The 42,577-nt window shown below is 37.1% G+C and carries 40 protein-coding genes (1 of these 40 running past the window's edge); 9 read left to right on the top strand and 31 right to left on the bottom strand.

Going from position 1 to position 42,577, the window contains the following annotated elements; genetic code table 11:
* From DHD80_RS12485 to DHD80_RS12530, 10 genes are all read right to left on the bottom strand, one after another.
* Positions 1 to 1,687: the 5' portion of an ATP-binding protein gene (locus DHD80_RS12485; RefSeq protein ID WP_251741575.1), read on the bottom strand. Its footprint begins 458 nt before the window's first position; the window shows 1,687 of its 2,145 coding nt (coding positions 1–1,687); its start codon is at positions 1,685 to 1,687; its stop codon lies off the left edge, out of view.
* 265 nt (positions 1,688 to 1,952) lie between these two features.
* Entirely contained in the window at positions 1,953 to 3,692 is a 1,740-nt protein-coding gene (locus DHD80_RS12490; RefSeq protein WP_251741577.1) for an ATP-binding protein, read from the bottom strand.
* 951 nt (positions 3,693 to 4,643) lie between these two features.
* The gene (locus tag DHD80_RS12495) at positions 4,644 to 5,402 is read right to left on the bottom strand and encodes an SDR family oxidoreductase (protein ID WP_251741580.1); all 759 of its coding nucleotides are present in this window, start codon (positions 5,400 to 5,402) and stop codon (positions 4,644 to 4,646) included.
* Positions 5,402 to 6,166 carry an SDR family oxidoreductase gene (locus DHD80_RS12500; RefSeq protein ID WP_251741582.1) on the bottom strand — a complete coding sequence of 255 codons (765 nt, stop codon included), beginning with the start codon at positions 6,164 to 6,166 and terminating at the stop codon, positions 5,402 to 5,404. The genes DHD80_RS12495 and DHD80_RS12500 overlap by 1 nt, the downstream gene beginning before the upstream one ends.
* 1 nt (position 6,167) lies before the next feature.
* Complete coding sequence (locus DHD80_RS12505) at positions 6,168 to 6,533, bottom strand: cupin domain-containing protein (protein WP_251741584.1); 366 nt, start codon at positions 6,531 to 6,533, stop codon at positions 6,168 to 6,170.
* Positions 6,534 to 6,593: 60 nt separating this feature from the next.
* Positions 6,594 to 7,502: an EamA family transporter gene (locus DHD80_RS12510; RefSeq protein ID WP_251741586.1), complete on the bottom strand. Its 909-nt coding sequence runs from the start codon at positions 7,500 to 7,502 to the stop codon at positions 6,594 to 6,596.
* A 42-nt stretch (positions 7,503 to 7,544) separates the two neighbouring features.
* Positions 7,545 to 8,027, bottom strand: coding sequence for a peptide-methionine (S)-S-oxide reductase (locus DHD80_RS12515; protein ID WP_251741587.1), 483 nt, complete (start codon positions 8,025 to 8,027; stop codon positions 7,545 to 7,547).
* A 116-nt stretch (positions 8,028 to 8,143) separates the two neighbouring features.
* Complete coding sequence (locus DHD80_RS12520; protein ID WP_251741589.1) at positions 8,144 to 9,229, bottom strand: MBL fold metallo-hydrolase; 1,086 nt, start codon at positions 9,227 to 9,229, stop codon at positions 8,144 to 8,146.
* Positions 9,230 to 9,268: 39 nt separating this feature from the next.
* Positions 9,269 to 10,180 carry an oxidoreductase gene (locus tag DHD80_RS12525; RefSeq protein WP_251741591.1) on the bottom strand — a complete coding sequence of 304 codons (912 nt, stop codon included), beginning with the start codon at positions 10,178 to 10,180 and terminating at the stop codon, positions 9,269 to 9,271.
* 124 nt (positions 10,181 to 10,304) lie between these two features.
* On the bottom strand, positions 10,305 to 10,754 hold the full coding sequence (locus tag DHD80_RS12530; RefSeq protein ID WP_251741593.1) for a PepSY-like domain-containing protein: 450 nt from the start codon (positions 10,752 to 10,754) through the stop codon (positions 10,305 to 10,307).
* 162 nt (positions 10,755 to 10,916) lie between these two features.
* Here DHD80_RS12530 and DHD80_RS12535 point away from each other — a divergent pair, with 162 nt between their 5' ends.
* On the top strand, positions 10,917 to 11,618 hold the full coding sequence (locus DHD80_RS12535) for a zinc transporter (protein ID WP_251741594.1): 702 nt from the start codon (positions 10,917 to 10,919) through the stop codon (positions 11,616 to 11,618).
* A 6-nt stretch (positions 11,619 to 11,624) separates the two neighbouring features.
* Positions 11,625 to 12,077, top strand: coding sequence for a GNAT family N-acetyltransferase (locus DHD80_RS12540; protein WP_251741596.1), 453 nt, complete (start codon positions 11,625 to 11,627; stop codon positions 12,075 to 12,077).
* Between the two features lie 54 nt (positions 12,078 to 12,131).
* Here the strand turns inward: DHD80_RS12540 and DHD80_RS12545 are convergent, their stop codons facing one another.
* The 11 genes from DHD80_RS12545 to DHD80_RS12595 form a co-directional block, all read right to left on the bottom strand.
* The gene (locus DHD80_RS12545; protein ID WP_251741598.1) at positions 12,132 to 13,400 is read right to left on the bottom strand and encodes an MFS transporter; all 1,269 of its coding nucleotides are present in this window, start codon (positions 13,398 to 13,400) and stop codon (positions 12,132 to 12,134) included.
* A gap of 331 nt (positions 13,401 to 13,731) precedes the next feature.
* Positions 13,732 to 13,926, bottom strand: a complete 195-nt coding sequence (locus tag DHD80_RS12550; protein ID WP_251741601.1) for a cold shock domain-containing protein — start codon at positions 13,924 to 13,926, stop codon at positions 13,732 to 13,734.
* 101 nt (positions 13,927 to 14,027) lie between these two features.
* Entirely contained in the window at positions 14,028 to 14,222 is a 195-nt protein-coding gene (locus DHD80_RS12555) for a cold-shock protein (RefSeq protein ID WP_251741602.1), read from the bottom strand.
* Between the two features lie 101 nt (positions 14,223 to 14,323).
* Positions 14,324 to 14,518, bottom strand: coding sequence for a cold-shock protein (locus DHD80_RS12560; protein WP_251741602.1), 195 nt, complete (start codon positions 14,516 to 14,518; stop codon positions 14,324 to 14,326).
* Positions 14,519 to 14,624: 106 nt separating this feature from the next.
* The gene (locus DHD80_RS12565) at positions 14,625 to 14,819 is read right to left on the bottom strand and encodes a cold-shock protein (protein ID WP_251741602.1); all 195 of its coding nucleotides are present in this window, start codon (positions 14,817 to 14,819) and stop codon (positions 14,625 to 14,627) included.
* A 77-nt stretch (positions 14,820 to 14,896) separates the two neighbouring features.
* Positions 14,897 to 15,859, bottom strand: coding sequence for an acyl-CoA desaturase (locus DHD80_RS12570; protein ID WP_251741605.1), 963 nt, complete (start codon positions 15,857 to 15,859; stop codon positions 14,897 to 14,899).
* Between the two features lie 309 nt (positions 15,860 to 16,168).
* A complete protein-coding gene (locus DHD80_RS12575) occupies positions 16,169 to 16,630 on the bottom strand; it encodes a cold shock domain-containing protein (RefSeq protein WP_251741607.1) in 462 nt (153 codons plus the stop codon).
* Between the two features lie 218 nt (positions 16,631 to 16,848).
* Positions 16,849 to 17,715: an NAD(P)-dependent oxidoreductase gene (locus DHD80_RS12580; protein ID WP_251741609.1), complete on the bottom strand. Its 867-nt coding sequence runs from the start codon at positions 17,713 to 17,715 to the stop codon at positions 16,849 to 16,851.
* A gap of 340 nt (positions 17,716 to 18,055) precedes the next feature.
* Positions 18,056 to 18,259 carry a dodecin family protein gene (locus DHD80_RS12585; protein ID WP_251741612.1) on the bottom strand — a complete coding sequence of 68 codons (204 nt, stop codon included), beginning with the start codon at positions 18,257 to 18,259 and terminating at the stop codon, positions 18,056 to 18,058.
* An 84-nt stretch (positions 18,260 to 18,343) separates the two neighbouring features.
* Positions 18,344 to 18,955, bottom strand: a complete 612-nt coding sequence (locus DHD80_RS12590) for a hypothetical protein (protein WP_251741615.1) — start codon at positions 18,953 to 18,955, stop codon at positions 18,344 to 18,346.
* A 207-nt stretch (positions 18,956 to 19,162) separates the two neighbouring features.
* A complete protein-coding gene (locus DHD80_RS12595; RefSeq protein WP_251741618.1) occupies positions 19,163 to 19,537 on the bottom strand; it encodes a VOC family protein in 375 nt (124 codons plus the stop codon).
* Between the two features lie 129 nt (positions 19,538 to 19,666).
* Here DHD80_RS12595 and upp point away from each other — a divergent pair, with 129 nt between their 5' ends.
* Positions 19,667 to 20,326, top strand: coding sequence for a uracil phosphoribosyltransferase (gene upp, locus DHD80_RS12600; RefSeq protein ID WP_251741619.1), 660 nt, complete (start codon positions 19,667 to 19,669; stop codon positions 20,324 to 20,326).
* 166 nt (positions 20,327 to 20,492) lie between these two features.
* Here the strand turns inward: upp and DHD80_RS12605 are convergent, their stop codons facing one another.
* Positions 20,493 to 22,784, bottom strand: a complete 2,292-nt coding sequence (locus DHD80_RS12605) for a BamA/TamA family outer membrane protein (RefSeq protein WP_251741622.1) — start codon at positions 22,782 to 22,784, stop codon at positions 20,493 to 20,495.
* The gene (locus DHD80_RS12610; RefSeq protein ID WP_251741625.1) at positions 22,774 to 27,771 is read right to left on the bottom strand and encodes a translocation/assembly module TamB domain-containing protein; all 4,998 of its coding nucleotides are present in this window, start codon (positions 27,769 to 27,771) and stop codon (positions 22,774 to 22,776) included. The genes DHD80_RS12605 and DHD80_RS12610 overlap by 11 nt, the downstream gene beginning before the upstream one ends.
* Positions 27,772 to 28,189: 418 nt before the next feature.
* Between DHD80_RS12610 and DHD80_RS12615 the strand changes: the two genes are divergently transcribed.
* Positions 28,190 to 29,020, top strand: a complete 831-nt coding sequence (locus tag DHD80_RS12615; RefSeq protein WP_251741626.1) for an OmpA family protein — start codon at positions 28,190 to 28,192, stop codon at positions 29,018 to 29,020.
* A gap of 206 nt (positions 29,021 to 29,226) precedes the next feature.
* Here DHD80_RS12615 and DHD80_RS12620 read toward each other — a convergent pair whose 3' ends face one another.
* The 3 genes from DHD80_RS12620 to DHD80_RS12630 all read right to left on the bottom strand — a co-directional run bounded on the left by DHD80_RS12620 (position 29,227) and on the right by DHD80_RS12630 (position 33,060).
* Positions 29,227 to 30,573, bottom strand: a complete 1,347-nt coding sequence (locus tag DHD80_RS12620; protein WP_251741629.1) for a gluconate:H+ symporter — start codon at positions 30,571 to 30,573, stop codon at positions 29,227 to 29,229.
* A gap of 3 nt (positions 30,574 to 30,576) precedes the next feature.
* A complete protein-coding gene (gene gndA, locus DHD80_RS12625; protein WP_251741631.1) occupies positions 30,577 to 32,469 on the bottom strand; it encodes an NADP-dependent phosphogluconate dehydrogenase in 1,893 nt (630 codons plus the stop codon).
* A gap of 87 nt (positions 32,470 to 32,556) precedes the next feature.
* A complete protein-coding gene (locus DHD80_RS12630; RefSeq protein ID WP_251741634.1) occupies positions 32,557 to 33,060 on the bottom strand; it encodes a GreA/GreB family elongation factor in 504 nt (167 codons plus the stop codon).
* A 94-nt stretch (positions 33,061 to 33,154) separates the two neighbouring features.
* Between DHD80_RS12630 and DHD80_RS12635 the strand changes: the two genes are divergently transcribed.
* Both DHD80_RS12635 and DHD80_RS12640 read left to right on the top strand, forming a co-directional pair.
* Positions 33,155 to 34,966 carry an SLC13 family permease gene (locus DHD80_RS12635; RefSeq protein WP_251741636.1) on the top strand — a complete coding sequence of 604 codons (1,812 nt, stop codon included), beginning with the start codon at positions 33,155 to 33,157 and terminating at the stop codon, positions 34,964 to 34,966.
* A gap of 25 nt (positions 34,967 to 34,991) precedes the next feature.
* Positions 34,992 to 36,233, top strand: coding sequence for a glycosyltransferase (locus DHD80_RS12640; protein WP_251741639.1), 1,242 nt, complete (start codon positions 34,992 to 34,994; stop codon positions 36,231 to 36,233).
* A 52-nt stretch (positions 36,234 to 36,285) separates the two neighbouring features.
* Here the strand turns inward: DHD80_RS12640 and DHD80_RS12645 are convergent, their stop codons facing one another.
* Entirely contained in the window at positions 36,286 to 37,626 is a 1,341-nt protein-coding gene (locus tag DHD80_RS12645; RefSeq protein WP_251741641.1) for an aspartate kinase, read from the bottom strand.
* A 100-nt stretch (positions 37,627 to 37,726) separates the two neighbouring features.
* Here DHD80_RS12645 and DHD80_RS12650 point away from each other — a divergent pair, with 100 nt between their 5' ends.
* Positions 37,727 to 38,371: a hypothetical protein gene (locus DHD80_RS12650; protein ID WP_251741644.1), complete on the top strand. Its 645-nt coding sequence runs from the start codon at positions 37,727 to 37,729 to the stop codon at positions 38,369 to 38,371.
* Here DHD80_RS12650 and DHD80_RS19915 read toward each other — a convergent pair whose 3' ends face one another.
* Positions 38,372 to 38,506 carry a hypothetical protein gene (locus tag DHD80_RS19915; protein WP_279347036.1) on the bottom strand — a complete coding sequence of 45 codons (135 nt, stop codon included), beginning with the start codon at positions 38,504 to 38,506 and terminating at the stop codon, positions 38,372 to 38,374.
* 137 nt (positions 38,507 to 38,643) lie between these two features.
* Here DHD80_RS19915 and DHD80_RS19920 point away from each other — a divergent pair, with 137 nt between their 5' ends.
* Positions 38,644 to 38,778: a hypothetical protein gene (locus tag DHD80_RS19920; RefSeq protein ID WP_279347037.1), complete on the top strand. Its 135-nt coding sequence runs from the start codon at positions 38,644 to 38,646 to the stop codon at positions 38,776 to 38,778.
* Here DHD80_RS19920 and DHD80_RS12655 read toward each other — a convergent pair.
* Genes DHD80_RS12655 through DHD80_RS12665 form a run of 3 tightly spaced genes read right to left on the bottom strand, consistent with a single transcriptional unit; the run spans position 38,775 to position 41,772 of the window.
* Entirely contained in the window at positions 38,775 to 39,848 is a 1,074-nt protein-coding gene (locus tag DHD80_RS12655; RefSeq protein WP_251741646.1) for a transporter substrate-binding domain-containing protein, read from the bottom strand. The two genes, DHD80_RS19920 and DHD80_RS12655, sit on opposite strands and share 4 nt — an antisense overlap.
* A 9-nt stretch (positions 39,849 to 39,857) precedes the next feature.
* Complete coding sequence (locus DHD80_RS12660) at positions 39,858 to 40,304, bottom strand: 3D domain-containing protein (protein WP_251741648.1); 447 nt, start codon at positions 40,302 to 40,304, stop codon at positions 39,858 to 39,860.
* Positions 40,305 to 40,308: 4 nt separating this feature from the next.
* Positions 40,309 to 41,772: a Gfo/Idh/MocA family oxidoreductase gene (locus tag DHD80_RS12665; protein WP_251741651.1), complete on the bottom strand. Its 1,464-nt coding sequence runs from the start codon at positions 41,770 to 41,772 to the stop codon at positions 40,309 to 40,311.
* Positions 41,773 to 41,983: 211 nt separating this feature from the next.
* Between DHD80_RS12665 and DHD80_RS12670 the strand changes: the two genes are divergently transcribed.
* Entirely contained in the window at positions 41,984 to 42,415 is a 432-nt protein-coding gene (locus DHD80_RS12670; protein ID WP_251741652.1) for a peptidylprolyl isomerase, read from the top strand.
* Positions 42,416 to 42,577 lie beyond the last annotated feature (162 nt).

The following is a 42,577-nucleotide window of genomic DNA, read 5'->3' on the forward strand; positions in this document are numbered from 1 at the left end:
GCGCATTTAAGTCCTGGGTGAAAGGTATGGAAAAACTAAAAGTGGTACCCACCCCTAATTGAGATTCTATTTTTATGCTCCCGCCCATTATTTCTACGTAAGCTCTGGATATGGCCAGGCCTAATCCCAAACCTCCCGACTCTGACGTGTAATTGTTTTCAACTTGTCTAAAACGTTCAAAAATAACATCCTGCTCTGCCAGACTTATTCCCCGCCCCGTATCTTTTACAGAAAAATAGATTTTAGTGGCCTGCTCATTAATTCCGTAAGTGACAGATACACAGCCTTCCTCTGTAAATTTTAAAGCATTGCTTATAAGGTTGGTCAGGATTTGCCTGATCTTCACATCATCTGCGATAATGTTCTTATCAATAGGGTTGCGGGGGAGGATTAAGTTAAGACGAACAGGCTTGGTTTTTGGAATTGTTACCTGGAGGCTTTGTATAATCTCTGCCATTGTTGTATCAATTCTAAATGACACCTTATTTGGGGTAATTTGGTTTACATCAATTTTAGACATCTCAATAAGATCGTCTATTATAGAGATAAGGTTTGAACCACTTTGCTTCATTATTCTTAGATACTCCTTTTTCTCTTTCTTAGAAATCTTGTCCTGTTCTAAGAGTTCAGAAAAGCCCAGGATAGCATTCATGGGTGTACGAATCTCATGGGATAAATTGGCCAGGAAAGATGACTTGAGCTTATCACTTTCTTCAGCTTTAATTTTGGCTTCTTCAAGATCTACTTCACGCTTTTCCGCTTTTTTAAAGAGCACAGCAATTTCTTTGAAATCAATTGAAGAATTTTCAAGTTTTTGAAGTGCTTCCTGATTGTGGTTTTTTAAGATATCGCGTATGAGCTTTAAAGGTATTTTTACCCATCGAGTCGCTATAAAAAGATAGATTGCCACATTTAATAGGAACACAAAGAGTAATCCGTAAAGTAGCGTGAAAGCATTTCCATAATCCACATAACTCGGCCTCACAAAAATCACTTCATCGATCACTTCGTTATTAAAATTTTTATATTGCACGAGCTCGGAGAAAAACGCATCGTCTGTATTATCCGGGATATCAGACTTTAAACTAGCGCTACTAATAGAAGAAATATTATCATAATAATGTGAATCCAGAACACGCATTAACACCAAAAATCCGGAAGGATTTGTTTTACTTTTCATAAAATCGCTAGTTGGGTGCACTGTTGCTGCGTATATCTCAATGACATTATTTCCTAATTTTTCATAAAAAACAAAGCCCCTTTTATTATATAGCTTCTGAAACAGTTGTGCTGGCAGGGGTATTAAATTGATATCAAACCCCTCTGAAGAAATAGAATTTAATAAGGTTCCATCCAGAGAATAAGCTCCTATAAAATCTATATCATAGGGATTGATAGTCGATCCTATATTTTCATAAAAATCGGATTGATTTGGACTATTGAAATACGCTACAAAAACATCCCAATAGGTAAGATCTGTAATTGTATTGACTAAGGGTTCAGACTTAAGGGTGAGTAAGGAACTTATCTCATTATTAAAACCCTTTTGACCGGCTGAAAAATTTTCCTTTTTAGAACTATAAAGGAAATAGAAAAGGCCGGCAAAGAGTAGTAAAATAATAAGCCCGGCTGTAACTATTAAAGAGGCTATCTTTTGAAAGGTCGTAAATGTTTTAAAATTTATCATTTTTCGGTGCAATCGTATATCGACTTTGACGCCATAAAAGTGGAAGGCTTGCAATTATAAGATAATTCTTCTAAAAAATAGGTTTTTCAACCTAATAAACTCACAATTAATCGATTAAATATGAATTTTGTCTTTTGAGGTGGAGATCATATTTGAAGAATTTTTTTAATAAAGTTTTAAAAACTGGTTAGATGAAACTCACTTGATTAAATAGGTCAAAAGTTTTTCTGAAAGAGGACTTATAAAAAATTTCCGGATTCCACACTCAGGCTACATGATATGTATCAAAATATTTCTGAATCAAGCTAAGTAATTCACTTTTATTGATTGGTTTCGAAATATAATCGTCACATCCATCTTCGATAATTTTTTCTCTGTCATCAGTAAGTACTGATGCAGTTTGCGCGATGATAACCACATCTTTATTAAACTCGCGTATTTTTCGCGTTGCTTCAAAACCGTTCAGTTCAGGCATTTGAATATCCATCAGGATCAAATCTATATCTGGATTATTTTTGCAAATTTCAACAGCCTCTAAACCTGTCTTTGCCTGAAATATCACCGTACTATATTTTTTAACCATGGCAGTGATGAGCATAGATGATATTTTGTCATCTTCGGCAATCAATAATTTCAATCTGTAATCCTTAGGTTTAAGAATTTTCTCAGTTTTATCTGCCAGGAATATAGTTTTAGTAGGTTTCTTCGCTTTTGCCTTTTGATATGGTATGGTGAAATAAAATGTTGAACCTACTCCATCTTCACTTTCTACCCAAATTTTCCCACCAAGCAGTTCCACATAAGCTTTTGAAATAGAGAGACCGAGGCCTGCTCCTTCAAGTGCCATTTTATCTGAAATATCTGCCTGTATAAAACGTTCAAATATGGCTATCTGTCTTTCTTCGGGGATCCCAATTCCCTTATCTTTTACGTAAAACTCTAAATCGACTGAGTCCTCTGTCGATTTTAAATTATAACCCACCTCAATGACTCCTACTTCAGAATATTTAATTGCATTATTAACCAGATTGGTAAGGATCCCATAGATTTTTTCAGGGTCAGATTTAATTAAAGCCTCTTCTCCATACAATGTTTTCTTAATTAAAAACTGAATTCCTTTTTTCTCGATTTGCGGTTTAAAGAAGGCATGAATAAAATCAATCTGTGTATTAACATTCGATTCCTGTAAATCAGTTTCCATTAATCCGGATTCAATCTTGGAAATACTAATAATATTGTTGATAAGATTGAGCATTCGGCCTCCACTTTTTTTGATGACTTCTAAATATTCCTGTTGTATTTCTGCAGTAAGCTCAGTTTCTTTCAACAATTCGGCAAAACCCAAAATTCCATTCATGGGAGTCCTAATTTCATGGCTCATATTGGCTAAAAAGGCTGTTTTTAATAAATCACTTTTTTCAGCCTTTTCTTTTGCCAGTATTAATTCCGCGGCTCGTTTTTCTTTTTCTTCATTTTGAAAAATAAGCTGTTTGTTCGCATCGATTAGTTTGGCTGCAATTCTTGACTTTTCTTCGTTCTGAAAGACAAGTTCTTTATTGGCAATGATCAATTCAGAGGCGCGCTTTTCTTTCTCTTCATTTTGAAAAACCAGCTCTATATTTGCGATCACTAACTCGGCTGCACGTTTTGCTTTTTCTGAATTCTGAAAGACAAGTTCTTTATTGGCAATAATCAATTCGGCTGCACGCTTTGATTTCTCGTTATTCTGAAAGACAAGTTCAATGTTTGCAATAACCAACTCGGCCGCACGTTTTGCCTTTTCTTCATTAAGGAATTTAAGTTCCAAATTAGCAATGATTAATTCCGCCGCACGCTTGGCGTTTTCCTCATTTTGTAAAGAAACCCCTTGAATAGCAATCATCAATTCCTGCTCAAGCTGTATACGTTTCTTGTCATCGATGTCTATGATGGAGCTTAAAAATTCCTGTTGTAACTCTTTTAACTCATCTCGAATTTCCTTCCTGGATTTACCATGATCACTCATTGTTCTAATAATTTTGAGATGCCACTCGTAAATTGCACAATACTTGAATCTACCCGGACTCTTGTTAGCATTTTTTATTATGTTTTTTCGATTGTGTTAATTGCTCTGATTTAATTAATCAAGTCAAAATTCATTGAAATATTTATTAATGACGAAGTAGCCAACTTGCCAAAAACATCTTTTCTCATCAACTATTTGAGGATTATCATTGTACAGTATGCCATAAATGTCATATTATTTTTACACATCTTTTGATGATATATCTTTTTGCATTTAATTTATATCTCTTCTATTTAGCGTTCGATATAAATGTATTAGGACAGGAAATGATAATAAAAATTATTGAAACACATTCTTATATATTTCAAGCAAATAGGGTTGCTTGAGGAAGATTTGATTTTTATATTAATAGATTATGCTTGTCCGCTAAAAACACCAAATAGGCAAATCATGACTGAAATTGTTACGTCGAGCATTTCGACTTCGCTCAATACAGGCTCAAGTCGAGACTTTTTTGTTTGACCTTTCGATTACGCTCAAGGTGACAAAACTTATATTAGGTGTCTAAACGGATAAACATATAGATTTTCATTGTATGTGTTCAATAATGATAATAATATTAATTAGGGAAATATATGGCACAATATATAATAAACAATAATAATTAAGGTGGTGCTTATGATTATTTTAATAACAAAATACTTGTAGATCAAACACTTAAAGGAATTTGTTTTACGAAAACATGGGATGGTAGTAAAAATAAAACTTTTTATATTTTCTTCTTTCTAACTTAGCTCGTGAAGACTTTTGACTCCTTTACATTTTTGTATATAATTATCTTTTTTAGGGAATACCTTTAGCTTCCCCGCTTACAGTATTGCGTAAAAAGCCATTGGTGATCTTAATATTACTTTGTTAAAAATCATTAATGATTTTTTTTGGTTAAAATCCCTATCGAATATGACTTCCCGCATTGATATCAATCGTAGCTCCGGTGGCGTGATCCATGAGTCCGCTGCACATTAAACCAATAATGGGCGCAAGATCTTTAGGTTGGGTCAATTCATTTAAAGCAATTTCATTCAGGATACGTTCTTCGCCATATTGGGCGATAAATTGTTCGGCCATTTGGGTCCTGGTAAATCCCGGTGAAACGATAAAGGACTTGATATTGTCTTTTCCAAACGATCGTGCTACAGATCGCGCCAAAGAAGTCAACCCGCCTTTGGATGCGGCATATGCCAGATATTCCTCGGTTTCCCCACGAAAGACCGCACGGCTTCCTATATAAATAAACCTGCCGCCATTATTTTCCCTAAAATGATCAATTCCTAATTTTGTGAGTATCCCCACCGAATTCAAATTGATATCCATGGTTTTCTTCCAGGTTTTTAGCCAGTCCTCCGTAGTATTGTTAGTGGAATGTTTTAAGAATACCCCGGCGTTTAAAATGATAGCGTCTAATTTTTCAAATTCTTCGGTTACTTCAGAAAAAAGCCTGAACACATCTTTTTCTTTTTCCAGATCTGCCTGAAAGATTTTTGAACCATGGGCACATTTTTTTGCAAGTCCTTCCGCAGATGCTTTGCTCCGATTATAATGAACAGCCAGGCTTGCACCCATTTCTATCAAAAATTGCGCAAGCCCCTTCCCTATCCCATCTGATGCTCCGGTGAGCAGGATGGTTTTTCCTTTTAGGTCCAGTTCCATTAAAGCAGGTTTTTAATCCACCCCCCATCAACTGCCAGGGAAACCCCGGTAATATAACCTGCACGTTCACTGGCCAGGAAAGTGACGGCGGCAGCGAATTCTTCCGGTTCGGCAAAACGGCCTAAAGGAATTTCAGCTTTTGCTTTTTCAAAATCAGGATTTTTTTCGATAAGGTTTTTGAGTCGGTTAGTTTTGGTATAACCCGGCATCACATTATTTACGGTTATATTGTGGATGCCCATTTCATTAGAAAGTGATTTTACAAGGCCGGCCACTGAAGCCCTTACCGAATTTGACAAAATAAGATTATCTACCGGTTGCTTCACTGCCTGGGAAGTAATCGCAATGATCCTTCCCCATTGTTTTTCTTTCATTCCGGGGAGAAAACTTCGAATTAGGGAAACCGCGCTCCCCAGTAACAAATGATAACTATTATCCCAATCTTCCTGAGAAAGGTTTTCAAATTTAGCCGATTTTGGTCCGCCTGTATTCGTTACCAGAATATCGATCCCTTTATATTTTTCCAGCACAGATTTTACAATCCGGTCCCTATCTTCAGGAATAGAAAGGTCTCCGGCCTCCGCATACACTTTAACCTGACTTATTTCTTCTATTTCAGTTTTGGTTTTTTCGAGTGTAGCGCGATTTCTTCCGTTAATGATCACTTCTACACCTTCCCAGGCCAGTTCTTTAGCAACTGCTTTGCCCAATCCCTCACTGGAGGCTCCAATGAATGCAACTTTACCTTTAAGTCTTAAATCCATACTAAGAATCGTTTCTTAAATACGCATCGGTGCCATCGAGCCAGTCTTCCCGAATGGGCGACCAGGTATCAATTTCTTCAACATCACCTATCATGAGGGCTTCATGCGGAAGATTTGAAGGGATCACTATAATATCCCCCGCGTGAAGCTCTATCACCTCCTCTTTATCTTTACCAAACCAGAAGCGGATGCTTCCCGAAACCACGTTGGTAATCTGTTCATTTATATGACTGTGCAAGGGTACCCTAAAACCATCTTTAAACCTCATTTTCGCGATCATCACCTTTTCACCATGAACAATTTTTCGTTCCATCTTTTCGGTAACCTGTTCACTGGGAACATCATTCCAATTGATTTTTTTCAGCATTTCTTAAATTTAGCATTTCAATTCCCCTAAGATATTAATTATGATAGATAAATTTATACCTTAAACCTTTTTTGCAATTACTTTCGTTTTAGTGCGGTTGATGAAATATACCCCTGTAAGTAGGATAACTGCCGCCAGAATTCCCTGTACGGTAATTAATTCATCTAAAAAATACCAGCCTAAAAACATGGCAATTATAGGGTTCACATAGGTTGAAGTGGCTACTTTTTCCGGAGAGACCCTCTTCAAAAGAAAATTAAAAGAAGTAAAGGCGACAATACTTCCAAAAAGTACCAGGAGGATCATGGAGATTTGCACTTGTGGTTCCCACGAGGTTAATGCGAGCCACTCCTCTCCCAATAACATACTGGCAATTAGAAGAAGGATACCTCCAGAAAGCATCTGGTAGCCTGTATTCACTAAATAGTTTTTGGGTAAATCGGCATTTCCCACGAAGATGCTGGCATACCCCCAACTCATCATGCAGAGGAATATGGTGAGCATTCCCCAAATGGACTGGTTGTCCCCTATCACCTGTTTCTGGCTCACCAGGAGATAAATTCCGGCGATGCCCAGAATAATCCCGATTACAGATTCTTTTTTGATTTTTTTGCCTTGAAGCAGCCACATTAGAAGAAGGATCACCAGGGGTTGGGAGGAAATCTCCAGTGCTGCAAAATTACTGTCTACAAAGCGCAAAGCCCATACAACACCGCCATTACCAATAACAAGAAACAGGACTCCCGCAAAAACGCTATTCAAAAATTGTTTTTTGGTGATTCTTAAAGATTTCCCCAGACCAAGGCTGAGGAGGAATATTAATCCCCCTGCAGTGGTAAAACGAATTCCTGCAAGCATTAATGGTGATAATTGCGAAACGGAAATTTTATTGAGTAAATAAGTAGATCCCCAAATCACATAAATAGAGAAAAATGCGAGGATGATGAGCAGTCTGTCAGATTTCTCCATTTTTGAAGTTTTGAAGCTGCAATATTACATTAAAACTTCTTCTTATTTTAGTAGGGATACAAACTCTTTTTTTAGTAGTTTCAGCTTAGGGGCAATGTATCGCCTACAGAAGGGTTTTGCCGGATCTTGCAGGTAATAATTTTGGATCTCTGCCCTACTCTCCTTGAATTCATGAAACTGGTAAACCTGAGTAATTATTCTCTTTTCGTATGCTAATTGAATTTTATCTAGAATATTCTGCACTTCCATTTTTTGATAAGAACTAAAAACATAAATAGCCGACCTGTATTTAACCCGCATGCTATGGTCACTAAAACTCTCATGCGTTTTTAAATGAACATTGATAAGATCCAACAATGAAATTTCTGAAGGATCAAATTCCAATAAAATTGCTTCAGAAAAATCTAAATTTTCTGACGCATTGATATATCCCTGTTGCACCTTAAAAACTCCTTTTAAAGATTGAAAAACGGCTTCGGTACACCAATGACATCCACCACCTAACCCAATTTTTTTCAAAGCCATAATAATTTTAAACCTTTTATTCCGGCACTTGTTATTACATGATCATTATCATTCGAACGTCACGTATCCAAGTTTTTATCAATTTTAAAAATGGGCCAGGTTAAAATACTTAAATTTCACCACCATTTTTGAACTTTCGCAGGCTCCTTAATGATGATCTTTTCACCAATTTTTGGAGTAACAACTTTCAGGTTCAACTCTTTAGCCTTCTCCAGAAACCTCACCACAGGATCTGTCCAGGGATGCAATGCCAATTTGAAGGCTGCCCAATGAATAGGCATGGCCACCCGGGCATTTACATCTTTTGCAGCCTGTGCACTTTCTTCCGGCATCATATGAATTTCTTTCCAATGTTTATTATACTGGCCACATTCAATCATCGCAAAATCGAAAGGACCATAGGTTGCACCAATTTGTTTAAAATGGTCGCCATATCCGGAATCACCACTGAAATATATATTATCGGTTTTTCCCTGAATGATCCATGAAGCCCATAACGTATTATCGCGATCCCCAAAACCTCGCCCGGAAAAATGCTGGGCAGGCGCGGCAATAATTTTAAGGTCTTTAAAGCTTGTCGTATCCCACCAGTCCATTTCAGTAATCTGGTCTTCCGGAACTTCCCAGGCTTTCAAATGCGCGCCCAAACCAAGTGGGACATAAAAATGGGCTACTTTATCTTTTATTTTTTTAATGGAACCATAGTCAAGATGATCATAATGGTCATGAGAAAATAGTACCGCGTCTATTTTAGGAAGTTGTTGAATTTCAATAGGTAACCCATCTGAAAATCTTTTCGTACCTAACCAGGGATGCGGCGAAGGCACATCCCCAAACATAGGATCTATCAAAATATTTTTAGCATCTATCTGAAGTAGAAATGCAGAATGGCCAAACCATACCAATCTCGCTGGTCCCGCATAATTATTTATTTCGGCAGCATCATTCCTAACAATGGGCATTGAATTTTCAGGGACGGTATTTTCCTGCGGATTGAAATAAGCTTTGGCAATTTTTGTCATTTTGGAAAAACTCATCTCCATCCTGACGTTACCGGGATTATGAAATTTCCCTTCTGAATATTGTGAAGAGGCTTTAAAGGTTTCTTCTTGATCATCTGAAATTTTTCCTCCAAATTCCGGGCTTAATTGCATAAAAAGGAATACACCAATGATGGTGATTACAATAAAAACTAATAGCATTTTTAAAATTTTGGAGAGTACTTTACGCATTTTCGAAATCTAAACAGAAAATTTTGTTTGGGTCATTTTTTCTGATAGGTTCCATAATTCGTCAGCAATTTTTTCATCATAAGAATAAGGACTGGAACCAACAACCCCCGGTTTGCCTTTCATTCCTTTAAAACCTGTTGGCCCGATATATTCACCACCTTTCAAAGATGGATGGGTAGCAGCTATAATTTCAGGCCTGGCCCCTTTTTCCGCAGAATGCGAGATGAAAAATGTAAATGGTTTAAGGATAAAAGTTAGGAACCCAGGAATATACCGGAATAATTCCGTGTCTGAAATTCCGGGATGAGCCGCAAGTGATTTTATTTTTAAATTACTTTTTTCAATTCTACGTTGCAATTCGTAGGCAAACATTAAACAGGCTAATTTACTTTGCCCATAAGCTTTGCTCCTGGAATATTTCTTTTCCCAATTTATATCCTCAAAATTTATCTGTGCATTTTTATGCGCAATACTGCTCAAGCTTACGATCCTTGAATTTCCTGACTTTTTTAGTAAAGGAAATAACTTTTGGGTCAATAGAAAATGACCTAAATAATTTACCCCAAACTGACTTTCAAATCCATCCTCAGTTTTTTGATATGGGGGGATCATAAGCCCGGCATTGTTCACTAAAACGTCTAGTCTTTCATGATTCTCTATAAATTTTTCTGTAAAAGCTTTTACGGAATTTAAACTTGAAAGATCTAATTCCATGATCTCGATTTGGGCCTTTCTATTTTTCCGGGTAATAGATTCCCGCGCAGTCCTAGCTTTCTTCAAATTTCTACAGGCCATAACTACCACCATATTTTTCTTTACAAGAAATTTTGTGGTTTCATATCCCAGACCTGTATTAGCCCCGGTTATGATGGCAATTTTACCTGATTGATCCTGAATATCATCAATAGATAAGTTTTTCATTTGTTTGATTTTTGTAGAGTCTTAAAAAAGAAAATTGAATTCTCAAATGGTATTTAAGAATTCAATTTTAATATAAACCTTCTAATTAGGTAAAATCTGTAAATTAATAATAATCAGACAGGTGCTAATTTAATTTCTTTCCTTCTTTATTCATTTCAACATCCATATTTTTACCTTTCTGTTTAAATTCAATATCAAAAAATTCTCCTTTTTTCGCGTTTATCACATGTTCAATTTCTGTGATTTCCCGGTCTGCATAATTTTTATCTATGGAATCCTGCACCACTTGTGGAAGGTCTTCTTTCTTTATACTATTTTCAGTTTCCACCCAGGTTCCATCAGCATTAAAATCAGCACGGTATTTTTCCCCATCAATTTTAAAATGTGATTCCCAATAACCATGATCATCCTGTTGCCAGTCCGGATCGTTCTCCCCCGGATATTTTTTTTGAAAAGCAGCCACTACAGCTTCCGGAACACCGCTTTTTTCTGTTTTTTCCTCATCTTTTTTCTCCTGGCAGCTTAAAATACCAAGCGTAAGAATACTAAGAGTTAATAACGTAAGCTTTCTCATAATGAATATTTTAAGTAAATGTAATCCTGCATATAAATTAATTGGGTCAATAAAATCATAAATTATGTTTATAAAACATTAAGGTTTCCCAAATTGCCACTATTATTATTAAGTAAATTAGGTTTTATTTATTCATCTCTTCATGAAATAATACATTTATAAATGCTCACAACCATCTTAGTCATTGCAGTAGTGTCGGGCGCTTTAATCGCAGGTGCGGCCTGGGGAATCTATGGGAACTTACCCAAAAAAGTAGAGGGTTTTCTAGTGGCTTTTGCCGGAGGAGCTCTAATGGTTTCCGCCATATTAGAATTGATTGATCCCGCAGCGGCAAGATCTCCCATGCCCTGGGTACTTTTCTTTGTCTTTGTAGGTGCAGCTGTTTTTTGTGTTTTAGACTATTTTGTAAAACAAAAATGGGGGAATAATAATGGAGCTGGTTTACTAGCCGCTATTACCCTTGACGGAATTCCTGAAAACCTGGCTTTGGGTGTGGCTTTAATTGGGGCTGAACCCATAGCCGTAGCTGCCCTCAGCGGATCTATTTTACTCTCTAATTTACCTGAAGCAGCTGGCGGGGCAAAAGAAATGAGTAAAAATGATAAAGGCAATAAGAAAATTATGGGACTATGGATTGGAACTGCAATTATTTTATCGCTGGCAGCACTTGCAGGGAACCTTTTATTAAAAAATGCTGCTGATGAAACCCTGGATTATATTCGTTGTTTTGCAGCAGGAGCTGTGATTGCTTCCCTGGCAATTGAAGTATTTCCCAAGGCTTATAAAGAAGATTATTATTGGGCGGGCATTGCCACGGCTCTTGGTGTAATTGCTGCTATTTATTTAAATTCCCTGGGCAACTAAAATTTGATGATAGACCTTCAAAAGACAAATTCTAAAAATCCCGATTTTGGTAAACTTATCGTGAAACTGGACGAATATCTTGCGGTTTGCGATGGTGATGAACATTCTTTTTATGACAGTCATAATAAACTTGACCTTATAAATCATGTAATTGTAATGTATGAAGATAAGATCCCTGTTGGTTGTGGAGCTTTGAAAGAATTTAAAGGTGGAACTATGGAAGTAAAAAGGATGTTCGTGGATTCAGCTTATAGAAAGAAAGGTTATGCCGGACTGATCCTAAGGGAACTGGAAAAGTGGGCTTTGGAAATGGGATATTCAGCCTGTGTCCTGGAAACCGGAAAGCGTCAAATTGAAGCGGTTGGTTTTTATAAAAAGAACGGATATTATTTAATCGAAAAATATCCACCCTATGAAGGGATGGAAAATAGTATTTGTTTTAAAAAAGATCTTATTTAATCTAAATAATTCGCCGATGCTTTTTCGTCGGGAATAGCCGGTTTAAGAAATTTTTTAATCTTCCCTTTCATGTTCTTCTATATCTTTTCTCAGATCTAGTTTTCTAAATTTAGGAAAAGCCGCACCCATTCCCAAAACCGTGATCAAAGTCATACTTCCACCAAATACCACGGCAGAAACTGTTCCCATGAGCTTTGCGGTGAGCCCACTCTCGAAAGCTCCAAGTTCATTGGAAGATCCCACAAACATAGAATTTACTGAAGATACCCGGCCACGCATATGATCTGGAGTTTTAAGCTGAAGGATCGTTTGCCTAATTACCATGGAAACTCCATCTGTAGCACCACTTAAGAATAATGCGATTACGGAAATCCAGAATATCTCAGATAATCCAAATGCGATGATACAAAGTCCGAAACCAAAGATCGCCGCAAGTAATTTCATTCCGGCATTTTTATTAAGCGGGTAATATGCGGAAGTGAACAGGATCAAAACTGCGCCAACTGCCGGTGCCGCCCTTAAAATACCAAAACCTTCCGGCCCTACTTTCAAAATATCCTGAGCGAAAATTGGCAAAAGCGCTACTGCACCTCCAAATAAAACAGCGATCATATCCAGGGCAATAGCTCCAAAGATAATTTTAGAATTCCACACAAACTTCACCCCCTCCTTTAAACTTCTCATCACAGGTTCCCCAATCTTAGGATTAAGTATTGGTTTTTTAGAAATTTGAGTGAGCCCCAATAAAGCAAGGAGGGCAAAGCCGAAAATCAATAACATAGACCAGTGCACTCCTATCCAGTGTATACTTAATCCTGCAAGAGCCGGCCCCAATACCGACCCCATTTGCCATACAGAACTATTCCAGGTAGCGGCATTTGGATAGATCTTTTTTGGAACGATCAAAGCAAATAAAGAAAAATTGGTGGGGCCTAGAAAGGCACGTACAATTCCTCCTAAAAAAATTAAAAAATAAATGGAGTATAGAATAGTGTTTTGAGAAAATCCGGCTACGATACGGGGCCAGGTTAACATAAATAAACCAATACTTATTACTGAGAACCCCAGGAGACATTTTAATAATAATCCTTTTTTCTCTTTTTGATCTACAATATGGCCGGCGAATAACGCCAGGGACACTGCAGGAATAACTTCCATTAACCCTATCATCCCTAACGAAAATGGATCTTTGGTTAAGTTGTACACCTCCCACTCGATCACAATGAATTGCATGGTCCTGGCAAAAACAAATGCGAATCTCACTAAAAGGAATGTTCTAAATTCTCCGTATTTCAGAGCTGCATAGGGGTCATTTTTTGCCATCTAATTTAGATCGAAGGGTAGGTTTAAAATCATTGCAAGATTAAGAAATTAATTATAATGTCATCAAAATTATAAAGAACTTTGCATTAGATGGGGATGAGTTTGCTATATATGAGAGCTTATATGGGTTTCAGATCTTAACTATTAGGGAAGTATTTGAAGCTGAAAGGCATGTTAAGGCGTTGCGCCGAAATATTCTAGTAACGCCCTCAAAATTCAGTCGGGGTCTCTCCAAACTACTACTAATGATCTTCAGAAAAATACCTGCATAAAAAAAGCCACCCTTAAAAGGATGGCTTTTCATTAATGAGGTGTTGACCTAATTAATTACTTAGTCAATTAGTTCAACGTTTATAGCGTTTAAACCTTTCTTACCTTGTTCTGTTTCAAATCTAACCATATCGTTTTCACGAATATCATCGATTAGACCGCTTTGATGAACAAAGATATCTTCATTCGATTCATCAGAATTAATAAAACCAAATCCTTTGGAATTATTGAAAAACTTTACTTTACCTTCTTGCATTACTTTACTTATTAATTGTTTAATGTGCCGTTCTAATTTGAGATCACACGGCCATGATCCTATTAATTATTGTTTGATCCCAATCTGAAACCAGAAAATAATTAGTCAATAACTTCAACGTTAACAGCGTTAAGACCTTTTTTGCCTTGTTCTGTTTCAAATTGTACTCTGTCGTCTTCACGAATTTCGTCAATTAAACCACTTGAGTGTACAAAGATGTCTTCGTTAGAATCATCTGCTTTAATAAAACCAAATCCTTTGGTGCTATTGAAAAACTTTACTTTACCTTCTTGCATTACTTTACTTATTAATTGTTTAATGTGCCGTTCTAATTTGAGATCACACGGCCATGATCCTATTAATTATTGTTTGGTCCCAATCTGAAACCAGAAAATAATTAGTCAATAACTTCAACGTTAACAGCGTTAAGACCTTTCTTTCCCTGTTCTGTTTCAAATTGTACTCTGTCGTCTTCACGAATTTCGTCAATTAGACCACTTGAGTGTACAAAGATGTCTTCGTTTGAATCATCTGCTTTAATAAAACCAAATCCTTTGGTACTATTAAAAAACTTTACTTTACCTTCTTGCATTACTTTACTTATTAATTGTTACTATATTTTGCCGTTCTAATTTAAGATCACACGACAAGTGATCATGATAATTATTGGTTGGCCCCAATCCGGAACCAGAAAATAATTAGTCAATAACTTCAACGTTAACAGCGTTAAGACCTTTCTTTCCCTGTTCTGTTTCAAATTGTACTCTGTCGTCTTCACGAATTTCATCAATTAGACCACTTGAGTGTACGAAGATGTCTTCGTTTGAATCATCAGCTTTAATAAAACCAAATCCTTTGGTACTATTGAAAAACTTTACTTTACCTTCTTGCATTACTTTACTTATTAATTGTTACTATAATTTTGCCATGTTCGTTTCAAGATTGTATGGCTTCCAATCTATACTATATACTAACCTGTTTTAAGGTTATCCATTCTCCCTAACTGCCGTAGCATTTTAAAATGTTCGCCAACTGCAGATAGGAAACTGTGTTTATTATGATATGGCAAACCATACTCTTTAGCGGTTTGCGCAACTATATGTGAAATCTTTCGATAATGCACATGACAGATATTTGGTAATAAATGATGTTCAATTTGATAATTGAGCCCTCCAATAAACCAGCTAAAAAGTCGGCTTTTTGGAGAAAAATTACTTGTGGTCATCAATTGATGTGATGCCCAGTCACCTTCCACTATCCCATTATGATCTGGTAAAGGATACTCCGTCGTAGGCACTATATGAGCCAGTTGAAAAACCGTGGTGATCATTAAGCCCGTTATAAAATGCATGGATATAAAAGCCAGGATTACGATCCAGGCTGCCAATGGCACCATGATTATAGGAAGTACCAATACAAAGGTAAAAGAAACAATCTTCCAAATAATGGCTTTGATCAATTGTGAATTAAAACCTTTCTCCCCCTTAAAAAATCCAAGTTTTCTATATCTGGCCATTCTTACAAAATCTTTTACGGTTACCCACGAAACTGTAGATAGGCCATAAAAGAACCAGGAATAAATATGCTGAAATTTATGAACCTTATATCGCTTTGTGTGCGGTGTAAACCTCAAGAAAAAGGGAGGATTAATATCATCATCAGCTTCCTCAATATTAGTAAACGTATGATGTAAAACATTATGTTGAATCTTCCATACACTTGCGTTAGCACCAATTAAATTCAGCGAATACCCAAGATATTGATTGATCTTCTGATTTTTAGAATAAGAATTATGAATGGCATCGTGCATGATGCCCATTCCAATCCCTGCCATCCCAAAACCACTAATGATATATAAAGTAAACAATAAGCCTACGCTTGCAACGATACCCGTATTGATAATAACCAAAGGCACTATGAATACACATAACATTAAAACCGTTTTAATAACCATGCTGGAATTAGCATGCTTACTAATATTGTTCGTCTTAAAATAGGAGTTTACTCTGGATCTAAGAGTTTTGGAAAAATCAGACGCTCGTTTCTGAGCAAATTTTGGATTATTGATACTGGTAACTTTTACTTTTTACTAAATTGAATACTTAGAGAACTAACTTAATTAATAGAAATAATTATTTAAGTGAAGACATCTGTACTATTCTAATGCTGCAAATCTAATTCATTTAATTGGTTAACTTCCCAATTATCTCATAAATTATATTGCTTAATTTTCTGATTATTACTATTCTATCACTTTAACACGAACTGCATTCAGTCCTTTCATCCCCTGTTCCAGTTCAAAACTCACCTTATCATTTTCATCAATCTCATCGATAAGTCCGCTAACGTGAACAAAGTATTTCTCTTGGGTAAGACTTCCAATAATGAAGCCAAAACCTTTAGAATGATCAAAGAAAGATACTTTTCCTTCAGTATCGGTGATAATTTCCTCCTCATCCCGATCCTCTTTCTTGGGAATTGCGATCTCGATATCTTCGATTTCTATTTCTACTTTTTGAGATGGGTCTGGCGGAGTGTCAGTTAAATTTCCATCTGCATCTACATACACGAGCATGTCTTCAAAAGATCCACCTTTATTGGAGTTTTCTTTTCGTTCAACACGTTTCGCCTCTTTTTCTTTACGTTTCTTAAGCTTCTTCTTTTCTTTTTCGCGTTTGTTTTGGGTTTGTCCGGATCTTGCCATTCACTATAAATTAATTACTAATCGTTTTTAAATTCTAATGCTTTGCACCACCAAACGAATACCAAAAATTTAATGTGTAAAATTATCTTTTGAAGGAATTATTCAGAGAGAGCAATGGCCTATATGACCTGCACCAAAATTTTTACAAAGATAGTTTAAGGAATCCGATAATAAAAACTGGAATTCTTCTGGTTTAGTTAAATTAATTCCGAAAAGTCTTAATTCTTATCATTCAGGAATTTAAATACCGCCGTAAAGTCAAGATCTGCCATATTTTTATGTTTGGCAAGTCCATAAACTTCCTTTGCTGCGCTGGTTAATGGTGTTGGAATGCCTAATTCGTATCCGGTTTCAGTAAACAAATGAAGATCTTTCTGCAAATGTTTGAGGGGAAAATTTGGTTCATAATCATTATTGTCAATCCTGCTTCTATAAATATTGATTATGGGCGCGGTTACCGGTGTTTTTAACAGAACATCCATGCACGTCTTTTTATCCAGGCCCATAGCCATTCCCAGGTTCACACTTTCAGAAAAGGCCAAAATACTTTGACCTAATAATTGGTTGATCATAATTTTCATGGCAGAACCTTTCCCCGCCGCGCCCATATGAACAGCGTCTTTGCCCATTTTATCAAATAACGACCTTACGCTATCTAAATCTTTCTTCTCCCCTCCTACCAGGAATAACAATTCAGCCTCAGCCGCAGGTTGTTTTGACCCGGAAACAGGAGCATCCATAAATCTAATATTATTCTCTTTCGCGATACTTGCCATTCTTTCGCTGAAAGAAGGATTTACAGTACTTGAATCTATCCATAAACTATTTTCATTCATGGCATTTAAAAAACCCTTTGGCCCGCAGGCTAGTTCTTCAACTGCGCCCGGGTTTTCTAACATGGTAAATAAAACATCCACATTTTTTCCTGCTTCAAATGGCGATCCAGCCCAGGTGGCACCATTTTCCAGAAGTCTATCTGCCTTGCTTTTTGTCCTGTTATATACTTTTAACTGATAGCCACCTTTCTGAAGATTTTCCGCCATACGGCTTCCCATAATTCCTAAACCTATAAATCCAATTTTCATAAAACGTTTTTTCAAATTTAGGCGTAAGATATGTACACTGCAAGTTTGCAGATAACCTAATTGAGGAGTGAGTAGCTATAAAATTTAATCTTTAATATAAAATTTCTTAAACCAACTATCCCCGAAGCAAAGCGTAGGGGTACCAGCCTGCCGGCTGGCAGGTTTTACTGGTTTTATTTTGGCCTCTGGGCTAAAACCGAAATTTTATATTTCCCCTCACCCAGAACTGCGAAAAAGCAGTTCCGACCTCTCCCGAGGGAGAGGTGAAGAGGAAACCCCGACGCAAAAGCATCGGGGAATTATTTAGATTAAAAAACCAGGTAGAACCTGGTTTCGTGATTTATGCATTTATTTCGAAAGAAATCTTTGCATTTACTGCATAAGAGGTAATTTCATTGTTTTCTACTCTGGCTTTCATTTCCTTAATATAAACAGACTTGATATTCTTTACTGTTTTCGCAGCTTCTTTAACTGCATTTTTAGTAGCTTCCTCGAAACTCTTAGGAGATGTTGCAAGTACTTCAATAATTTTTACAATAGACATAATCTGAAATTTTAATTTATAAACCTCAAATTACAAGAACTGTAGGTTTTACTCGAATGATTAACAAAAGATTAGACTGTAAATTTAATTTTTTACTACGATCAATTCAGCTTTTGCGCCGGTAAGAAGGTTCCATTCCTTTTTGGCCAGTTGTTCGCCTTTATCACTTAAAACCCGAAGTTCAGCAGTGTTAGGGCCTGAAGTTCCCTGATTTAATGCCACAAATTGGATACTGTTAAAACCATCCTGAAGCGTAACAAGGATAGGTCTAAAACCTGCACTGAGGCTAATCGATTTTTCAACTAAAACACCATTCACGAAAACCTGGATCCGGTCTCCATCTACATACTCATGATCCCGGCAATATACTTCCACAAATTTTCCTTCAGTAACCACATTTCCCAAACTCTGGTCTTTTCTGAACTCTTCCCGCGCTTCCTTGTCTTTGGTCCATTTTTCTTTGATCACATCACCGGCCGTCATTAATCCATTCGGATTTTCCCGAAGATCGATCGTTTTGGGCTTCTCTTTTAAAAAGCGACTTTCTTTAGTGTTCTCTTCCGCTCTAATCGGGAAACCGGTTTTATTGGTTTCTTCAGCCTTAATAATACGTCCCGTATTAGTAGTGCGTGGAATTTCCTGTGCAAAGACACCAACAGTAAAGCCTAAAAAGAGAAGAAATAAATAATTTTTCATGATGCTTAATTTCATTTCTAGACAATCAAATACTTAGCCAAAGAAATACAATGATATTATATGACAAATTTAAGCTATAAAAATTAATTGAATGATTCCTCTTTATGAACGGAATATTAGAAGATATTTATCTTTTTTTCAGCTTATTTTAATCTAAATAATTCCCCGACGGCTTGTCTCGGGAAATAGTCGACTTCAAAGAAAATTTTATTTCTTTTCTATGATGGAAAGAATATTCCCTGCAGGATCTTTAAACCACGCAATGTTCGGACCTTTTTCAGACCGGCTGATTCCTTTATGATCCGTTTTAATTTCGCCTTTATATTGTTCAAAGAATAAGCCTTTATCAATTAGGCTATCTACTGTAGCCTCAATATTTTCAACTAAGAAATTGAGCACTGTAAATGTCGCCGGATGATGATCTGGTTTTGGGTAAATAATGAAATGTTGTTCCCCTACTGATAAATCTAAAATCCCCATTGAATTTAATTCACATTTCAGATTCAACGTATCACGATAAAATTTTCTCGCTTCCTGAATATCATTGGTAGAAAAACTACCAAATGCCTCCCCTATTTTCATATCCTTCTCATTTTAAGTTTAATACTATTAAATTTAGAAAATTTACTTGAACCTCATTTAGTAAATAGTATAATATTCCCTAAAGATGCGCTAATAATATTGGCTATATTTATCTTCTAACTTCCAATAATGAAAGTGCACCATCTAATTAAAGAAAACTCTATAGCTTCCAAATTTGTATCTCAACTTCGGGATATTGATATCCAGAAGGATAGGTTAAGGTTTAGAAAGAATATGGAAAGGCTGGGTGAAATTCTAGCCTATGAAATGAGCAAGCACCTGGATTTTGAAAATAAAATAATAGAAACTCCCTTAGGTAAAGCCAAACATTTTCTACCGAAGGACGAAATTGTTATTTGTTCTATATTAAGGGCTGGTCTTACCCTGCACCAGGGGATTTTAAATTATTTTGATGATGCCGATAACTCCTTTATATCAGCCTACAGGCATCATCCTGAAAATGACGAAAATTTTGAGATCCTTGTTGAATATCTGGCTTCGCCCAGTTTAGAAGGTAAAACTTTAATTTTAGCCGATCCTATGCTGGCTACAGGAAGTTCTTTTATAAATGTGCTAAAGGCATTGAAAACTATGGGCGTCCCAGCTAAAATTTATGTGCTCTCCGTCATAGGTTCTCGCAAGGGAATTGAAAATTTAGAAAAAGTATTTCCAGAAAATTCAGAATTGTGGATAGCCAGTATAGATGAAGATTTGGATTCCCGGGGGTATATTGTTCCGGGACTTGGCGACGCCGGTGATCTATGCTTTGGAAGTAAATTGCAACAATAAAAATTTCTTAAAACCGAAATTTTATATTTCCCCTCACCCAGTCCCGAAAGCTTTCGGGAGCAAAAAAGCAGTTCCGACCTTTGCATTCCTCTCGCTTCACTCGTCGGATGCATGAGGAGAGGTAAAGAGGAAACCCCGATGCAAAAGCATCGGGGAATTATTTAGATTAAAAAGGATAACCAATCCCGAAGTTGAAAATAGGTTTGGCAAGGTCCCATACCCATCTATTCCCTTCAGCTTTGGAAGGATCATGAAATGGAGCAGCAAGATCGAATCGCAGCACAAAATTCTGAATATCTACACGAACACCAAAACCACCTCCTATTCCCAGTTCATTTATAAAGCTGGAAGTGAACTTCCCTCCTTCAAGGCCGTCTATTTCTTTGGAATTCCAAACGTTTCCTGCATCTGCAAAAAAAGCTCCAAATACATAGGGTAAAAATAAAGGAAAACGATATTCTGCATTTGCTTCCAGACGAATATTTCCATTTTGATCTACAAACTTAAGAAGTTGGGTATCATCTGTAGGCGGGTTCACAGTCGCGGCATTGGGATCATAAGTTCCGGGCCCAAGTGACCTGATAGAAAATGCCCGTACACTGTATGGTCCCCCGGCATAATACAATTTACTGAATGGCATTACATCTGAATTTCCATAGGGAATACCATAACCCGCAAATAATCGGGTCGCAATAGTTTGCTTATTATCCAGCCTAAAATGATATCTAAAATCGGCGTCTAGTTTAGCAAATTGAGCATATTCCAAACCAAAAATTTCCTTCTTACCGGTATCTCCTTCTTTTCCCAATAAACTGATAGTATTACCTGCAATGTCAAAATTTGAATTCAGAAAAAACACGCTTTGTTTCTTGAGATCTACCATTCCATTATAAATAAAGGAATAGGTAAGGCCGGCGATAAATTCCTGATCGAACGTACTTCGTAGAAAGGGATTTACATCAAGAATATCCTGAAAAGTTTTAGAAACATTTCCAAGCCGAACAAAATTCAGGCTGATGGGATTTATTTCATGTGATACATATTTGTTCGCATTCCAGTAATAACCATAACTGGCTTTAGCCGAGGTAAGGGTGAATAATTGGGTCCTGCTTAAATAATCTGCTCCCAGAGTAATTTTCGTGCGGGGGATGGAATATTCAAAAAAGTTACTGTTAATTTCGATAGGAAAAACCAGCCTTGGAATAATAAGGTCATTCGTTAAACCTAAATGGATACTGCTCAAAGAATTTCCGCCGGCAGCCTGGAATTCATAACCAACGTCTGCGGTGGTATGAAAACTTTCGCCACCTTTAAAAAGGTTTCGGTTGGAAAAAGTGACACCTAAATTGGGTCCGGCAAAACTATTCGATTTTGTGATGGCCTGCAATTCGGCTCTAATTGCCCTTTTCTTCAGCGGGGATAAATATATATTAGCCTGAAGCAGCCCGTGGTTATCTGCAGCTACCGTATCAATTTCTTCATATTGAATATTTACATATTTATAAGCACCAATTGAACCTAACCTGCGACTTGTATTTCGGGAAATCTCTGGATCATAAAAATCTCCCGCTTCAATTAAAATGTAAGGGTCTAAACGCTTTGGGAGAAAGAATAATTCATCCTGAAAATAATTCTTGTTGTTCAACCTTTTATAATTTTTGGTAATTGCTTCTTCATCTACATTATAATTAGCATAAACATTTACCGTGCTTATTTCATATGGAATTATAGATTTCTTAGGCACATCCTTTTTCAGCCTCAAAAAAAGATCAAAACGTTTGTTGTTGTATTGATTGGTATCTGATTCAAAAATTAAAAATCCCGGATTGAAATTGTAATAACCGCTTTTCTTTAAATCATAATCTATACGTTCCCTTTCGCCTTTTAGTCTGGGAAGATCAAAGCGCATATCTTTTTCCAGGACCGAATTTCCAAGATTTTTTTTAATTTCCTGATATACCAGCAGGGTATCTGTATCCAGCTGATAGGTCTCCATCAAATAAGGGTCGGGAACGGTTAAAGTATAGGAGGCGCTTGCCCTTTTATTTTTATCATTATATTCTTCGTCTGATTGTACCCTGCTGTAAAAAAATCCTCTGTTTTCCAATCTATTAAGCAGAAGGTCTTCCGTATTTGTAAGGTCTACATCAGAAAAATAAACGGGTTCTTCACCCAGTTTTTTATTTAGAAATTTATTGATAAAACCAGGTTTTTCCTTTTGTGCTTTATAATGAAAATATAAGCCCGGCTGCATACCCAAAATTTTGGTATTGGGTTTTGGCCTTAAAACACTCTCCAGCTCAGTTTTCAATTCTGTTTTATCTTTTATTATAGTATCAGATTCTATACTAATATCTGCACCGGTATATAAATATTCATCTTCCGGAATAAATTTTTCTACACTGCAGGAATGCAGTATAACTAAGAGGGATACAATTAAACCGAGCCTAATTTTCATTCTCTGTATTATCAGTTGATGCATTTTTTGCATTATTCTCTTCGACCTGTTCCTTTATAGCTTTAGCGAATAGGTTTTTAAATTTGTTAAATTCTTTCGTGAATATTAAAGATATCCCACTCACAATCAACTGGCCATCAATAACATTTTGGAATTCATTTCTTCGGAAACCCTTTATTCTCCATATTCCGTCCGGATCCAGCAAATAGGCAATACTTACATTCCCCAGCAAAGGTGTAGTTTCCTGTCCCGGTTGACTACTTCCCTGAATATCCACGTTACTACCTACTTCCACAACCAAACGATCACCAGCGAAAGCTTTTTGGGCATTAATTCCCAACTGCGTCCTTTCTTGTGGACTCTCACCTTGATAATCTGTAAAACTGTCTACCTGGAAATTTAATTGTACCCCACTTTCTCCTAGAACCCGACTGGAAAGCATATTTAATTGATCGGACAAGGCATTATTCAGGTTGTCCCTTGCAACGGCGAGTGTTCCTCCACTACTTCCATCACTTCCTCCACCGGGAAAAAACCTATTCAACACTAGTAACGAAAAAACCTGTTTATTTAATTCCTGCTCCTGACTATTTAATTGCTGAATTCTACCGTAGATCTGGCCCCCAGCTGCACCCTGATCATTCTCCGGCATATCAAGACCGAAGGTTAATTTGGGTTCGGTTAAATTACCATCAACGTTTAAATAAACCAGAAATGGTAATTTTTGACGGTATTGTTGGCCATCTATCCCCGAAGTATAGGCTGCCATTAAAGAAGCTGCCGATGTTTCCACATTATAGACCGCCTGTACATCCAGCTGGGCGTCAAATGGATCTCCAGCCCAGGACACACGGCTGCCATCTGCAATGTCAAATCTTCTGGTTACAAGATTATAAAGGGTCATTTCGTAGAACCCATCGCTAATATCATAAAATCCGGCAAGGTTCATTCTTCCGCTGGGATACATGTTGAAGACAAGGTCCCCTTCACCCTCTACCTGGAATTGATCCCCGGTTTCCTGATTAATGATCATATTAAAAGTGGCACCATCTTCTATATTAATCCTCATATAAATATCAAAACCAGAGACCACATACGATTCCTCTTCAGTTCTGGTTAGAATATTATTAGGATCTTCTTTATTTACAAAAATTACCACTCCGTCCCGTTCTTTAATCTGTAATTCAGTTTCAGGGATTACATAGGTAAAATCTGTCGTTTCTTTTACATTCAGATCGGCATTTACAAGTGGTAAATTCAAATTCCCGGTAATTTGTGCATCTACATCAACAATCGCTTTCCCGTAAAAAAGTTCGTTATCTTCTTCCGTAGAATTTAAAAGTTGGAAATTTTTAGCCTGAACGTCCAGATCGAACCCGGGATTTATCAAATCTTCTGTGATTATCTTCCCATTTAAAACAAACGAATTACTTTTCGCATCTTTAATATTAAAATCATCAAAATAAAAGCCTTCATTATCCAGGCGCATGCTTTCATTTGGAATGGTAAAATTGGCATTCAACATCGCAATATTAAATTTCGCCTGGTCGAATTTAAATTCCCCGGAGTATACAGGCTCGGCCACAGTTCCATTCAAAGTCATATTTCCTGAAAATGTCCCGCTTCCGTCTTCAATATATCCCAAAGAAAATCCTTCAATTGCTGAAACATTTACGCGATTGAGGTCCAGATTCATGTCCAATTTTGCAGAAGTGGTATCAGCAACATAATTTCCCACCAGGTCCATATCTACTTCTCCACCTTTTATGGCCATTTCAAAATCATAATTATTGAAACCTGCCGATTCGCCTTTAAGGCTCAGGGTATTCAAATCTACTTCCAGCACTTTGAATTGATTGATCTGGAGATCTGCCAGCAATCCTGTTTTTCCGAAAGGATCTTCATAAATTAACTGCCCGTTTAGATTACCTTCGGCCAGTTTAGTCTCAGGATTCAGATAATTTAAAAACGAAGCCAGGTTAAAGTTCTTAAATTCTAAGCTTAAATGTTCCTCTTCTACTCCGGGTTCATTATTGCTTAAGATCATTTCCTGATCATTCCTGTAAACCCTAAAATTCCGTAATCCAAGATACCCGGTATCATAACTCAGCAGGTTATCGTCATCTACATTCCATTCTTCACTATTTAAAATAAGGTCTAGGGGATTTACATGTACCAATAAAGTATCACCCTGAAAATTGATTTCAGAATTTAAATGTACCAAAGTAGTATCCTGATAAGATGAAGCGATATCAAGGTTTAATTTTCTGTTTAAAACGACCCCGGTAATATCGGTTTTCTTTAAGGCAATTGGCCCTGAGGTTATTGAATTCCAGCCCAGGTCAAAATTAAGATCTTCAGGATCTGAATTCATCACCAGCTTTAAACTGTCTATTTCACTGCTGAAGTAATTAATAAAAGGAACGTGAACAGAAGCATCCAGTTTTCGGTTCGCTTCGCTGAAGTCTACGTTGATATCCACTGTATCCAATTCTTGTAAATTCACCAGGAAAACATCGGTTAGAATAGGAGCTTCAGCAATCTTTGCCCGCATTTTGAGGTTCACGGGGTTTATGATAGAATCATCCTGGTAATTTTCAGTAATGTATCTTTTGAAATGCCTGTTGATTGCCTTAGAAAAATCTACCGGGCTGGCGTTCGATTGTAGATTGAGATCAAGGATCCTGTTGTCTATGTTCACCGAAGTAGTATCATTGGTCACAAAAGCCGAAGCTTTGAAACTACCCAGTAAATAGGTTTTATTATTGTAAACGGCTACGCCATCTATAATTTCAGTATTGAGTTCATAGGCTTCAGCATTTCCCTGGAACCAGCCTTCCATCACGAAACCGGTTTTAATACTTTTTTGGGCCAGACCAATGGCGCCAAGATCGGCTCCATCTAAATATAAGGTGTAATCTATTCGTGAAGAAACCGAATCCAGCGCTACTTTGGCCTGTAATTCCATATCCAGGTTTGGATCCTGATAAATAAGTTCTAAAGGACCTGTTCCATTTTCAATATTCCCGGTTAGATATATATCTTCAAATACATAATTATTATAGGAAAACTGGGTGATTTGAGTGTCAATTTTCGCATTGAGTTCATTTACGGTTGCCCCGCTTCCCGTAATTTCTATATTTAGTTGAAGGTCCCCAAGGGCTTCGTTTTGTAATAAGTTACCCAGGGCGATACTGTCACCCTGAATTTTCGCGTCAAAAACAATGTTATCACCTGTTTCAAAATTTCCAACAATATTAAAATTCCCGTCTGTTGTTTCAATTCTGGTGTCGGTTTTTATGGTATTCATATTTCCGGAGAAGCTGCCTGCGATCGCTACATTTTCAGGAATTTTTATGCCCAGATCTTCTTCACTTACGAAATTGAGCAAATCGGCCCTTTTGGATCTAACATTTACATTGGGTAAATTAAAGCTGATATTTTCCGGATCCTGGGCGTTTATGATCCTACCTGAACCGGCAATTCTTGTGTTCCTCCAACGTAAGTTTAGAGATTTTAAGCTTAGGTTATCCATCTTCCCGGAAACATTTAAATTTCCAAGGATTGGGGAACCCGCCAAAGCTTGTATATATTCATTTTCCCTTAATGCAGGCTGAAATCTATATAGTTCCTTAATTTGTAAGCGTACGTTGTTTAAAGAGCCATTCAGAGTTGCCACAGCCGGATCATTTATAAATGAACCGAGGTTAGGATATGTTATGACCAATTTCCCATCAAGAGTGTTGCTATTTGCATCCAGATTGATATCTGTAAGTTCAATCCTTTCATTATTGACCAGGGCGTTAATGCTAAATTCATTCACATCTATACCACTACCTTCATTAAATATTAGCTTCTCAATGTTTGCCCGGGCTTCCTCATCTTTATAATAAACTTCGGAAGCGATAAAAGTGAGATTCTGGAACTGAAGTGCATTGGGATCAAAAGTTCCTTTTTTTACCTGGGCATTATTTACCGCGTAATCGATATTATTATTTTCAAGGTTGATTTTGTTGATTTGAAAAACATATTCCGGCCAGGAAAAACCTTCAGGATTTATAGTTGGAACCGAATCATTTTGCACTACCGCTTCCTGTTTCATCCGAAGAAAAACTTCAGAATTGGACATGGAAATAGCTTCACTTTGAATATTATTATTCTTAAGATCAAATTCAGCATCCTGAATAGTTAACTTTTGAATATCCAGATCAGAAAAAAGTGAATCGGGGATGGAATTGTATTCACCCTGTACATTTACCAGGCTAAAATCGCCGGTTGCTATAAACGGTAAAGGCGCAGCTTCACTTTCTGACTCCGGGAAAGGTTTCGTTTGGTTATAGACAAAATTGCTATTTTTTAAATAAGCTTCATTTGTTTTAAAAACCATATTGGCGAGATCGGTTTCAGAAAATTCCAGCAACATCTCGCCAAGTTTCGCCTTTAGGTCAATTCCCGAAACATCATCACGATACACCAGGTCAATATTTTTGAGGGCTATATCCCCAATATTAATCGCCATGGTTGAAGTAGAGTCTGCCGGAGTAGTTGCCGTGGCAGTAGTATCACTGGCGTATGCATTCATTAGGAATTCATAATTGAATCCGTTTATAGAATCCTTCCGAATTAAACGCAATTTTGCATTTTCCCAGTTAAGGGAATTTAAATTAAAACTGTTACCTCTAATAATGGGCAGGATGGGAATCCCTGCGGAAAGGCTTTCCGAATAAACAATAGTATCCCCTTCTGGAGTTGCAACATACAGATTGTCGATTTGAATGTCTCCATTAAATTTGATAAAGAGTTTTTCAAGTTCAATGGTAGCCCCGGTTTTCTTTTCAACGGAACTTATAAATTTATCCTTTATGATATTTTGCCCCCAGGGACTACGCACAAATAAAATAAGCAGTATTAAAAAAATGATGATCCCGAGAATAATTTTTCCCAGGATTCTCAATGTTTTAAACAACACTCTTTTAGTATTCGCCAATGGAAAGTAACTTTGGAAACAAATTTATTCTATAAGCCGATGAATTTGAAAATTTTAATTCCAAATTATGGTAAACTTCTGTTAAATGTAACTTGGAGAAGATGTTGTATAATACTGTTTTTAGGCGCTTCGGAAGAATATTAAAGACTTCAATGTGTGGAAATATGATACAATTTTATTGCATTTTCTACAGAAATATTTTCACCCCTTTTCTTTAGAATTTATAAAAATTTATTTATTATTAAAAATAACTGCGTCCAATTTCTGCTAATATTTCAGATATAACAGGACTTCCCATCTTATATCCCCATATACTGCACATAAGTTTATTTACTCGTAAGCTTTATCAAAAAGATGCTATGGCAGGATTATCGCTTTGATTCTGGCAGAAACTATAAAACTAATTCTAATTACAATTATGAAAAGAGTACTAACAGTAACAGTATTGGCAGCAACTATGTTTGCTTCGTGCGTGTCGAAGAAAAAATATGTTGCCCTTGAAGGTGAACTTAATGATACAAGAAGTAGCCTGCAAAAAACGCAAGTTGAGAAAGAAGAAATTGAAGGTAAATATGCTGCAATCGAAGCGAGAGTAGCCGATTATAATGCTAAAATCAATTCCCTGAAGACTGAAAGTGACGGTAAGATGGAAATGAATGATTTAACGGTGATGTCTAATAACACCAAACAAAAAATGAGGAATACCATCGCTAAGATGGATCCAGAGCAGGTTAAAGGTGCTCAAACCCTAGAAGATTCCATAGACCTGGCGGTTTCTTATAACCTCAAAAAGAATATTTCTGAAGGAGCAGATGATGAGGATATTGATATTAGTGTAGATGAAACTGTGGTTATGATCAATATTTCTGATAAACTTCTCTTTGGAAGCGGTAGCTATAGAGTTACAGACAAAGCGCAACCACTTCTTAAAAAACTCGCTGAAGTAATAAACAGCGAACCAGCTATGGAAGTAATGATTGAAGGTCATACCGATAACAGATCTATGGTGAAAGATTCTTATTTAAAAGATAACTGGGACCTTAGTGTAAGAAGGGCCACTTCTATTGTGAGAATCCTTCAGGAGAAATATAATGTTGATCCTGCAAAATTGATCGCAGCGGGAAGAAGTAGCTACCAACCCTTAGTAGATAATACCAATAATGATAACATGGCGAAAAATAGAAGAACAAGAATTGTGATTATTCCAAATCTTGATAAATTCTTCGCGATGCTGGAATCTGAAGGATAATTTTATTTTTTAAATTTGAAACCTGATAAAAAGGCGAGCTAATTGGTTCGCCTTTTATATTTTGTATATCCGTAAAGTGTCATAAATTGATAAAGGACGTCATTCTGAACTTGTTTCAGAATCTCAGAACATTAATCTGTCCAATAAATTTGAGAACCTGAAACAACTATTAGGACATAAAATGGATATAAAAAAAAATTCATTTTTTAGATTATATACCAAAGTAAAAGACTGCTTAAAAGTCCAACCACGGAAATAATACAGGTCATCACCGTCCAGGACCGAAAAGTTTGTTTCTCAGTAATACCCAGATATTTTCCCACCAGCCAGAATCCGCTATCATTTACATGGGAAAATCCTGATGCCCCTGCCGCCACCGCAATCACAATTAATGAAGTTTGAGGCATGCTTAAGGCAGCTTCGGCAATTACTGGCGCTGTGATTCCTGCAGAAGTGATCATGGCAACGGTTGCCGATCCCTGCAATACACGAACGATTAGTGCAACCAGGTATCCGAAGACCAACGGATTAAAAAAAGTTCCATTTAAACTTTCGGCGATCATTTCCCCTGCACCGGTGGCGATAAGTATTTGTTTAAAAGCCCCGCCAGCTCCGGTTAACAGAATGATAATTCCGGCAGCTTCAAAAGACTTCGTTCCAATTTTCAATAAAAAATCTTTTCCCATTCCCCGTCTAATTCCAATAAAATACCAGGCAATCAAATTGGCAATTATCAATGCTGTAAAAGGGTGGCCAATCAAACTTATAGTGTAGACTAATTCCTGCGGAAGGACGATATCTTCAAAAAAAGGACTATTCAATACAGTACTTAAAACAATCAGGAGAATAGGAATTAAAATAATGGTAATGATCAAACCTGCGGAAGGTGCATTTTTAACATTTTCGGTTTTTAATCCATCGTCTTCTTCAGGATGGATACTGATTTTTTTTGAAATGAATTTTGAGAAAACCGGCCCGCCCAGAATTGCTGCGGGAATCCCCGTAATAAATCCGAATAAAATCACCCATCCCAGATCTGCGCCTAAAATATCAGCTACTGCGATGGGTCCCGGCGTGGGCGGAATGAATGCATGCGTAATCGCCAGACCCGCCAATAAGGGTAATCCATATAATAAAAGGGATTTACCGGTTCTTTTGCTCAAAGCATAGGCAACCGGGACCAGAATAATAAAAGCAACATCGAAGAATACCGGGATCGCTACTACAAACCCGGTTAAAACCATGGCCCAGGGCGCCTGTTTTTCGCCTGTTTTTTGCAGTAAGTAACTGGCAAGATTTTGCGCCCCACCGCTATGTTCCAAAATTCCGCCAAAGAGAGCACCAAGTCCAACTACTGTAGCCACAAATCCCAGGGTACTGCCCATCCCCTCTTTCATCGTATCCAGAATTTCTATTGCCGGCATTCCGGCTAAAATTCCCACGAAAATACATACGATAAGCAATGCTAAAAATGCCTGGATTTTCAGCCGAAGTATTAAAAAAAGTAAGAGAACAATCCCCGCAATGACCGAGAGTAAAAGGCTAATATCCATGTATTATTTTTTTTCCCAGAACGTGGTGAAAAATTTACCTCTTTCTGCATCGATCCTTTCATAGGTATGCGCACCAAAAAAATCCCTTTGCGCCTGGATTAAATTTGCTGAAGTTTGTGCTGAAGTATAATTTAAAAAATAATTATACGCCGCTGAAGTGACCGGCATAGAACATTGATCCTGCAAAGCCTTTACTAAAACATCTTTAAAAGAACCGAAACCGGTCTTGAATTCTGCAATGACTTCCGGATGCAATAAAATATCAGACTGGTTCTTATCTTTCAATAAATCTACAAGTTTTACCATAAGTGCCGATTTAATGATACAGCCATTGGTCCAGATCCGGGCAATTTCCGATAGATTTAAATCCCATTTATATTCTTTTGAGGCTTCCAGCATACAAGTAAAACCGATACTATGATTTATGATAGTGGCCATCTTAAATGCATTAAATAAATCTTTTTCTAAAACAGCAGTTTGAGGCTGTGATTTCAGAAAAGAGTATTTTTCCGCGGCGTCTACTCGTTTAACCTTATCTCCGGAAAAAATTCTTGCCAGCACGGCTGCAGTAATGGTGTCCAGTGAAACGCCCAGTTCCAGGGAAGCAATACTGGACCAGCCTCCTGTTCCTTTCTGTCCTGCAACATCCAGGATATTATCCAGAAGCAATTTACCATCTTCTTCTTTCCTTAATATCTTATGGGAAATTTCGAGTAAATAACTTTGCAATTCCCTGTTCCAGTTTTCAAAAATGTCTGCAATTTCTGCGGGCTTTTTTTTCTGAAAAAATCTCAGATATTGATAAAATTCAGCGATCAACTGCATTTCTCCATACTCGATCCCGTTATGCAACATTTTTACAAAATGCCCGGCTCCCTCTTCACCAATATAGGCACAGCAAGGCTTCCCGTCTTTATCTTTAGCTGAAATTTCTTCAAAGGCAGAACGTATTCTTTCATACACTGCCTTAGATCCTCCCGGCATAATGGACGGCCCCAATAAGGCACCTTTTTCACCTCCGGAAATGCCAACACCTAAAAAGTTCATTTTCTTATCATGCAGAAAGTCTACCCGCCTCTTCGTGTCTTTATAATGTGAATTACCGCCATCTATGATAAGATCATCTTCTTCCAAAAAAGGTAAAATCTCTTCTATAATTTTATCTACCACTATTCCCGCTTTTACCATAAGAAAGATATTCCGAGGTCTGGGTAGGGCTTTTACGAATGCTTGCAGGTCATTAAATGCCGGAATGGAATAATGATCTATATGTTCCCTGGCAAAATTAGAAGCTACATTCTCCTCTACTCCTTTTAATTCCCGATTATAAACCGCAACCGGAATATTTTTAGAAAGCATGTTCAATACAAGGCTTTTTCCCATCACGCCAAGGCCAATCAAGCCTATATAAGGATGTTTAATTTTTTGCAGGATTTCATTAAGATTATCATTTACTGAATGGTTCACCTTAATATGTATGCCATAGTTTGGCGGTTCCAGGCTTTCAAACTGCGAACGAAGCAAATCTGAATTAAAATAATGCGCGCTTCTGGATTCAATCCTTTCTTTGATCACTTCATAACGTTCATATAAATAAATCCAACTTATGTGATCTTCATTTTGCTCGGCAAGTTGCTTTCGGTATTTTTCTTTTAAAGCGGAACACGCCAATACAGCTCCACGGTTTTTCCATTCATTTATTTTTAAGGCCAGGAGATCCAGCCATGCCGCTCTGTCTTCATCGGTAAGCGGAATACCATTTTTCATTTTTTCAATATTCTGCTTTGGATGAAAATCATCTGCATCATAAAATGGTAAATGAAGGGAATTGGCCAATTCTTTTCCCAGGGTTGTTTTTCCCACTCCTGAAACTCCCATTAAAATATAAACTTTCATAAAATTTAATTGCTTACGTGAATTTGCGATTTTTTAACCGGATGAACGAAAATAAATAAATGAAAACTTTAAATGAAATGAATAGATTTAAGGATACTGGATCTCGATGATCTCAAGTTTTCGCATTTCATTTCCAAGTTTAAATTCTGAAACCTCGCCAGTTTTTTTTCCTGTTATTGCCCTGGCAATGGGTGCTACAAAAGCAATTTTTTGCTTTTTTACATCGGCTTCATCTACACCAACAATTTGGAATTCCTGTATGTTATTATTGTCCAGGTTTTTAATCTTCACTTTCGCCCCAAAACGTACTTCATCCTGTTGCTGTTCTTCAGCTTTTATAATTCTGGCAGAATTAATCCTTTCGACTAATAAATTTAGTTTTCCATCAACAATCGCCTGCATCCTTCTTTTTTCAGCTTCATCATCAACACTTATTTCTGCCCGTTCTTTTTCTAAATTATCCTTTTCATTTTTTAATTCTTCCAGTCCATTTTGGGTAACATAATTGATGGCACCCGCCGGTAGCGCTGCTCTTGGTGGAATAATGGGTGGCTCTTCCTGATCACCTTCTTTTACAAAACCCCTGCTCATACTTAAATTTTTAATCTTATAAGATTCATAAATATTTCTGAAACCTGATAGTTCATTAGGACTTCAGCTTATTTTTATACTGCAATTTAACACTATGAGTATAGAAATAATAATTCTATTTATCATCATTATTTCGGTAATTTTCCTTTTTGCGCTGGAAGTTTTTCCGGTAGATAAGATTGCATTTTTTATTATGGTGAGCTTACTTCTGGCCAATTTAATTAGTCCGGAAGAAGCCATTTCGGGATTCTCGAGTCCGGCAACCATTACCGTTCTTTCATTGATGATCATTGCAATTGGCCTGGAAGAAAATGGGGTCATAGACTGGCTTGCACAAAGTTTAAAAAAGCTGAAGGGTTTACCCATTATCCTTATGGTGCCTGTTTTTATGTTGATTGCGGGGACTATTTCCGCCTTTATAAATACGACAGCTGTGGTCATCGTTTTCGTGAAAATCATTGGGGAATTATCAGAGCGTTACAATATCCCCAGTTCCAGGCTTTTATTGCCCATTTCTTTTGCCGGTATCATTGGCGGAACCTGCACACTAATGGGGACATCTACTAATTTGATCGTAAATGCCGTGGCCATGGAGCGCGGGGTAGAAAGATTTACCTTTTTTGAATTCTCCTGGTTGGGTTTGATATTTATGGCTATTAGTATTGTTGTAGTGAGTTTAATGGTGCGGTTCCTACCTAAAAAACAAAACTCAGATATTTCAAAAGATTATGATCTGGACGAGTTTATTACTAAAGGTATCGTTGCTGATGAATCGAGATATCTGGGTGAAACTATTGAATATTTTCAAAAAGAAGAAGGTGAAGATATAGAGATCATCAGGCTGAAGAGAAATGGGGTGATCAACGATCATCCAGGAAAATACACTTCGTTAAAAGCCGATGATGAATTGTTGCTGCGTTGCAGTATGGAGCAGTTGATGCGATTTAAAGAATCTGATAATTTCACTATTATCAAAGACAAAGACGACCAGCTTATCTCGATTGAAGCTACGGAAAGCAACAAACTGGAAGAAAACATTCAGGTGGTTGAAATCCTTATGTTACCTGCCTCTCCCCTAATTGGGCGAAGTATCAATACCGTGGGTTGGTATGATTTACAGGGTGCTGTTCCCTTGGCCATTAGGAAAAGAAGGAATTTTAGAAATCCAGGTCGGAGAATTTATGATAAGCGTCGAAATGAAATTGAACTCCGGGTGGGGGATAGAATGTTGGTTGAGGTTACCGATAAAACTCTGGAACGACTTCTAAAAATGGACAATATCACGATACTTCAGGAACATCAGGAAGTGAATATTTCTACAAAAAGAAAAAGGTATGTTTCACTTGGAATTTTACTCTTAGTGATCGCCTTATCAGCATTTTCAATTTTTCCTATTTTGAAAAGTGCCCTGATAGGTTGTTTTTTAATGATATTTTTTAAATGTATCGACCTGGGAAAAATCTACTCCAAGGTTAACTGGCAAATAATTTTCCTGCTCGCGGGAATGATCCCACTTGGAGTTGCCATGAGCAATACGGGTGCCGATGTATTTTTGGCTGAACAATTGCTTTTACTTTTTGAAGAAAAGGCAAATTTGGTGATTATTGGCCTATTGTTTTTTGTAACCATGTTCCTTAGCGGATTTATTTCTAACAATGCTACCGCTATTATTATCACACCCATTGCCATTACGATAGCCACAACGCTTGATCTTGATCCAAAACCTTTTATTCTAGCCGTATTATTTGCGTCTAATTTCAGTTTTTTTACTCCGGTGGGCTATCAAACCAACACCATTATTTACGGGATGGGAATTTATAAATTTAAGCACTTCTTCATCATTGGCGGAGTTTTATCCCTTATTCTCTGGATTACCGCAAGTTTCCTTTTATCCAGCGGATTATAAATCCTTATTTTTGAAAAAAATCCCTATGCCCAAATTACTGATCATTGGTTATGTGTGGCCGGAACCCACATCCTCCGCGGCGGGTTCAAGGATGATGCAATTGATCAGGTTTTTTATTTCAGAAAATTATCAGGTTACTTTCGCAACCACGGCAAAAAAGTCCAAAAACACAGCTGATCTAATTTCACTGGGAATTCAGGAAAAGGCTATTGAATTGAATAGTGGTTCGTTTGATATTTTTATCCGGGAATTGAAGCCAAACCTTGTCGTGTTCGATCGTTTTATGATGGAAGAGCAATTTGGCTGGCGCATCGATAATTTTTGCCCGGATGCAGTAAAAATCCTCGATACCGAAGATTTACATTTTCTTCGGAAAGCAAGGCAGGAGGCTTTTAAAACAAATTCTAAAGAAAAAGATCATTACCATAGTGAATTGGCAAAACGTGAGATTGCGGCTATATATCGCTGCGATCTTAGCCTCATTATTTCTGAACCGGAAATGGAATTACTCTATCAGGAATTTGGAGTTCCAAAATTGATCTTGTTTTATCTTCCTTTTATGCTGAAACATCTTTCGGAAAATCAAATTAGAGAATTGCCAAATTTCGAGGCCCGGCAGGATTTTATCAGTATTGGAAACTTCTTACATGAACCCAACTGGAATGCTGTTCTACATCTGAAAAATAAAATTTGGCCGGACTTAAGAAAAAGACTTTCCCAGGCGAAAATGTGCATTTATGGCGCTTATTCTTCTCAAAAAGTTTTGCAGTTACATAAACCGGAAGAAAATTTCTTTATTGAAGGCCATGCTGAATCTTCGAAGGAAGTTTTACAAAATGCCAGGGTTTTACTTGCTCCGCTTCAGTTTGGTGCCGGTTTAAAAGGCAAACTTGTGGAAGCCATGGAAACCGGAACACCTTCAGTTACTACAAAAATTGGGATTGAAGGAATTTCAACTCAGCAAAACTGGAATGGATTTATAGCAAAGAAAGATTCAGAATTCATTGAAAAATCAGTTGAGCTATATACTTCAGAAAAAACCTGGCAGGAAAAGCAAAAAAATGGTTTCGAGATCTATAATGAGAAATTTGATCTAAAATTGCATGCGGAAAGATTTTCAGACAAATTGAAGGCATTGCATAGCGACTTAGTTTCTCATCGCCGTTCAAATTTTACCGGAGCAATGCTTCAATACCACTTGCATAAAAGCACCTACTATCTTTCCAGATATATTGAGGAAAAAAATAAAAAACCGCCAACAACCTAAGTTGATTAGCGGTTTTCACTACACAAAAACAAATTTTAACAGCTGCTGATATTTAACCGAAAACAGGTTCAGGAACCGTATTATTAAATAATTTTTCATTCAGGATTTTAAGTGCTTCAATTTTATTCTGGGTATTTACCAGCAATGAAATATTGTTATTACTACCCCCGTAACTTATCATTCTCACCGGAATATCCTTCAAAATTTCAAAAAGCCGGGAAGTGCCTTTATCTTCTATCAAACCTTCACCAACCACACAAATAATACTGTGATTGGTATCAATACTAATTTCCCCAAATTCCCTAAGCTCTTCAACAATTAAATCTAGATGTTGAACATCATCGATAGTTAACGAAATTGCGATTTCTGAAGTGGTTATCATATCGATAGAAGTCTCATATTTGTCAAAAACTTCGAAGATCTTCTTTAAAAATCCGTGCGCCATGAGCATGCGGTTAGACTTAATTTTAATCGCCGTAATTTCATCTTTTGCTGAGATCGCCTTTAATCCTTTTTCATGACATTTTGAACTTATGCAGGTACCTTCAGCTTCCGGCGTAAACGTATTTTTTAAATAAACGGGAATGTTTCTTCCTATAACCGGAGAAATGGTTTGAGGGTGCAGGATTTTTGCTCCAAAATAGGCAAGCTCTGCGGCTTCTTCAAAACTCAGTTGGGCCACTGCATGCGTGCCCTCTACATAACGCGGATCGTTATTATGGATCCCGCTAATATCTGTCCAGATCTCTACTGAATTTGCCTGCAATGCCGCTCCAATGATCGTAGCCGAATAATCACTCCCCCCTCTTTTTAAAGTGGAAATTTTGCCATACTTGTCTTTTCGCACAAATCCCTGGGTAATGTAAATCTTTGATTCGGGAAGCGTTTTTACATAAGTATTTAAGCGGTTCCCAACTTCAAGGGTATCTGGATTTTCAAGGTTATCAACCTGCATAAACTCCCGGGCATCAAGAAGGGTATTTTGTATATTATTTTCTGAAAGGAAGGCGCTAAAAATATAGGTTAGCATTTGTTCTCCTATGGTAATAATCTGGGAATCAATTTCCTCATTCCAGTTTTGCTGAAATAGATTATTTAGGTCTTCTATCCTATTCTGAATATAATTTTGACAGGCTTGATTCTGATTTTCACTTTCCAGGAGATCAGAAATCAGGCTGAAATGTTTTTTCTTTAATTGCTGAATTATTTCTTCAGCAGCATTACGATCACCATTTTTAGCCGCTTCAGAAAAACTTACCAGCATATTGGTAACTCCAGACATTGCCGAAAGCACCAAGAGTTTAGGCTCATTTTCAGCTAAGATGATATTCTTGATATTTCTAATACTGCCTTCAGATCCAACCGAAGTTCCGCCAAATTTTAAAACCTTCATTGTCATTAAATTTCAGCTGCATAATTAATTCATCACTACATATTGGAGAAAATAACCTGACATTTTATATACATTTGCACAAAATGTTATTTATTAAACAATGAAGACGATCACCACCTGTGTTCATGATATTATAAGACACCAGCCATTTTTGGATGATGCCATCGCCCGGGATATTGTGAATTTTAGCGGACTCGCTGCCGATATCCAGAAAGAAGTAGAACAAGAGATGCGCAAACCTGTAAAACAGGGAAGTATTATTATGGCGCTTAGGCGTTATGCCCCCACACGCACGAAGATTAATTACAGGGCCTTAAGGGATCTTGGGGATATTATCGTAAGATCTGGAATTACCGAATATACTTTTTTGAATTCCAAAACAATTATTTCCAATAAGGCCAAATTGCTGGAGGAAGTAAAAGACCAAACGGGGGTTTATTTAAATTATTCCAGTAATTACCAGGAAAGCAACATTCTGGTTTCTTCTTCATTGACAGATCTGGTAGAAAAATGTTTTCGGAATGAGGTAAGGGTTACGATTAAGGAAGAATTATCTTCTATTACCATCGCGCTTCCAAAAAACAGTTCCCAAACGGTAGGCTTGTATTTTTATATTTTCAAGCTACTGGCTTACGAGGGAATTCCTGTATTCGAAATGATTTCAACTTCGAATTATTTTGCATTATTTCTGGAAAAAGAATATATCAATAAAGCATTTTTATTGCTGAATGAAATAAAGAAATAATTACCAGTAACCCAAGTAAACTCCGGCCACGGCAATAAACGTGAGGATAATGACCCCAACGATTGCGGCGTAGATGGGATTAATTTTTTTAGTAGTACTCCCAGAGAGAAGTTTTTCGTCTTCGGTTTTGTTCATATATAGGTTTTCGGTTATCTATGATGGGTGAACAATATACTAAAAATCAACAATTTGAAAATTAATATTTAAATATTTCCTAATTAGGCATTATTGCTCAAAACTCTATTCTAAATTTATTTAAAAATTAACCAGTTATGAAAAGTATTATTAGAGCCTTACTTGCCGGATGGGGAGCCAAAAAACTTGGTGGAGGTTGCGGTTGTATTGGAATTGTTGTTGTTTTTATTATCCTTTGGATCCTTTTGGGGTACCTTGGTCTGGGCAGCTAATTATAATCATCAATAAGATTTGTCCATTCCATAGTTTTTAGGGTACGAACTAAAACAGGATCTATATATTTAAGCAATTGTGAATTCTTCGGAAAAGCATAACTATAATAATCCTTTTTTAAACTGTGCCCTAGAATTTCCAGATCATCTGAAAGATTTTTTCTTTCAATTTCATATTTAAGAATAGGTTCATCGTAAATAAATAACCGGGCTTTTTCTTTGGAAATAGCATCAATTCCTTCCGAAGCATTTAAAACATAATCGCTTTGAATATTGTACATTTTCAGTAATTCCTGAGAACTGGAACTTTCAACCGTAACCACATCGAATCTTTCCAAATCCTTAATTCCCGTAATTTCTTCGTTAATGCTTTTAACCGTTAGGGATGAAGCTATGCCCGCAGTAAAACTGGAAATAATGATCACGGCCATAAACATCCAGATGAGCCCAACAATTCTTCCTCCTGTGGTTCGTGGCGATTTATCACCATAGCCCACAGTGGTCATAGTTACTGCACTCCACCAAAATCCCTGCATAATCCCATTATAACCATTCCCAAATTCTTCTTTATTTTTCTTTCTTTCAAAAAGCCAAACCAGGAAGCCAAATATCATGATCACCAGTAATAAAAGCAGCACTAAGGAAAAGAATTCCCAACTAAAGAAATTCTTTAAATGTTTAAATATTCTGGATTGAGATTTTTGAGCGACTGTAGTATGGGAAATAAAGTAAGGTTGGGAAAAATCCATGCGAGTCATTCGATTATCTGTAACGGTGATGGGATTGATACTCAAATCTACTTCTCCATTTTCCACCGCATTTAAAAGTCCTCCCAAAGTTTCATATTCTTTGAATTCATACGGGATCTGAAGTTGTTCATTCACCAGTTTCCAGGAAGAAATACTCAATCCGGCAAATCCCTGGGGACGTTTTATAATAAATGGAGGGGTTTCAGTAACACCTATAATCAGCTTTTCCGGCCTGGTAGGCTCCAAACTATCGGCTTGTGCCGAGACTGAAAAATTAGTAATAAATAATAAAAAAACTGAAGCTATTAAAAATCTAATCACCTTAAAAATTTAAGGCATTATACTATCTTTTTTAAAAATATAAGCAATGTTCAGCTTTTTTCTTCCAAATTGCCGGGCCTTTTTTACATTTTCGCCCATGTAGATATCGATTCGGTTTCTCCAACGGTAATGCATTTTATCTTTTACCAGGAAAACACCGTCAAATCCTTCAATTTTGACTTTTGAATTATGATCCATTCCCATTTTGATAAGATCACGGGAAACTGCGATCACCTTCATGCCGGGTTCTAAAGTATCCCCCCAAGCAGTAATATTTGGATTTCCTGCAGTTTGATAATGCACAGAATTATAGGCAGAAGCGGTAACGCAAAGGCTGTCCCAATCTACATCTTCATCATTCAGGTTCCGGTCACAACCAAAAAAAGCTACCAATAAACAGAGAAAGGTGTTGTAGGATACAAACCTTTCTCTGCTTATGGATAACTCAAAATTCATATTTTTATAAAGTAAATCCTTTAGGATATTCTCTTCTCACAAACTGATTTGCTTCTTCAAAATTGGTCACTTTCATATTCTCGGCATCCCAAATCATTTTGATATCCCTTCCTGGATAATTGATAATATCTTCTCCCCTATCATTTTTGCCGGGCTTTTGGATATCATATCCACGAATAGCAAGGTTTGCAATTAATAAAGACTCAGTAAGTGGTCCCGCAATCTCGAATGGAGAACTTAATTTTGTATTTCCGTATCCGGCGATACAGCCTTCAACCCACTGGGCGTAATGACCACTAGCTCCTCCTTCAATTCTCTTATATTTAATGGGAAGATCATTTTCCGCAGTTTTTATGGTAGGTAATAATTGTGGGTTTTCACTGTAGGTACCGCACATCATTTTCCCTTTATCCCCAATAATTAAAGCTCCGTTGCCACCATCACCAAATATTTCTTCAGGTCCTAATTCTTCAGGACGCATTGGTTTGATTCCACCATCCATCCAATGTACTTTTATATCCTCAGCATTTTCTTTCTTCCCGGCGAAGTTCATGATTACATGGCTTGAAGGTGGGCAGCTTTCCGGGAAATAACCTCTTTGGAATTCGCCTACATAGACGCTTCCCACACTGCATTCAACCGTTTTAGGATATTTTAAATCCAGGACACTAAACGGCGGCTCTATCAAATGGCAACCCATATCTCCCAATGCACCGGTACCATAATCCCACCAACCTCTCCAGTTGAAAGGAACCAGCCCATCTACATATTCTTTTTTAGGGGCTGTCCCTAACCAAAGGTCCCAGTCCAGTTCGGGCGGAACCTGTGAAGAAGTTTGCGGCCACGGAATTCCCTGGGGCCAAACCGGTCGGTTCGTCCAAACATATACTTCCTGGGCTTCACCAATTAAACCGGCATCATACCATTCTTTCATTCTACGAACCCCGTCATTAGAAGCCCCCTGGTTTCCCATTTGGGTTACCACTTTATATTTTTCCGCAGCTTCAGTTAGCATTCTTGCCTCATAAATATCATGCGTCAAGGGCTTTTGAACATATACATGTTTTCCAAGCTGCATTGCTGCCATGGCCTGTACGGCGTGGTTATGGTCTGGAGTAGAGACCGAAACCGCATCAAAATTCTTATGCTCCTTTTCGATCATCTCGCGATAATCCTTATAATATTTAGCTTTTGGGAAGCGCTCTCTGGAAACAGCCGCCCTGCGATCATCTACATCACATAAAAATGCAATTTCTGCTTTTCCGCTGTCATAAAAACTTTGAATGTCACTTTGCCCTTTTCCACCAACCCCTATTCCGGCAACTAATAATTTGTCGCTGGGTGCTGTAAATCCAGGACCACCAAGTACATGCCTGGGCACGATCATAAACGCACCGGCAGTTAATGCCGTGGTCTTAATAAAATCCCTTCTCGATTTGGGGCTTTTAGAACTTTTTTCGTTTTCCATTGTAATTTAACTAAAAGGTTTTATTGAATATTATTCCCTAAAGTTATCTGATTATTATTTAATATGCAATTCCCTTTAAAAATTACGAATGTGATAGATAAAACCGTTAAAATCCTGTAATATTTGGCTCTGGCTGAGATACTTGTACCTTTGCAAAGTAATATGCTGATTATTAGATTTCAGCAGAATGAATAAAAGAAAAACAGTTTTTATGAGTCAAGTAAAGCAAAATGACACCGTTAAGGTACATTACACAGGAAAATTAAAAGATGGGGAAGTATTTGATAGTTCCGTTGAACGTGGAGAGCCTATTGAATTTACTTTAGGACAGGGTCAATTAATTCCCGGTTTCGAAAATGGCCTTATCGATATGAAGGTGAACGAAAAGAAAACAATCAATATACCGAATGAAGAAGCATACGGTGCACCAAAACAAGAGCTTATTCAGGAAGTAGATAAAAAGCAGCTTCCGGAAGAATTAAAGCCTGAAGTTGGGATGCCTTTAGTTTCTAAAGGACCAGACGGGCAGGAAATTAATCTTGTGGTAACAGATGTGAAGGATGAAACCATTGTGGTAGATGCCAACCATCCACTTGCAGGAAAAGATCTAATTTTTGATCTTGAAGTTGTGGAGATCAAGTAATTTTTTTAGATATCATTAAAAAGCCCGGCATAGCTCTACCGTCTGGACATATTTCTAAAGAGGATCCAACCTTGCATAATAGAGGAGAATTTTTGTAAGCCTTTCCAAAAGGTTGTGATTCCGGGTTTTCTCTCAGAGAGATAGCCTTTCCAGCCGCCCAAT

Source organism: Gramella sp. AN32 (assembly GCF_023718305.1).
Lineage (GTDB): Bacteria > Bacteroidota > Bacteroidia > Flavobacteriales > Flavobacteriaceae > Christiangramia > Christiangramia antarctica.

What these genes read in the sequence shown, in the direction of transcription:
- DHD80_RS12490 (WP_251741577.1), bottom strand. Translation starts at nt 3,692, where the DNA reads ATGAGTGATCATGGTAAATCCAGGAAGGAAATTCGAGATGAGTTAAAA.
- DHD80_RS12495 (WP_251741580.1), bottom strand. Translation starts at nt 5,402, where the DNA reads ATGGAACTGGACCTAAAAGGAAAAACCATCCTGCTCACCGGAGCATCA.
- DHD80_RS12500 (WP_251741582.1), bottom strand. Translation starts at nt 6,166, where the DNA reads ATGGATTTAAGACTTAAAGGTAAAGTTGCATTCATTGGAGCCTCCAGT.
- DHD80_RS12505 (WP_251741584.1), bottom strand. Translation starts at nt 6,533, where the DNA reads ATGCTGAAAAAAATCAATTGGAATGATGTTCCCAGTGAACAGGTTACC.
- DHD80_RS12510 (WP_251741586.1), bottom strand. Translation starts at nt 7,502, where the DNA reads ATGGAGAAATCTGACAGACTGCTCATCATCCTCGCATTTTTCTCTATT.
- DHD80_RS12515 (WP_251741587.1), bottom strand. Translation starts at nt 8,027, where the DNA reads ATGGCTTTGAAAAAAATTGGGTTAGGTGGTGGATGTCATTGGTGTACC.
- DHD80_RS12520 (WP_251741589.1), bottom strand. Translation starts at nt 9,229, where the DNA reads ATGCTATTAGTTTTTATTGTAATCACCATCATTGGTGTATTCCTTTTT.
- DHD80_RS12525 (WP_251741591.1), bottom strand. Translation starts at nt 10,180, where the DNA reads ATGAAAAACTTATCTATTGATGATATTCAGGATCAATCAGGTAAAATT.
- DHD80_RS12530 (WP_251741593.1), bottom strand. Translation starts at nt 10,754, where the DNA reads ATGAGAAAGCTTACGTTATTAACTCTTAGTATTCTTACGCTTGGTATT.
- DHD80_RS12535 (WP_251741594.1), top strand. Translation starts at nt 10,917, where the DNA reads ATGCTCACAACCATCTTAGTCATTGCAGTAGTGTCGGGCGCTTTAATC.
- DHD80_RS12540 (WP_251741596.1), top strand. Translation starts at nt 11,625, where the DNA reads ATGATAGACCTTCAAAAGACAAATTCTAAAAATCCCGATTTTGGTAAA.
- DHD80_RS12545 (WP_251741598.1), bottom strand. Translation starts at nt 13,400, where the DNA reads ATGGCAAAAAATGACCCCTATGCAGCTCTGAAATACGGAGAATTTAGA.
- DHD80_RS12550 (WP_251741601.1), bottom strand. Translation starts at nt 13,926, where the DNA reads ATGCAAGAAGGTAAAGTAAAGTTTTTCAATAATTCCAAAGGATTTGGT.
- DHD80_RS12555 (WP_251741602.1), bottom strand. Translation starts at nt 14,222, where the DNA reads ATGCAAGAAGGTAAAGTAAAGTTTTTCAATAGCACCAAAGGATTTGGT.
- DHD80_RS12560 (WP_251741602.1), bottom strand. Translation starts at nt 14,518, where the DNA reads ATGCAAGAAGGTAAAGTAAAGTTTTTTAATAGTACCAAAGGATTTGGT.
- DHD80_RS12565 (WP_251741602.1), bottom strand. Translation starts at nt 14,819, where the DNA reads ATGCAAGAAGGTAAAGTAAAGTTTTTCAATAGTACCAAAGGATTTGGT.
- DHD80_RS12570 (WP_251741605.1), bottom strand. Translation starts at nt 15,859, where the DNA reads ATGTTATGTGTATTCATAGTGCCTTTGGTTATTATCAATACGGGTATC.
- DHD80_RS12575 (WP_251741607.1), bottom strand. Translation starts at nt 16,630, where the DNA reads ATGGCAAGATCCGGACAAACCCAAAACAAACGCGAAAAAGAAAAGAAG.
- DHD80_RS12580 (WP_251741609.1), bottom strand. Translation starts at nt 17,715, where the DNA reads ATGAAAATTGGATTTATAGGTTTAGGAATTATGGGAAGCCGTATGGCG.
- DHD80_RS12585 (WP_251741612.1), bottom strand. Translation starts at nt 18,259, where the DNA reads ATGTCTATTGTAAAAATTATTGAAGTACTTGCAACATCTCCTAAGAGT.
- DHD80_RS12590 (WP_251741615.1), bottom strand. Translation starts at nt 18,955, where the DNA reads ATGAAAAATTATTTATTTCTTCTCTTTTTAGGCTTTACTGTTGGTGTC.
- DHD80_RS12595 (WP_251741618.1), bottom strand. Translation starts at nt 19,537, where the DNA reads ATGAAAATAGGGGAGGCATTTGGTAGTTTTTCTACCAATGATATTCAG.
- upp (WP_251741619.1), top strand. Translation starts at nt 19,667, where the DNA reads ATGAAAGTGCACCATCTAATTAAAGAAAACTCTATAGCTTCCAAATTT.
- DHD80_RS12605 (WP_251741622.1), bottom strand. Translation starts at nt 22,784, where the DNA reads ATGAAAATTAGGCTCGGTTTAATTGTATCCCTCTTAGTTATACTGCAT.
- DHD80_RS12615 (WP_251741626.1), top strand. Translation starts at nt 28,190, where the DNA reads ATGAAAAGAGTACTAACAGTAACAGTATTGGCAGCAACTATGTTTGCT.
- DHD80_RS12620 (WP_251741629.1), bottom strand. Translation starts at nt 30,573, where the DNA reads ATGGATATTAGCCTTTTACTCTCGGTCATTGCGGGGATTGTTCTCTTA.
- gndA (WP_251741631.1), bottom strand. Translation starts at nt 32,469, where the DNA reads ATGAAAGTTTATATTTTAATGGGAGTTTCAGGAGTGGGAAAAACAACC.
- DHD80_RS12630 (WP_251741634.1), bottom strand. Translation starts at nt 33,060, where the DNA reads ATGAGCAGGGGTTTTGTAAAAGAAGGTGATCAGGAAGAGCCACCCATT.
- DHD80_RS12635 (WP_251741636.1), top strand. Translation starts at nt 33,155, where the DNA reads ATGAGTATAGAAATAATAATTCTATTTATCATCATTATTTCGGTAATT.
- DHD80_RS12640 (WP_251741639.1), top strand. Translation starts at nt 34,992, where the DNA reads ATGCCCAAATTACTGATCATTGGTTATGTGTGGCCGGAACCCACATCC.
- DHD80_RS12645 (WP_251741641.1), bottom strand. Translation starts at nt 37,626, where the DNA reads ATGAAGGTTTTAAAATTTGGCGGAACTTCGGTTGGATCTGAAGGCAGT.
- DHD80_RS12650 (WP_251741644.1), top strand. Translation starts at nt 37,727, where the DNA reads ATGAAGACGATCACCACCTGTGTTCATGATATTATAAGACACCAGCCA.
- DHD80_RS19915 (WP_279347036.1), bottom strand. Translation starts at nt 38,506, where the DNA reads ATGAACAAAACCGAAGACGAAAAACTTCTCTCTGGGAGTACTACTAAA.
- DHD80_RS19920 (WP_279347037.1), top strand. Translation starts at nt 38,644, where the DNA reads ATGAAAAGTATTATTAGAGCCTTACTTGCCGGATGGGGAGCCAAAAAA.
- DHD80_RS12660 (WP_251741648.1), bottom strand. Translation starts at nt 40,304, where the DNA reads ATGAATTTTGAGTTATCCATAAGCAGAGAAAGGTTTGTATCCTACAAC.
- DHD80_RS12665 (WP_251741651.1), bottom strand. Translation starts at nt 41,772, where the DNA reads ATGGAAAACGAAAAAAGTTCTAAAAGCCCCAAATCGAGAAGGGATTTT.
- DHD80_RS12670 (WP_251741652.1), top strand. Translation starts at nt 41,984, where the DNA reads ATGAGTCAAGTAAAGCAAAATGACACCGTTAAGGTACATTACACAGGA.